This is a genomic window from Opitutus sp. ER46 (assembly GCF_003054705.1).
Classification (GTDB): domain Bacteria; phylum Verrucomicrobiota; class Verrucomicrobiia; order Opitutales; family Opitutaceae; genus ER46.
The window spans coordinates 516727-574120 of sequence record NZ_QAYX01000023.1 but is presented as its reverse complement, the minus strand read 5'-3'; the positions used below and the strand labels follow the sequence as shown (position 1 = coordinate 574120).

At 66.3% G+C, this 57394-nt stretch carries 51 protein-coding genes, 1 tRNA gene and 1 pseudogene (2 of these 53 running past the window's edge); 31 read left to right on the top strand and 22 right to left on the bottom strand.

Annotated elements, in window-relative coordinates:
- From DB354_RS15225 to radC, 11 genes are all read left to right on the top strand, one after another.
- A protein-coding gene (locus tag DB354_RS15225) for a hypothetical protein (protein ID WP_107836484.1) crosses the window boundary here: on the top strand, positions 1–197 show its end. 1042 nt of this gene lie to the left of the window's left edge; 197 of the gene's 1239 nt are visible here — the last part of the coding sequence; the start codon falls outside the window, past its left edge; it ends in the stop codon at positions 195–197.
- Positions 194–2065, top strand: a complete 1872-nt coding sequence (locus tag DB354_RS15220; protein WP_107836483.1) for a cbb3-type cytochrome c oxidase subunit II — start codon at positions 194–196, stop codon at positions 2063–2065. The genes DB354_RS15225 and DB354_RS15220 overlap by 4 nt, the downstream gene beginning before the upstream one ends.
- A 19-nt stretch (positions 2066–2084) precedes the next feature.
- Complete coding sequence (locus DB354_RS15215; RefSeq protein ID WP_107836482.1) at positions 2085–2753, top strand: response regulator transcription factor; 669 nt, start codon at positions 2085–2087, stop codon at positions 2751–2753.
- On the top strand, positions 2750–4108 hold the full coding sequence (locus tag DB354_RS15210; protein ID WP_107836481.1) for an ATP-binding protein: 1359 nt from the start codon (positions 2750–2752) through the stop codon (positions 4106–4108). Before DB354_RS15215 ends, DB354_RS15210 begins: the two co-directional genes overlap by 4 nt.
- 110 nt (positions 4109–4218) lie before the next feature.
- On the top strand, positions 4219–5004 hold the full coding sequence (locus tag DB354_RS15205) for a ParA family protein (RefSeq protein WP_107836480.1): 786 nt from the start codon (positions 4219–4221) through the stop codon (positions 5002–5004).
- A 253-nt stretch (positions 5005–5257) separates the two neighbouring features.
- Positions 5258–6073, top strand: coding sequence for an ABC-2 family transporter protein (locus tag DB354_RS15200; protein ID WP_107836479.1), 816 nt, complete (start codon positions 5258–5260; stop codon positions 6071–6073).
- A gap of 12 nt (positions 6074–6085) precedes the next feature.
- On the top strand, positions 6086–6874 hold the full coding sequence (locus tag DB354_RS15195; protein ID WP_107836478.1) for an ABC-2 family transporter protein: 789 nt from the start codon (positions 6086–6088) through the stop codon (positions 6872–6874).
- Positions 6875–6962: 88 nt separating this feature from the next.
- On the top strand, positions 6963–7712 hold the full coding sequence (gene rnc, locus DB354_RS15190; protein ID WP_107836477.1) for a ribonuclease III: 750 nt from the start codon (positions 6963–6965) through the stop codon (positions 7710–7712).
- 102 nt (positions 7713–7814) lie between these two features.
- On the top strand, positions 7815–11264 hold the full coding sequence (gene mfd / locus DB354_RS15185) for a transcription-repair coupling factor (RefSeq protein ID WP_107836476.1): 3450 nt from the start codon (positions 7815–7817) through the stop codon (positions 11262–11264).
- The gene (locus DB354_RS15180) at positions 11261–12298 is read left to right on the top strand and encodes a peptidylprolyl isomerase (RefSeq protein ID WP_233256654.1); all 1038 of its coding nucleotides are present in this window, start codon (positions 11261–11263) and stop codon (positions 12296–12298) included. Before mfd ends, DB354_RS15180 begins: the two co-directional genes overlap by 4 nt.
- Positions 12299–12413: 115 nt before the next feature.
- Positions 12414–13142 (top strand): DNA repair protein RadC, encoded by a 729-nt coding sequence (gene radC / locus DB354_RS15175; RefSeq protein ID WP_233256653.1) that lies wholly within the window; start codon positions 12414–12416, stop codon positions 13140–13142.
- Positions 13143–13341: 199 nt separating this feature from the next.
- Here radC and DB354_RS15170 read toward each other — a convergent pair.
- Both DB354_RS15170 and DB354_RS15165 read right to left on the bottom strand, forming a co-directional pair.
- Positions 13342–13428: transfer RNA gene (locus tag DB354_RS15170), tRNA-Tyr, on the bottom strand.
- A gap of 207 nt (positions 13429–13635) precedes the next feature.
- Entirely contained in the window at positions 13636–14334 is a 699-nt protein-coding gene (locus DB354_RS15165; protein WP_158277553.1) for an acyl-ACP thioesterase domain-containing protein, read from the bottom strand.
- 251 nt (positions 14335–14585) lie between these two features.
- Between DB354_RS15165 and yicI the strand changes: the two genes are divergently transcribed.
- Both yicI and DB354_RS15155 read left to right on the top strand, forming a co-directional pair.
- Positions 14586–16919, top strand: a complete 2334-nt coding sequence (gene yicI, locus DB354_RS15160) for an alpha-xylosidase (protein ID WP_107836474.1) — start codon at positions 14586–14588, stop codon at positions 16917–16919.
- Positions 16920–17260: 341 nt separating this feature from the next.
- Positions 17261–18709, top strand: a complete 1449-nt coding sequence (locus tag DB354_RS15155) for a phospholipase D-like domain-containing protein (RefSeq protein ID WP_107836473.1) — start codon at positions 17261–17263, stop codon at positions 18707–18709.
- A 104-nt stretch (positions 18710–18813) separates the two neighbouring features.
- Here the strand turns inward: DB354_RS15155 and tpiA are convergent, their stop codons facing one another.
- From tpiA to gap, 3 genes are all read right to left on the bottom strand, one after another.
- Positions 18814–19584, bottom strand: coding sequence for a triose-phosphate isomerase (gene tpiA, locus DB354_RS15150; RefSeq protein WP_107836472.1), 771 nt, complete (start codon positions 19582–19584; stop codon positions 18814–18816).
- A 117-nt stretch (positions 19585–19701) separates the two neighbouring features.
- Complete coding sequence (locus DB354_RS15145; RefSeq protein ID WP_107836471.1) at positions 19702–20982, bottom strand: phosphoglycerate kinase; 1281 nt, start codon at positions 20980–20982, stop codon at positions 19702–19704.
- Between the two features lie 108 nt (positions 20983–21090).
- Positions 21091–22137, bottom strand: coding sequence for a type I glyceraldehyde-3-phosphate dehydrogenase (gene gap, locus DB354_RS15140; RefSeq protein ID WP_107836470.1), 1047 nt, complete (start codon positions 22135–22137; stop codon positions 21091–21093).
- A 290-nt stretch (positions 22138–22427) separates the two neighbouring features.
- Here gap and DB354_RS15135 point away from each other — a divergent pair, with 290 nt between their 5' ends.
- The 3 genes from DB354_RS15135 (at position 22428) to DB354_RS15125 (ending at position 27602) form a co-directional block, all read left to right on the top strand.
- Complete coding sequence (locus tag DB354_RS15135) at positions 22428–23771, top strand: rhamnogalacturonan acetylesterase (RefSeq protein ID WP_158277552.1); 1344 nt, start codon at positions 22428–22430, stop codon at positions 23769–23771.
- 140 nt (positions 23772–23911) lie between these two features.
- Positions 23912–26578 carry a glycoside hydrolase family 43 protein gene (locus DB354_RS15130; RefSeq protein WP_107836468.1) on the top strand — a complete coding sequence of 889 codons (2667 nt, stop codon included), beginning with the start codon at positions 23912–23914 and terminating at the stop codon, positions 26576–26578.
- A 130-nt stretch (positions 26579–26708) separates the two neighbouring features.
- Positions 26709–27602 carry a hypothetical protein gene (locus DB354_RS15125; RefSeq protein WP_107836467.1) on the top strand — a complete coding sequence of 298 codons (894 nt, stop codon included), beginning with the start codon at positions 26709–26711 and terminating at the stop codon, positions 27600–27602.
- 62 nt (positions 27603–27664) lie between these two features.
- Here the strand turns inward: DB354_RS15125 and dgt are convergent, their stop codons facing one another.
- A complete protein-coding gene (dgt, locus tag DB354_RS15120) occupies positions 27665–28933 on the bottom strand; it encodes a dGTP triphosphohydrolase (RefSeq protein WP_107836466.1) in 1269 nt (422 codons plus the stop codon).
- A 147-nt stretch (positions 28934–29080) separates the two neighbouring features.
- Between dgt and DB354_RS15115 the strand changes: the two genes are divergently transcribed.
- The 4 genes from DB354_RS15115 (at position 29081) to DB354_RS15100 (ending at position 32472) form a co-directional block, all read left to right on the top strand.
- Positions 29081–29566, top strand: a complete 486-nt coding sequence (locus tag DB354_RS15115) for a methylated-DNA--[protein]-cysteine S-methyltransferase (RefSeq protein WP_107836465.1) — start codon at positions 29081–29083, stop codon at positions 29564–29566.
- Positions 29567–29761: 195 nt separating this feature from the next.
- Complete coding sequence (gene tdh / locus DB354_RS15110) at positions 29762–30787, top strand: L-threonine 3-dehydrogenase (RefSeq protein WP_233256652.1); 1026 nt, start codon at positions 29762–29764, stop codon at positions 30785–30787.
- Between the two features lies 1 nt (position 30788).
- Positions 30789–32012, top strand: a complete 1224-nt coding sequence (locus tag DB354_RS15105) for a glycine C-acetyltransferase (protein ID WP_107836463.1) — start codon at positions 30789–30791, stop codon at positions 32010–32012.
- 46 nt (positions 32013–32058) lie between these two features.
- Complete coding sequence (locus DB354_RS15100; protein ID WP_107836462.1) at positions 32059–32472, top strand: cytidine deaminase; 414 nt, start codon at positions 32059–32061, stop codon at positions 32470–32472.
- A 276-nt stretch (positions 32473–32748) separates the two neighbouring features.
- Here the strand turns inward: DB354_RS15100 and DB354_RS15095 are convergent, their stop codons facing one another.
- From DB354_RS15095 to DB354_RS15080, 4 genes and pseudogenes are all read right to left on the bottom strand, one after another.
- The gene (locus DB354_RS15095; RefSeq protein WP_107836461.1) at positions 32749–33567 is read right to left on the bottom strand and encodes an alpha/beta hydrolase; all 819 of its coding nucleotides are present in this window, start codon (positions 33565–33567) and stop codon (positions 32749–32751) included.
- Positions 33568–33583: 16 nt separating this feature from the next.
- The gene (locus DB354_RS15090; protein WP_107836460.1) at positions 33584–33970 is read right to left on the bottom strand and encodes an ACT domain-containing protein; all 387 of its coding nucleotides are present in this window, start codon (positions 33968–33970) and stop codon (positions 33584–33586) included.
- Entirely contained in the window at positions 33967–35280 is a 1314-nt protein-coding gene (gene hisS / locus DB354_RS15085; protein WP_107836459.1) for a histidine--tRNA ligase, read from the bottom strand. Before hisS ends, DB354_RS15090 begins: the two co-directional genes overlap by 4 nt.
- A 106-nt stretch (positions 35281–35386) precedes the next feature.
- A pseudogene (locus tag DB354_RS15080) lies at positions 35387–35773 on the bottom strand (HU family DNA-binding protein); the annotation flags it as partial.
- 101 nt (positions 35774–35874) lie between these two features.
- Here DB354_RS15080 and ubiE point away from each other — a divergent pair.
- Positions 35875–36576, top strand: coding sequence for a bifunctional demethylmenaquinone methyltransferase/2-methoxy-6-polyprenyl-1,4-benzoquinol methylase UbiE (gene ubiE, locus DB354_RS15075; RefSeq protein ID WP_107836457.1), 702 nt, complete (start codon positions 35875–35877; stop codon positions 36574–36576).
- Positions 36577–36600: 24 nt separating this feature from the next.
- Here the strand turns inward: ubiE and DB354_RS15070 are convergent, their stop codons facing one another.
- Positions 36601–36912: an iron-sulfur cluster assembly accessory protein gene (locus DB354_RS15070; protein WP_107836456.1), complete on the bottom strand. Its 312-nt coding sequence runs from the start codon at positions 36910–36912 to the stop codon at positions 36601–36603.
- Positions 36913–37025: 113 nt separating this feature from the next.
- Here DB354_RS15070 and DB354_RS15065 point away from each other — a divergent pair, with 113 nt between their 5' ends.
- Entirely contained in the window at positions 37026–37997 is a 972-nt protein-coding gene (locus tag DB354_RS15065; RefSeq protein WP_107836455.1) for a serine/threonine-protein kinase, read from the top strand.
- A gap of 27 nt (positions 37998–38024) precedes the next feature.
- Positions 38025–39557 carry an RNA polymerase factor sigma-54 gene (gene rpoN / locus DB354_RS15060; RefSeq protein WP_107836454.1) on the top strand — a complete coding sequence of 511 codons (1533 nt, stop codon included), beginning with the start codon at positions 38025–38027 and terminating at the stop codon, positions 39555–39557.
- 19 nt (positions 39558–39576) lie between these two features.
- Here the strand turns inward: rpoN and tsaD are convergent, their stop codons facing one another.
- Together tsaD and DB354_RS15050 are read right to left on the bottom strand one after the other, a co-directional pair.
- The gene (gene tsaD, locus DB354_RS15055) at positions 39577–40614 is read right to left on the bottom strand and encodes a tRNA (adenosine(37)-N6)-threonylcarbamoyltransferase complex transferase subunit TsaD (RefSeq protein WP_107836453.1); all 1038 of its coding nucleotides are present in this window, start codon (positions 40612–40614) and stop codon (positions 39577–39579) included.
- On the bottom strand, positions 40611–41909 hold the full coding sequence (locus DB354_RS15050; RefSeq protein ID WP_107836452.1) for a S41 family peptidase: 1299 nt from the start codon (positions 41907–41909) through the stop codon (positions 40611–40613). Before DB354_RS15050 ends, tsaD begins: the two co-directional genes overlap by 4 nt.
- A gap of 91 nt (positions 41910–42000) precedes the next feature.
- Here DB354_RS15050 and DB354_RS15045 point away from each other — a divergent pair, with 91 nt between their 5' ends.
- Both DB354_RS15045 and rpmB read left to right on the top strand, forming a co-directional pair.
- Positions 42001–42996 (top strand): SAM-dependent methyltransferase, encoded by a 996-nt coding sequence (locus DB354_RS15045; protein WP_107836451.1) that lies wholly within the window; start codon positions 42001–42003, stop codon positions 42994–42996.
- Between the two features lie 106 nt (positions 42997–43102).
- Positions 43103–43333, top strand: a complete 231-nt coding sequence (rpmB, locus tag DB354_RS15040) for a 50S ribosomal protein L28 (RefSeq protein ID WP_107836450.1) — start codon at positions 43103–43105, stop codon at positions 43331–43333.
- Between the two features lie 285 nt (positions 43334–43618).
- On the opposite strand, the gene fabF is transcribed toward rpmB, so the two are convergent.
- The 4 genes from fabF to DB354_RS15020 form a co-directional block, all read right to left on the bottom strand.
- The gene (fabF, locus tag DB354_RS15035) at positions 43619–44869 is read right to left on the bottom strand and encodes a beta-ketoacyl-ACP synthase II (protein WP_107836449.1); all 1251 of its coding nucleotides are present in this window, start codon (positions 44867–44869) and stop codon (positions 43619–43621) included.
- Between the two features lie 100 nt (positions 44870–44969).
- Positions 44970–45233, bottom strand: a complete 264-nt coding sequence (gene acpP / locus DB354_RS15030; RefSeq protein ID WP_107836448.1) for an acyl carrier protein — start codon at positions 45231–45233, stop codon at positions 44970–44972.
- A 38-nt stretch (positions 45234–45271) separates the two neighbouring features.
- Positions 45272–46021: a 3-oxoacyl-[acyl-carrier-protein] reductase gene (gene fabG / locus DB354_RS15025; RefSeq protein WP_107836447.1), complete on the bottom strand. Its 750-nt coding sequence runs from the start codon at positions 46019–46021 to the stop codon at positions 45272–45274.
- Between the two features lie 97 nt (positions 46022–46118).
- The gene (locus tag DB354_RS15020) at positions 46119–47288 is read right to left on the bottom strand and encodes a sulfite reductase subunit alpha (protein ID WP_107836446.1); all 1170 of its coding nucleotides are present in this window, start codon (positions 47286–47288) and stop codon (positions 46119–46121) included.
- Positions 47289–47444: 156 nt separating this feature from the next.
- Here DB354_RS15020 and DB354_RS15015 point away from each other — a divergent pair, with 156 nt between their 5' ends.
- From DB354_RS15015 to rfaD, 6 genes are all read left to right on the top strand, one after another.
- Entirely contained in the window at positions 47445–48254 is an 810-nt protein-coding gene (locus DB354_RS15015) for a pseudouridine synthase (RefSeq protein WP_107836445.1), read from the top strand.
- On the top strand, positions 48244–49074 hold the full coding sequence (locus tag DB354_RS15010) for a hypothetical protein (RefSeq protein WP_107836444.1): 831 nt from the start codon (positions 48244–48246) through the stop codon (positions 49072–49074). The genes DB354_RS15015 and DB354_RS15010 overlap by 11 nt, the downstream gene beginning before the upstream one ends.
- Before the next feature lie 21 nt (positions 49075–49095).
- On the top strand, positions 49096–49971 hold the full coding sequence (folD, locus tag DB354_RS15005; RefSeq protein WP_107836443.1) for a bifunctional methylenetetrahydrofolate dehydrogenase/methenyltetrahydrofolate cyclohydrolase FolD: 876 nt from the start codon (positions 49096–49098) through the stop codon (positions 49969–49971).
- Positions 49972–50130: 159 nt separating this feature from the next.
- Positions 50131–51261, top strand: a complete 1131-nt coding sequence (locus DB354_RS15000; RefSeq protein ID WP_107836442.1) for a response regulator — start codon at positions 50131–50133, stop codon at positions 51259–51261.
- A gap of 17 nt (positions 51262–51278) precedes the next feature.
- A complete protein-coding gene (gene proC / locus DB354_RS14995; RefSeq protein ID WP_107836441.1) occupies positions 51279–52082 on the top strand; it encodes a pyrroline-5-carboxylate reductase in 804 nt (267 codons plus the stop codon).
- Between the two features lie 142 nt (positions 52083–52224).
- On the top strand, positions 52225–53229 hold the full coding sequence (gene rfaD, locus DB354_RS14990) for an ADP-glyceromanno-heptose 6-epimerase (protein WP_107836575.1): 1005 nt from the start codon (positions 52225–52227) through the stop codon (positions 53227–53229).
- Between the two features lie 93 nt (positions 53230–53322).
- On the opposite strand, the gene DB354_RS14985 is transcribed toward rfaD, so the two are convergent.
- The 5 genes in view from DB354_RS14985 to DB354_RS14965 are tightly spaced (at most 37 nt apart) and all read right to left on the bottom strand, a layout consistent with a single transcriptional unit that may run on beyond the window.
- Positions 53323–53991: a cytochrome c gene (locus tag DB354_RS14985; RefSeq protein ID WP_107836440.1), complete on the bottom strand. Its 669-nt coding sequence runs from the start codon at positions 53989–53991 to the stop codon at positions 53323–53325.
- Complete coding sequence (locus tag DB354_RS14980; RefSeq protein WP_107836439.1) at positions 53988–54800, bottom strand: cbb3-type cytochrome c oxidase subunit II; 813 nt, start codon at positions 54798–54800, stop codon at positions 53988–53990. Before DB354_RS14980 ends, DB354_RS14985 begins: the two co-directional genes overlap by 4 nt.
- Positions 54797–56242, bottom strand: coding sequence for a cbb3-type cytochrome c oxidase subunit I (locus tag DB354_RS14975; protein WP_107836438.1), 1446 nt, complete (start codon positions 56240–56242; stop codon positions 54797–54799). The genes DB354_RS14980 and DB354_RS14975 overlap by 4 nt, the downstream gene beginning before the upstream one ends.
- Positions 56243–56279: 37 nt before the next feature.
- The gene (locus DB354_RS14970; protein ID WP_107836437.1) at positions 56280–56636 is read right to left on the bottom strand and encodes a hypothetical protein; all 357 of its coding nucleotides are present in this window, start codon (positions 56634–56636) and stop codon (positions 56280–56282) included.
- Positions 56629–57394, bottom strand: partial view of a hypothetical protein gene (locus tag DB354_RS14965; protein ID WP_107836436.1) — the 3' portion only. The gene runs 515 nt beyond the window's last position; only the last 766 of its 1281 coding nucleotides appear in the window; its start codon lies off the right edge, out of view; its stop codon occupies positions 56629–56631. The genes DB354_RS14970 and DB354_RS14965 overlap by 8 nt, the downstream gene beginning before the upstream one ends.

The window sequence follows — 57394 nt, the reverse complement described above, 5'->3', positions numbered from 1 at the left end:
TCTTCCTCGCCTGGCAGGCGGGCTGCGCCGTCTATGTTGGCTCAATGGTGGTGCTCGGCGTGCAGGAAGTCCCGCACATGGCCGAACTCTTTCGCAGTGAGCCCTGGACGCAGGCGTTGTTCGCGACCCGACTCGTCGCCGGGGCCAGCATGACGGCGGCCGCGATTCGCTGGTGGGTGGACGCCCTGGCACGATGACGCCGACGGCTCCAACTCCCCAGCACCCGGTTCGTTCCTGGTTTGCGGCGCTCGGGGCGATCACGGCGACGTACGTGTACTTCCTCATTTTCGCGGAGTTCGCGTTCCTGGAACTCGCGCGGGCGAGCGTCCCCGCGGCCGACCAGCTTCGTCTCATCCTCGCGGCTCTCTGCCTTGGCGGCATCTCCGGGGCGGTGCTGGCTGCCAGCCGCCGGTGGGCGGCCGCACGTGGCAACAGCAGCCTCGCCTGGGGCCTCCGCGCGGGCGCGGCCAGCGCGCTCCTGGCACTCGCGGTCTCCTCCTGGGCTGGACTGATCATCGCCGCCGCGGCGGTGGGGCTGTCGCTCGGGTTCGTGACCGTCGCGCTCGCCTCGGCCCTCCGCGCCGCCGCAGGTGAGCGGCGACTTGGGTTGTGCATCGGCGCCGGCACGGGGCTGGCCTACGCCACCTGCAACCTGCCGATCCTGTTTCAAGCCTCACCCACCACGCAGAGTCTCGTCGCCGCCTTGGTCGCGTTGCTCGCGTCCGCACTGCCGCGCTGGATGCAGGCGCCGGAGCCGCCTTCGCTCCCGGCCGAACGGAGCCGGAGCGGCGGAGTAATCCGCTGGATCGTCGTCCTGCTCGCGCTCGTGTGGATGGACTCGGCGGCGTTCTATGTCATCCAGCACACGCCCGCCCTGCGCGCGGCAACCTGGGGCACGTCCAACCTCCTGTGGGCGAATGCCGGGGTTCATTTCGCGGCGGCGGTGGTCGGGGGGATCCTGCTTGATCGTGGCGTTCGAATCGGCGTCGCCGCATCCGCCATGGCCCTCCTGGGTGTGGCGTGCCTGATCCTCGACGGCGTTTTGCCCGGGGCGAGTTTCGCCGGCTGGTGGTACACGGGGGGCGTCTCGCTCTACTCGACGCTGCTCGTCGACTTTCCCGCCCGCACGGGGCGGCGCGGCGTTGCGGCCGCGGTCTTTGCGGTTGCCGGATGGACCGGCTCCGCGCTCGGCGTCGGCATGGCGCAGGATCTGGATCGGGTGCCGACCGCCTTCGTCGTGGTCGCCGCAGCCGCGGTGGCGGCGGCATTGTGGCGGGCGAGGCAGGTTCGTTTCGGAGCATCCCTCGCCGCGATGGCGGTCGTTGTCCTGCTGTCGGCCGGCTGCGCCCGCGAATCGGCCTCGGCTGATCCCGTGGTGCGGGGCCGCGAAGTCTATATTTCCGAAGGCTGCATCCACTGCCACTCGCAGTACATCCGCCCCCGCGTGCGCACCGAGGTCGGCAATTGGGGGCCCGGCGTGCCTTTCCCGGAGTCGCTGGAGGCGGCGCCGCCCCTGTTCGGCACCCGCCGCCAGGGGCCAGATCTCTCGCAGGTAGGCAACCGTCGCTCGCCCGAATGGAACCGGCTGCACCTGATCTCGCCCGGCAGCGTGTCGGCCGGATCGCGGATGCCGTCCTATGCGGGGCTGTTCGCGGACGGCGATTCCCGCGGGGCCGACCTGATTGCGTACCTGGCGTCGCTCGGACGTGACACCGGTGAGGCTCGGGCCGCGCAGATCGCCGCGTGGGCCCCGGCCACCGCCGACGCACTGGCGCCGGCGGAGGCCCGCCGGCTTTTCCTGCGCCTGTGCACGGCCTGCCATGGCCCCGAAGGGCATGGCGACGGGCCGTTGGCGGGCCGCCTCAGTCTGCGTCCGCCCGACTGGCCCGCCGCGCCCTGGCGGCATGTCGTCGCTGGAGCCGACCCGGAACTGCAGGTGGCGCGGATCATCAAGTTCGGTCTGCCCGGTCTCCCGATGGCCGGACACGAATACCTCTCGGACCGGGAAGTGCTCGGTCTGGCACGTTACGTCCAAACGTTGCACCCGCCGCCCGCGCGCCGCTAGTTTCCGCCGCGCTGCAGCGATGAAGATTCTGATTATCGAGGACAACGACAAGGTGGGCCGCTTTGTGGAGCGCGCGCTCGTGGAGCAGGCGTATACCGTGCGCCTGGTCGGCACGGCGGCGGCGGCGCGCGACGCGCTGGCCGATTCGCCGTACGACGCCCTGATCCTCGACCTCAGTCTGCCGGACGGTGACGGCCTGGTGCTGCTGCGGGAGTGGCGCGCGAGCGGCTTTGACGAACCCGTGCTCATTCTCAGCGCGCGGGATGCGGTCGAAGACCGTATCCAGGGGCTCAACCTCGGCGCCGACGACTATCTGCCCAAGCCCTTCAGCGTCGACGAACTGATCGCGCGGGTTCGCTCGCTGCTCCGCCGCCAGGGCACGGCGCCGCGCGCCGTGATCCTGGAGCACCGCGGGGTGACGCTCGATCTTCTGGCGCGGACGGCGCAGCTGGACGGCCAGCCGATCGAGTTGACCAACCGGGAGTTCGCCCTCCTCGAGCTCTTCCTGCAAAACCCGCGGCGCGTGCTCACGCGCACGATGATCGCCGAGAAGATCTGGGACGCCTCCTACGATCTCGGGACGAACCTGATCGACGTGTACGTGCGCCGCCTCCGCCAGAAGTTCGATCGCCCCGGCGTGGAGCCGCTGATCCGGACGATCCGTGGCACCGGATACCAGCTCTCGTGAAATCCTTCACCCTCCGTCTCACCGTCCGCTTCGCCGTGCTGGTCACCCTCACGACCGCAGCCGTGCTGGCGGTCGGCGGGATGCTGCTCAATCACCAGGTCGTGCGCGGTCTGGAACTGCTCCATGAGGTCGAGGCGCAGGAACTCCGCGATCTGATCGGCGGAGATCCGGACATCGCGCCGGCCGCGCTCGCGGAACGCATCAAACGCGACTCCGACAACGACGCCGCGCTGTTCGTGATCCAGGTGCTCAACGGCGGCGGCAAGGTGGTGTTCCGTTCGGACAACCTGCGGGACACGGTGCTGCCCGTCGGCCACGCGCCGGAGCACCGGACGATTGCCCTCCCGGCGTTGGGCCGGGTGCATCTCTCTTCGTTCCCGTTCGGCACGTACCAGATCCAGATTGGGAGCCCGCTCGAGCCATCGGAGAGGTTGTTGCGGGACTACGTCCGCATCTCGGTCATGCTGGTGATCGCCGTGGGGCTCGCGAGCGTCGGCCTGGGCTACAACTTCAGCCGGGCCACGCTGCGGCCGATTCGCGCCATCGAAGAGACGGCGCGCCGGATTCGCGGTGACCGCCTGACCGAGCGCATTCCGGAACCGCCGGGCCACGACGAACTCGCGGCGCTGACCCGGTTGCTGAACCAGATGTTCGACCGCCTGCAGGAGTCCTTTGAACAGGTCCGGCAGTTCACGGCCGACGCCTCGCACGAGCTCAAGACGCCACTGGCGCTCATCCGCCTGAACGTCGAGAAGCTGCGGGGCGGGCGCACCACCGAGACCGAAAACGAAGCGGCGCTGGCCGACATCCTCGAGGAGATCGCCCGGTTGAACCAGGTCATCGAGAGCCTGCTGTTCCTGGCAAAATCGGAAAGCGGCGCGCTCAATCTTCCCCTGGTGCCGGTGGTGGTGCCGAAGCTGATGGCGGCATTTGCCGAAGATGCCGACGTGCTGGCCGAGGACCGCGGGGTGCGTTTCCACCTGGCGCGAAACGAGGAGGGCGAGATTCGCGGCGACGCCGACCTGCTGCGGCAAATGCTGCTCAACCTCGTGATCAATGCGATGTCGGTCTCGCCCCCGAACGGCGTGGTCACCCTCGAGTCCTTTGCCCTCGCAAACGGATGGTGCTTCGTGGTCGTGGACGAAGGCCCCGGGCTGCCGGAGGCGCAACTCGCGCGGGTCTTCCAGCGTTTCGTACGCTTTGACCATGGCGCCGCGGCGCCGAGGCCCCGCCCCGGCCATGGTCTGGGCCTGGCGATCTGCAAGGGGATCGTCGACCTGCACCGGGGCACGCTGCGGGCCGAAAACCGCACCGACCGGTCAGGCCTGCGGGTGATCGTGGAGCTGCCCCGGTAACCGGCTCGCTCACGCGGGAACGACGCCCCCGTGCGCCAGGATCCAGGGCGGGGCGCGCCCAGACCGCGCTTGCGGCAGGCACGGGCATTCGTCATAGCCTGCGCACGCTCATGCCCACCACCGTTTTCACCATTGCCAACCAAAAGGGCGGCGTCGGAAAGACCACCACTGCGGTGAATCTCGCCGCTGCCTTGGCGGAGAAGAAGATTCACACCTTGCTGGTGGATCTGGACCCGCAGGCCAATGCGACCAGCGCGGTGGGCGTCGAGAAGCAGGCCGGGAAGAGCCTCTATGGTCCGATGCACGGCGAGGGCTCGGCCGTGGAAATGATCGTCCCGACCGCCTACGAGCACCTGGCTCTGCTGCCCAGCGAGGAGGACCTGGCCGCAGCCGAGATCGAGCTGGCGCAGATGGAGAACTACCTCGGCAAGCTGCGCGCCGTGCTCGAACCCATCCGCTCCTCCGGCGGCTATCGGGCCATCATCATCGATTGTCCCCCCGCGCTCGGGATGCTCTCGATGAACAGCCTCGCGGCGGCGGACTACCTGCTCATCGCGCTACAGTGTGAATACCTCGCGCTGGAGGGCCTCGGCCAGATCCTGCGCAACGTCGAGCGGCTCAAGACGGCGCACATCAACGACGCGCTCGAAGTGGGCGGCATCGTGATGACCATGTTTGACCTGCGCACGAACCTCTCCCGCCAGGTGGTCGACGAGGTGAAGCAGCACCTGCCCGACAAGATTTTCAACAGCGTGATCCCGCGCACGGTGCGCCTGAGCGAGGCGCCCAGTTTCGGCAAACCGATCTTCGCCTACGACCCGCTCAACCCCGGCGCGACCGCGTACCGGAACCTGGCCAAGGAGATCATCGAGCGCTTCGGCCTCGCGGCGAAGTAGCCCCACCCGATCGGCGGACGGCCGCGCCGTCCCTTCGGCCTCGCTGCCCCAAAATCGAGATAACACGCCAAATCTGGCGTGTTACGGGCGATAACACGCCAGATTTGGCGTGTTATCTCGGACCGGTCTCGACCCGATCTCGCGGCCTACGCCCGCTCGCCGGACCCCGGCGCCGGCCCCGGCGCGACATGCGGGGGTCCGAACCGGCGTTTGACTCGCGGCGCCGCATCCGTGTGTTGGCGGGCTGCTTCCGATGTACGCGACCTTCGAAAAATACCGGCATGCCTTCTTGGTGGGGCTCCAGAGCAATCTGGTGTACCGGTGGAATTTCGCGGTCCGCGGCTTCTTCTCCCTCTTTCACCTCGCGGCGGTGTTCATCCTGTGGGGCGCGGCGTACGCCGGTGCGCCCGCAACGATCGGCGGGTTCAACCTCAACCAGACGCTGACGTACTTCGTGACTCTGCTGGTGCTGCAGTTCCTGATCAGCGCGTTCAACGAGGACTACCAGATCAGCGAGGAAATCCGGAACGGGCTGATCAACCAGTTCCTGCTCAAGCCGATCAACTACTTCGGTTACCGCCTCAGCATCTTCGCCGCGGCGCGGCTGGTGTCGGGCGCCCTGATCCTGATCCCGCTCGTCCTCGCGTTGCCCGTGCTGCACGAGAGCCTCACCTACCCGCTCGACTGGTGGCGTTTCGGCCTTGGCGTGCCGGCCATGTTCCTGTCGGCGCTGATCCAGTTCTCCATCGCGTACTGCTTCGGGATGCTGAGCTTCTGGTTTCTCGAGATCCAGGGCTTCGTGATCCTCTCCTACGCCATCGAATCGGTCCTGGGCGGCCAGATGTTCCCGCTCGATCTCCTCCCCGCCTGGGCCTACGGCATCGCGCGGTATCTGCCGTTCTACTACCAGATGTATTTTCCCGGCGCGATCTTGTCGGGCCGGATCAATGAGCCCGTGCTGATCCTGCAGGGCCTGGCCATCCAACTCGTTTGGGTCGCGGTACTCCTCGGCCTGGCCAACCTGCTTTGGACCCGCGGGCTGCGCCGCCACACCGCGGTGGGCGGCTAAAGGAATCCCGTGATGCGTTACCTCCAAATCTGGTGGGCGAGCGCCCGGTACTCGATGGTGCGGACGATGATGTTCCGCGGCGACTTCATCATCTGGTCGCTGGTCGAGCTGTTCTGGATGAGCGTCAACCTGCTCACGATCTCCGTCATCTACGAACACACCGCGTCGATCGCCGGCTGGACCAAGTACGAGATGATCCTCCTGCTCGGCACCTCGATGCTGGTGCAACGCATCCTGATGGGATTCTTCTGGAGCAGCATCTTCGAGATGGGCCGGAACGTGCGCACCGGGAACTTCGACTTCTTCCTGGCCCAGCCGGGCAACGTGATGTTCATGGCAACGACGCGGAAGCTGGACCCGGACGGCCTGGTGAACGCCGTGATTGCCGGCGGCATCGTGGTGTACGCGGCGCAGAAGCTGAATCTCTCGCCCCAGGCGGCGGACGTGGTGCTGTACACGCTGATGATTCTCGCGGGCGTGGTGATCCACTACAGCATCCTGGTGATGTCGGTCTCCTCGGTGTTCTGGCTCACGAGCGCCCAAGGGGTGGAAGGCATCTATTTCGTCGCCACGGAATTCTCCCGTCTCCCGCAGCGCGCGTTCAAAGGGCTGGTTTCGCGCGTGCTCTTTGTCTGGCTCATCCCGGCGGTGGTCGTGAGCAACGCACCCGCGAGCACCGTGCTGCACGGGTTCCGGTGGAGCTGGGTTGGCTGGTTGTTCGGGCTCGCCGCGGTCTGGTTTGCGCTCGCGGTCGTGATGTTCAACCGCGGGCTGCGCCGCTACACGAGCGCCTCCTCCTGAACGCCCCCGGGGAGCGTGCCGGCCGCGGCCTGGGCGCGCGCCCGGCGTCTTGATCCCTGCGGCGGCCTCCCCGATACTGCCCGCTCACATGCGCCTTTGGCCCTTCAGTTCTCCGACCGGTTCGTCCGCTTCCGGCACTCCGCTGGAGGCGCTGCAGGAACGCATCGGGTACCGGTTTCGCAACCCCGCGCTGCTGGGTACCGCGTTGACGCACTCCTCGCTGCTGCAGGACCAGCCGGAAATCGGAGAGAGCAACCAGCGGTTGGAGTTCTTGGGCGACGCCGTGCTGCAGTTGATCCTCACGGAAGCGTTATACGGCCTGTTTCCGGCCGAGCGCGAAGGCCCCTTGAGCCGCCGGCGCGCGGCGCTGGCGAACGGCGCATTTCTCACCCAGCTCGCCCGGGAGATCGGGCTCGACGCCTGCCTGCGGCTCGCGGCGAGCGAGGAATCGACCGGCGGACGCACCCGGGCGTCCTCGCTGGAGGATGCCTTCGAGGCGCTGGTCGGCGCGATCTTCCTGGACGCGGACCTGACGGCGGCGCGGCGGGTCGTGCTCGCGTTGTACGGGGATCTCGGCGCCCGGCTGGCCGTGGTCGAACAGGTGGAGAATCCCAAAGGCCGGCTGCAGGAGATGATGCAGCCCCGCTACGGCAACAACGCCGTGCGATACCAGGTGGTGCGGGTGGTCGGAGAGGACCATGCCCGCGAGTATGAGATCGCCGTTTTCGTGCAGAACCAGCAGGTCGGCTCCGGCCGGGGCACCTCGAAGAAGCTCGCGGAAGAGGCGGCCGCACGGGCGGCGCTCGAGCAGTTCAAGGAGACCGGCGATCGGCAGTAACACGCTAGCCCCTAGCAGCTTCGGCCGGCGACGCACGCGCGCCGCGTCCGGGGCGATGCTTGCCAGCGCGGCGTTCCTGAGTTCCTGCTTCCCCCTTCCAACATGCCTGTTCTGACCGCCCAGCGTCACAAGCTGACCGGCGTCTGCCCGCCCGCCCGGGGCGCGGTGGTGGACGAGCTTTGTCGCGCAGACCCGGCGCCCGTGTGGCTGGTGGTGGCGGCGGACCTGCGGACGGCGGAGCACATTGCGGACGACGTGCTGTTCTTTCATCGCAACGCGGGCGGTGAGCGGGCGCTGGAGGCGTTGGTCTTTCCCGAGTCGATGCCGGAGACCCGCGACATGCGGGAGGCGTTCGCGGCCTCGAGCGACCGGCTGACGGTGCTTTCGCGACTGCGCTCGGTGCGCGGGCAGACCAGCACGCCGGACACGCTGGTCGTGGTGACGACGCCGGGCGCGCTGGGCCAGCCGGTGCCCTCGCTGGAGGAATTCGCGACGCGCGAACTGACGCTGACGCGCGGGCAGACGCAGCCCTTTGCCGGACTGCTCGAGCAGTTGCAGCGGCTCGACTACGACTCCGAGGCCGTGTGCGAGGCGCCGGGGCATTACGCGGTCCGCGGCGGCATCATCGACGTCTATCCGATCACGGCGAACACGCCGTACCGGCTCGATTTCTTCGGCGACGAGATCGAGACGATCCGCGAGTTCGATCCCGTGACCCAGCGTTCGGGGACGACGGTGGAGACGATCTCCATCGCCGCGTCGCCGCGGGTGAAGCTGGATCCCTCGAAGACCGGGTTGGCGGACTACTTCAATGCGGCGCTGCGGCTCGTGCTGGTGGAGCCGACCGGGCTCGACGAGGCCTTCAGCACGATCGCGCGCGAGCAAGGCGACGCGCTCACGCCGTTGCTCAACAAATGCGCGGCGCTCTACGGCGTGAGCGACCTGGACGAGGCGAGTGCGCTGTTTGAGGACGTGGGTGACGAAACGACGTGGGACAGCGAGAGCCTGATGCACCACCGCTCGTATCCCGACGACGCGCTGGTTGCACAGGAACGCCTGCACGTGGAAGAGGAGGCGCGACATACGTTTCTGCAGCAGGTGGCAAAGTGGAACCGCGAAGGGTACGACGTGGTGTTCGTGACCTCGAAGGAGGGCGAGGAGCAGCGCTCGCAGGAGATTCTCGGGGCGGATGCGGCGCTGAAAGGAATCAACGCGCGCTGGTTGCGCGGCGGGTTGAACGAGGGCTTTCGGATCACGTATCGCGCGGGCGCGGCGTTGACGTGGGCGCGACCGGCGCCGGGCAAGCCCCGCAGGGGCCAGGCCGCAAAGAACGAGGCCGTCTTGGCCGGCAGCGCCGGGCTGGTGGTAGTGAGCGAGACGGAGATTTTCGGGCGGAAACGGCAGCGGCGACCGGCGCTGAATGAGCGCGCCATGGCGCAGCGGGCGCAAATCGACCAGTTGCTTGATTTTTCCGAACTGGTCGAAGGCGACTTCGTTGTGCACCTGCAGCACGGCATCGCGTTGTACCGCGGGCTGACGAAACTCGACACCGCCGAGGGCATCCGCGAGGTGATCTCACTCGAGTTCGATGATCACGTGACGCTGCACGTGCCGTTGCAGGAGTCGCACCTGATCAGCCGCTACGTCGGCCTGAGCAAGGCCAAGCCTCAGCTCGGCCGGATCGGGTCGGGCCGGTGGGAAAAGGCCCGGCAGGCGGCGGAGCGCGCCACGATCGACCTCGCGGCGGAGCTCTTGCGCATCCACGCCGCGCGGGAAGCCGAGCCGGGGTTCGCGTTTGCGGAGGACAACACCTGGCAGAAGGAGTTCGAGGCCTCATTCCCGTTCACCGAAACGCCGGACCAACTGCGGGCGATCCAGGAAACGAAGGCCGACATGGAGCGCACGCGGCCGATGGACCGGCTGATCTGCGGCGACGTCGGCTTTGGCAAGACCGAGGTAGCGATCCGGGCCGCCTTCAAGGCGGTACAGGGCGGGAAGCAGGTGGCCGTGCTGGTGCCGACGACGGTCCTGGCGCAGCAGCACCTGAACACGTTTCGCGAACGGATGGCCGGCTACCCGATCGCCGTCGAGATGGTGAGTCGCTTCCGCACGAAATCCGAACAGAGCAAGGTCATCGCGGCGTTGGGCGCGGGCCAGGTCGACATCCTCGTGGGCACGCATCGGCTGCTGCAGCGGGACGTGGTGTTCAAGGAGCTGGGGCTGGTGATCATCGACGAGGAGCAGCGTTTCGGCGTGAAGCACAAGGAGGTGTTCAAGCGGCTCCGGTCCACCGTCGACGTGCTCTCGATGAGCGCGACGCCGATTCCGCGCACCCTCTACATGGCGCTGACCGGCGCGCGGGATCTGAGCGTGATCGAGACGGCGCCGCGAAACCGGCATCCGATCCAGACCATCGTGAAGACCTACGACGAGAAGCTCGTCGTGGAGGCGGTGCGGCACGAGATCCGACGCGGGGGCCAGGTTTTCTACCTGCACAATCGCATCGACACCATCGACCTGGTCGCGGCCCGGCTGCGCGAGCTCCTGCCGGACCTCACGATCGGTGTCGGACACGGGCAGATGGAGTCGCACGAGTTGGAGGAGGTCATGACCGAGTTCGTCGCCGGCCGGTACCACTTGCTGGTCTGCACGACGATCATCGAGAGCGGCCTCGATATTCCAAACTGCAACACGATCATCATCGAAGGCGCGGACCGGTTTGGGCTGTCGCAGTTGTACCAGCTTCGCGGCCGGGTCGGACGCTTCAAGCACCAGGCCTATGCCTATCTCCTGCTCCACCGGCACACGCGGCTGCTCGACGTGGCCCGCCAGCGCCTGACCGCGATGCGGCAGCACAACCAGCTCGGCGCGGGCTTCCGGATCGCGATGCGCGACCTGGAATTGCGCGGCGCCGGCAACCTGCTCGGCGCCGAACAGAGCGGGCACATTGTCGGCGTCGGCTTTGAACTCTACTGCCAGCTGCTCCGGCAATCGGTGGCGCGGTTGAAGGGCGAGAAAACCGCGTCGCACGTCCGCGCCAGCGTGAAGCTGGATTTCGTGTTCGTCGGGGAAGGGCCGGCCGCGGATGCGGGCGCCAGCGGCACGAGCGAGCGGGGCCGCCACATGGACGGCTACACGGCCATCAAGGCCGCCGAGGACGAAGCCGTGGTCGAGGTCCCCCGGATCCAGGCGCGCATCCCGTCGACTTACCTCGGCGAGACCCGGCTGCGCATCGATTTTTACCGCAAGTTGGCCCTGGCCGAGTCGTTGCCGGCGCTCAAGCAACTCGAAGACGATTTGCGCGACCGGTTCGGCAAGTTCGGCGACGAGGTCCGGGCGCTGTTGCTAATCACTGAGATCAGGATCCGGGCGGAACAAAAGGGCATCGTTTCCGTCGAAACCGACTCCAACCGCCTCAAGTGTTTGCGCAATTCCGGCCGACGGGACGACTGGGTGCAAGTTGGAACCCGGTTTCCAAGGTTGACCGCCCCCAAGCCCCTCCTACGGTTGCGCGAAATCATCGCCTTTCTGATCAATCTGCCGAGTCCATGACCCTTCGTCGCCTTGCCTCGTTTGTCTTTGCCGCCGCAACGAGCGCGGCCGTTTACGCGCAAACGCCCCACTCCACCCCGGCAGCCGGCGCTGAAGGGCAGATCACTGCGCCCAACACGATGGAGAGTCTGAACCTGCGGTTCGCCAACGGCATTGTGGCAGTCGCCGAGGAGAAGATCATCACCGTGGCGGACGTGATGCGGGAGATCATTCCCCTGCAGCAGCAGATCCGAAACGAGGCCCGCTCCCAGAAGGAATACGACGAGAAGATGGAGCAGCTCGAGGACAGCGTCATTCAGGAGCTGATCGACCGCGTGCTGATCATCAAGGAGTTCCACAAGGACGAGAAGCGTCAGATCCCGGTCAGCTACGTCGACAACGCCATTTCCGACCGCATCGCCGAGCAGTTCGACAATGATCGCGCCAAGTTCCTCGCCTACCTGAGGGCCCAAGGAAAGACGGTCCGCGAATACCGCCGCGACGTCGAAGAGGAGATCATCTACGGCTACATGCGCGGTCAGCAGCGCAAGTCCGAGACGATCATCAGCCCGGTGCGCATCGAGACCTACTACAACGAGAACAAGGACAAGTTTTACCAGGAGGATCAGGTTCACCTGCGGCTGATCCAGCTCACGCGGAACGAAGGTGAAACCGACGAGAAGCTGCGGCAGCAGGCCAACCTCGTGCTCGCCCGCTTCAACGGCGGCGAGAAATTCGAGGATCTCGCCAAGGAATACAGCCGTGATGCCCGCCGCTCCAAGGGCGGTGACTGGGGCTGGCTGAAGCGCTCCGATTTCCGGCAGGAATTCAGTGAGCGGGCCTTCAATCTCAAGAAGGGCGAGGCCTCCGAGCCGGTCCTCCTCCCGGAAGGCTGCTTCATCCTCTTCGCGGAGGACCGGAAGTTCGCCGGCATCCAGCCGATCGACGATGTGCGCGACCAGATCGAGCGCATTCTGGTCACGCAGCTCTCGCACACCAGCCAGGAGCGGTGGCTCGAGCGCCTCCGTCGCAACGGCTACGTGAAGCACTACTGAGCGCCCCGCGCCCCCCTTTTTGAGCCGGTCTTCGGACCGGCTTTTTTTGCGGACGGTGACGGCGCCGGCGCAGGCACAGTTTGACATCACGATTGGCCGTCGCCAATCCACTTTTGTGACTACCCCCGACGCTGAATACCCTGCCAGCAACCGGCTCCGCGACACCGCGCTCGGCGAGCGCCCCCAGGAACGTCTCGAGCGCTTCGGCGCCGCGGCCCTGAGTGACACCGAATTGCTGGCCATGCTGCTTCGCAGCGGCACGCGCGGCCTGGACGTCCTCACCCTCGCCTCGCGCCTCATCGCCAGCGCGGGTTCGCTCGGCGGCCTGATTGGCTGGGGCCCGGCCGAGTTTCGTCAGCAAAAGGGGATCGGCCGCGTCAAGGCCCTGCAACTCGTCACCGTGATGGAAATCGCGCGTCGGGTGCTAGGTCAGCAACGAGGTGAGGCGCCGCTGCTCAATCGCGCGGACCTTGTGGCCAGCCACCTCGGGCCCCAGGCGTGCGGGCTCCAGGTGGAGAAATTTTGGGTCCTGTGCCTCAATCGAAAGAACCGGCTCCTCAAGCAGGTCGAAATCACCTCCGGCACCGCCACGGCCGCACTCGCCCATCCGCGGGAGGTATTTCGCGCGGCAATCCGCGAGGCCGCCTCAGCCGTCATCTGCGCTCATAACCACCCGTCCGGCGACCCGGCGCCAAGCGCACCCGACGTCCAGGTCACCCGCCAGCTCCGCGAGGCCGCGAAGGCGGTGGATATCGAACTACTCGACCACGTGATCGTCGGTCGGGCGCCGGCCGATCCCCAAGGCCGCGGCTACTTCAGCTTTCGCGAAGCCGGGATGCTTTAGCCCGCCCCGCAAGGTACCAGTCGAAGCGCTTAAGTCGCGAGGACGTCTGCCTACCGTCCACTCAGTCCGCTCGGGGCGTTGGATAGCCGGCCAAGCGTCGTAACGCGGTCGGCCACTCGGGGAGTCGGGTCGTGAGACCACCCGCACTCGGGATGGCCCGCCATCCGTAGCCTCAACCGCTTGCCGGTTGAGCGAAGGATGGTGGTGGGTATTGGACTCGAACCAATGTAGACCGTTAGGTCAGCGGATTTACAGTCCGCCGCAATTGCCGCTATGCGAACCCACCAAAGGGAAGGGGTCAAAAAGGCGACTTTCCGGACCAGTCTCAAGTGCAAAATCCGCGAAAGCCGCATCCGCAAAAGTCGCCTCGCAGATGCCATGGAGGGGCAAGACCGGCCGTGCGCCCCAAGTCAGGCGGTCGCGCCGGAAATCGCGGGGTTGGCCACTGGCCGATCTCCCTGAACTTGGCGCGGAAACAGATCGTCGCCCCGCCTCAGCCCAGCGCCCGCCCGACGGCAAACACCACGCCATCGCGCTCGACGCTGAACACCGCATCCGCCCCCGCCTGCTCGACGCGCACGTCCACCCGGTCGGCATCGAGCGGGATCTCCTTCGCGTATTTCAGCCGCACTTGGCGGGGACGCTTCGGCGCGCCGACCCGCGCCAGCGCGGTCTGCACGAAATCCAGGTAAGCCGCATTGTTGACGTGGTTGTTCACGTCGAAATCCGAGTACCGGAGCGTGACCGGCACCGCCGTCGCGGCACTGCCGGGCACATCGAATGGCAGTTGCTCCAGTTCGGGACAACAGGCCACCCCCTCGCCGATCGGGAAGATGTCCGCGACTTCGCGCGGCACGCGCACGATCGATTTCGAGGCGAGCCGGATGTACAGCCACAGCGAACTCGCCGTCATCACCTGCCGCCCGCCGCTGTCGCACACGCGGAAATCGCGGTAGCCCTTGAAGCCCTTGATGCCGGTGGACCAGGTCTCAACCTTCAGCGCTTCGCCGGGCCGCGGGTACCGCGCGATCTCCACCACGATCCGGTTCAGCACCCAGCTTTCCGCGCGCGTGGCCACCGCATTCGTGCCGGTGCCGAAGAGGTTCGCATGCTCGATCGCCGCGTCCTGCAGCATCTTGAACACGCGCGGCAGAAGCTGCCGCTCGTCCCGGTCGATATCCCCGTAGGTCACGTGGGACGTTAAGGTCAGACTCCGGTTCATTGCCTCGACTAAAGCGGTGCGGAGTGGGCGGGGCCAGCATTCCCCATGCGTCGGCTTCGCTGCGCGACCGGAGCAGAGACGCGGACACTTCGGGTGAGACCGGGCGCCCGCAGGACCCCCCGCCCCTGCGCGTCGCACCTAAAAATGTGATTGCAACCTCTGATTTAGCGATAAAGTAGGCAGTAAATCGCCCTTTTCGGGCTTCGCGCGCCCCCGCTGACATGAAATTCACCGACGGCAACTGGCTGCTCCAACCCGGGCTGCAGGCCCACCATCCCGCGGAGGCCTATGAGGTCTCCCAGGTGGCGGACGCCCTGGTCGTGGTGGCGCCGACGCGACGCATCCGTCACCGCGGCGATACGCTGCAGGGGCCGCTCCTCACGATCCGGCTCGACTCACCGCTCGCCGACGTGGTCCGGGTGCGCATCGAGCACCTTCGCGGTCGCCCTGACCAGGGCCCTTCGATCCCGTTGCAGGAGTGTCCCTCGCCCGCGGTGGTCATCGATACGACCGCGGCCGACCAGGCGGTCCTTCGCACGGGCGCCTTGAGTGCGCAGATCGCGCGCGGCGAGAACTGGGAGCTGGCTTTCAAGGCGGACGGCCACGTCCTCACGCGCAGCGCCGCGCGCGGGATCGGCTTTGTCGAGGGCCGCGACCGGACGACGTTCGTGCATGAGCGTCTCGCCCTTGGCGTCGGCGAATGTGTCTACGGTTTTGGCGAACGATTCACGGCCTTCGTGAAGAACGGCCAGGTGGTCGACAATTGGAACAAGGACGGCGGCACCTGCAGCGAACAGGCCTACAAGAGTGTCCCGTTCTACCTCACGAATCGCGGCTACGGTGTTCTCGTCAGCAACACCGGCCCCGTCTCGTTCGAGGTCGCCTCCGAACGCGTCTCGCAGGTGCAGTTCAGCGTCCCCGGCGAATCGCTCGAGTACTTCCTCATCTACGGTCCGACCCCGAAGGAGATCCTGCAGAAGCTGACCCAGCTCACCGGCCGGCCGGCGCTGCCGCCCGCCTGGTCGTTTGGGCTCTGGCTGACCACGTCCTTCACGACGAGTTACGACGAAGCGACGGTGACGCAGTTCATCGATGGCATGAAGCAGCGCGATCTGCCGCTGCATGTCTTTCACTTCGACTGCTTCTGGATGCGGGAATTCCGGTGGTGCGACTTCGAATGGGATCCCCGCACGTTTGCCGACCCGGCCGGCCTCCTCCGCCGCCTGCACGAACGTGGCCTGAAGGTGAGCGTGTGGATCAATCCCTACATCGCCCAGCTCTCGCCCCTCTTCGAAGAGGGCCGCCGCCAGGGTTACCTCCTGCGCAAAGCGAATGGCGAGGTCTGGCAGAGCGACCTCTGGCAACCGGGCATGGCCATCGTCGACTTCACCAACCCCGGCGCGCGCGACTGGTACACGGCACATCTCCGGCGCCTGCTCGAGATGGGCGTCGACTGCTTCAAGACGGACTTCGGCGAGCGCATCCCGACCGACGTCGTTTACCACGACGGCTCCGACCCGGTGCGGATGCACAATCACTACAGCGTCATCTACAACGAGGCGGTCTTCCGGTTGATCGAGGAGGTTCGCGGCGCCGGCAATGCCGTCGTCTTCGCGCGCTCCTCGCATGCTTCCGGCCAGCGTTTCCCGGTGCACTGGGGTGGCGACTGCCATTCCACGTTCGAGTCGATGGCTGAGAGCCTCCGGGGGGGATTGTCGCTTGGGCTGTGCGGCTTTGGTTTCTGGAGCCACGACATTGGCGGCTTCGAAGGTCTGCCAGACCCAGCCGTCTACAAGCGCTGGGTCGCTTTCGGCCTGCTCTCTTCGCACAGCCGGCTCCACGGCAGCTCCTCCTATCGCGTGCCGTGGGTCTACAACGACGAGGCGTGCGACGTCCTCCGCTTCTTCACGAAGCTGAAGTGCCGCCTCATGCCGTATCTCTACGGGGCGGCAGTCACCGCGCACCAGCACGGCGTGCCCGTGATGCGGCCGATGATGCTCGAGTACCCGCACGACCCGGCCTGCGCGAATCTCGAGCGCCAGTACTTCCTCGGCGATTCGATCCTGGTGGCGCCCGTGCTGTCGGAGGATGGGCTCGTCGACTACTACCTGCCGGAAGGCAATTGGACCCATCTCCTCACGGGCGAGGTGGTCGCCGGTGGGCGGTGGTGCCGCACCCAGCACGACTTCCTGAGCCTGCCGGTGTTCGCACGGCCCGGCGCCGTCATTCCGTTCGGCGCGCAGGACAACCGGCCTGACTACCCGCTGACCGAAGGCGTCACCTTCCGGGCGTACCAGATTGCCGATGGCGCCGTTGCGGAGTGCGAGGTGCCGACGCTCGCTGGCCTGCCTGGCATCCACCTCAAGCTCGAGCGCCACGGCGCGGTGCTCAACGCGACGCTCAGTGGCAGCCCCGCGGGAGCGTGGCGCCTGCAGCTGCCCGGCGTCGCGGCGCTGAAGTCCGTCGCCGGAGGCAAACCGTTCGCCGATCCCGCCGGCGTTGTCGTCGTGCCCGATCCTCAAACCCGTCAGGTGAGCATCACGCTCGGCGCCTGAATGTCCGCCCCGCAACGCCACCGCTGATCCAAGTCGATACCGTCCCTTTCCGGGCGCAGTTCCGCTGCCCCGGCCCACACCCCGCCATTCTCCGCCCCATCCCGACCGACCCCGGGAGAAGGCGGCGCCAAGCTGATGAAAGCTCGGCGGCGAACGGCGGCAGATAGAGATAAGCAAACCGCAAACACCCCCAGCCTCGGGCAGCGCTCGCGACGTTTGGAACGCGCGCGCTGCCCGATGTGCGGGAGTGGCGCCTCTCGCGTCGGCACGTCGGCCCCAAGCCGGCCGCATGGAGGTGGCTGGCGTTCCGGCGCAGGAGGGATTTGTTCGCGTAAGCGTCCATGCTCGAAGCTTTGCGCCACTTCGCCCACGAGATCCTGCCCAGCGGCCTGCTGGCAGAACTGCTGACCATTGGCGGATTCATCCTGGCCGTGTTCCTCGTCGCGCGGCTGATGAGCGAGAAGCGTGCTCCGGCCAACACCTTTGCGTGGTTGCTCATCATTGTCCTGGTCCCCTGGGTGGGAGTCCCGCTGTACCTGCTGATTGGCGGGCGAAAGCTCCGGCGCCTGGCCGAGCGGAAATCCCAACTTCGTCCCACCCTGCCCGGAGGCACCCCGCACCCGCTGCCGTTTGCCGCGTCGCCCATCGTGCACACCACGGTGTCGGCCGGCGCGACTCCGCCCGTTGGTGGCAACTCGATCCGCTTTCTTACCAACGGCGAGGAGGCGTACGCCGCGCTCGAGCACCACATCCGCACGGCCCGCCACACCATCCACATCACCGCGTTCATTCTCGGCCGCGACGACACGGGGCGCCGGCTGGTGTCACTGCTGGCCGCGCGGGCCGCCGAGGGGGTGCGCGTGCGGCTGCTGCTCGATTCCGTGGGCTCGATGTTCTCGCGCCGCGGCTTTGTGAACCCGCTGCGGCGCGCCGGCGGGCGGGTCGGCAGCTTCATGCCGGTGCTGCCCTTCACCTCGCGTGGGTCGGCGAACCTTCGCAATCATCGGAAAATCGCGGTGTTCGACCACTGCACCGCCATCACTGGCGGGCACAATCTCGCCCGCGAGTACATGGGGCCCGACCCGTACACGAAACGCTGGCAAGATTTCGGCGCCGTCATCGAGGGTCCCGCGGCTGCTTTGATCAACGAGGTCTTCATCGCCGACTGGTCCTTCGCCACCCGCGAATCGGCCGCGGCGCTCCACGCGGAGATCCCACCGGAATGCGCGGTGACGGAGCACGGTGCGACGCAGCTGCAGGTCGTGGCCAGCGGTCCCGACGTGCCGGGAGATCCGCTATACGAAGGTCTCATCGCGATGATCCAGGAGGCGAACCACAGCATCTGGATCGTCACGCCCTATTTCATTCCCGACGACGTGCTCCTGCGCTCGCTCATCGTAAAGGCGCGCTCGGGCAAGCAGGTGACCCTCGTCACACCGCGCCGCTCCAACCACCCGATCGCCGATTTTGCCCGCCGCCACTACATTCGCGAACTCCAGCGGGCCGGCGGCCGCGTGCTGCTCTTCTCCCCTGGCATGCTGCACAGCAAGGCGATGATCGTGGACGACACGGTTGCGATGTTCGGTTCGCCGAATTTCGACCTACGCAGCCTCTTTGTGAATTTCGAGATCGGCATCCTCGTGCACTCGCGCGCCGACGTGCAGGCGATGAAGGGCTGGGCGATGACGCTCGCGGCCACCTGCCAGCCGCCCCCCTCCGAGCGCCGCCGCCTGCGGATTGTCAGCAACGTGGTCGAAGACCTCAGCCGCCTGCTCGCCCCGCTCCTGTAGCCGCCGGGCCACGCACCGAGACTCCGGTCGCGGCCAATAAAAAACGCGCGACCCCAAAGGATCGCGCGTCGGCAAAAACGAAAACTCGGTGGAAGCAGGGCCGCTTACTTGGCCGCGGTGGCCGCGTTGACGAGGTCAACGAAGCTGCGGGCCTCGAGCGCGGCGCCACCGATGAGCCCGCCGTCGATGTCCTGCTGCGCGAGCAGCTCGGGCGCATTGGCCGGCTTCATCGAACCACCGTAGAGGATGCGGACCTTCTGGGCCACGGCGTCACCGAAGAGCTTCACCAGCAGGCCGCGGATAAACGCGTGCACCTCCTGGGCCTGCTCGGTCGTGGCGACCTTGCCGGTGCCGATCGCCCAGACGGGCTCGTACGCGACGACGACCGTGGGCGCCTGCTCCTTGCTTACGCCCTCGAGGCCGCCCTCGACCTGGCGCTGCACGACCTTGAGGGTCGAGCCGGACTCACGCTCGGCGAGGGTCTCGCCCACGCAGAGAATCGGCTTCAGCTGGTTCTTCAGGGAGGTGATGACCTTCTTGTTGATGAACTCGTCGTTCTCGCCGAAGTAGCTGCGGCGCTCGCTGTGGCCGAGGATCACGTGCGTGGCGAACAGGGCCCGCAGCATCGCCGCGGAGATCTCGCCCGTGTAGGCGCCGCTCGCCTCGTGGTGCATGTTCTGCGCCCCGAGCTTCACGTTGGAGCCTTCGAGGGCCTTGCCCACGCTTTCGAGCGCGGTGAACGGCGGGCAGACCACGACTTCGACGTCGGACTGCTTGCCGATGGCGGCGACGATGTCGCGAACCAGGGCGACGCCGTCGGCGGGCGTCTTGTTCATCTTCCAGTTGCCGGCGATGAGTTTTTTGCGGGAGGACATGATGCGAAACTTGGTTGGGAGCTGAGTTGGAGAAAAGGAGGCCGTCGCAGACGCGAGGAGCCCCGAGCAGGATCCAACGGCAGGCGCCGGATCCCCAGCTCGAGGCTCCGCGAGTCGTCAGGACTCGAGGAAAACGACGCCCGGCAGAGCCTTGCCTTCGAGGAACTCGAGGCTGGCGCCGCCGCCCGTCGAACAGTGCGTCACCTTGTTGGCGACCTTGAACTTCTTGGCCGCGGTTGCGGTGTCACCACCGCCGACGACCGTCGTGGCGCCCGAGGCGGTCGCCTGGGCGATCGCGTCGGCCTGCGCCTTGGTGCCGGCCGCCCACTTGTCGTATTCGAAGACGCCCGCAGGGCCGTTCCAGACGATGGTCTTGGCCTTGGCGATCGACTCCGTGAAGAGCGCGATCGACTTGGGACCGACATCGAGGCCCATCCAGCCGGCGGGGATGCCGGAGGCATCGTCGGCGGCCTTGGTGGCCGTGACTTCGGCGGTGGCGGCGTCCTTGGGGAAACGATCCGCGACCACATAGTCGACGGGGAGCACGAGCTTCACGCCCTTGGCCTTCGCCTTGGCGGCGAGTTCGCCGACGATCTTCGCGCCCTCGGCGTCGAAGAGGCTCGAGCCGATCTCCATGTTCTGGAGGACCTTCTTGAAGGTGAAGGCCATGCCGCCGCCGATGATGATCTCGTCGGCCTTGTCGATGAGGTTGTTGATCAGCGGAATCTTGTCCGCGATCTTGGCGCCACCGAGGATGGCGAGCAGCGGGCGCTTCGGGTTGTCGAGCACCGCGGCGAACGCCTTCAGCTCGGCCTCCATCAGGAAGCCCGCCGCCTTGTCCTTCAGCGCGACGCCGACCATGGACGAATGCGCGCGGTGGGCCGTGCCAAACGCGTCGTTGACGTACACGTCGCCGAGCTTGGACAGCGAGGCGCGGAACGCGGCCTCCTTGGCGGGATCGGCCTTGAGCTTGGTCTCGGTGCCGTCGGCATTCTTGATCTTAACCTTGCCCTCTTCCTCGATGTGGAAGCGGAGGTTCTCGAGGAGGACCACGTCGCCGGCCTTGAGCTTGCCCGGCGCGCAGGCGGCCTCCACGGCCGGCCCGACGCAGTCGTCGAGGAAGGTGACGGGCTTGCCCAGCAGCTTGCCGAGTTCGTCGGCCACGGGCTTGAGCGAGAACTTGGCGATTTTCTTGCCGTCCGGTCGGCCGAGATGGGACATCAGCACGACCGAGGCGCCCTGCTCGAGGGCGTACTTGATCGTCGGCAGCGCCGCGACAATGCGCTGGTTGTTGGTGATCGCACCGGTCGCCTTGTCCTGCGGGACATTGAAGTCGACGCGCATGAGGACGCGCTTCCCGGCGAGAGTCAGGTCACGAATGGTTTTGAACTTGGCCATGGCTAAAAAAGCTGAACCACAGAGACACAGAGTTCACAGAGCAGCCTGCCTGCCTCCGTGCTCTCCGTGCCTCTGTGGTTCAATAGAGGTTCGGATGACTGTTACGAGTTACAGCTTCGCGGCGATCTTCTTGGTGAGATCGACCACGCGGTTCGAATAGCCCCACTCGTTGTCGTACCACGACACGAGCTTGAAGAACTTGCTGTTGAGCTCGATGCCCGCGCCCGCGTCGAAGATCGACGAGTGCTTGTCGTGAATGAAGTCGCTCGAGACGACCTCGTCGGTCGTGTAGGCGAGCACACCCTTGAGGTAGGTCTCGCTGGCCTTCTTCATCGCCGCGCAGATCTCCTTGTAGGAGGTCTCCTTGACGGTGCGGACGGTGAGATCGACGACCGACACGGTCGGGGTCGGAACGCGGAGGGACATGCCGGTGAGCTTGCCCTTCACTTCCGGCAGCACGAGGGCGGTGGCCTTCGCGGCGCCCGTCGAGGACGGGATGATGTTCTGGGCGGCGGTACGGCCACCCTTCCAGTCCTTCTTCGAGGGACCGTCGACCGTCTTCTGGGTCGCGGTGTAGGAGTGGACCGTCGTCATGAGGCCTTCCTCGACGCCGAAGCCTTCCTGGAGCAGCACCTTCACGACCGGCGCGAGGCAGTTCGTGGTGCAGGAGGCGTTCGAGATGATCGTGTGCTTGGCGAGGTCGAGCTTGTCGTCGTTCACGCCCATGACGACCGTGATGTCCTCACCCTTGGCCGGAGCCGAGATGATGACCTTCTTGGCGCCCGCGGCGATGTGGCCCTTGGCCTTCTCCGCGTCGGTGAACAGGCCCGTCGACTCGATGACGAGCTGGACGCCGAGCTTGGCCCACGGCAGTTCGGCCGGGGTCTTGGCGCTGACGACAAGGATCTCCTTGCCGTTCACGATGAGGACGTCGTCCTCGGCTTTGTCGGCGGCGGACTTCTTCGAACCAACCGTGCCATTGAAGCGGCCCTGGGTGGAGTCGTACTTCAGGAGGTACGCGAGATTGTCTGCCGGCACGATATCGCCGACGGCGACAACGTCGAGCGTGGTGCCGAGAAGGCCCTGCTCAACGAGGGCGCGGAAAACGAGGCGACCGATGCGGCCGAAACCATTGATTGCGACTTTGACTGCCATAATAGGACTCTCCGGGAGGTTCAGTATTGGTTAGTCTGTTTGCGATGTGCCCGCACGAACGCGCGGACTGTCGAATGAACTTGGGCCACCCGTTGGATGCAAGGGTTTTGGCGTCGCAATGCTTGGCATAAGCGCCGCGTTTGTTGCGGGCACTGTGCTCGTGCCACAACCTCCGTGAGTGCCAGCAACCTGCAGCGCAACGGCATGGCCGAAAAGCCGCCGATTCGTCGGACCGTCCGCCATCGCCGCGCCGTGCCTCATCCCGGAATCGCCGCTTGCCTCTTTGCACCGTGGTACGTCTGCCCCCTGTCGGCCTCCTTCCTCTCCTCGCCAGCCTCGCGCTCTCCGCGTCCGCGGCCGCCACCACCGAGCGGCAGGTCTGCCAACGCTTCGATTTCGGCACCGGCCGAGTCGCGAGCGACTGGGTGGCGGTCCGGGTCGACACCACCTACACCACGGACCGCGGCTTTGGGCTGGAGCCGGGCGCGACCGTGGTCGGAATTGACCGGGCCACCGGGCACCCGGAACGCAGCGACTTCCTGACCAGCGACCGGCCTTTCCATTTCACCGCCCGGGTGGCGGGGGATGGCAACTACCGGGTCAGCGTTACGCTGGGCGATGCGGAAGCCGCCACGCACGCGACCATCAAGGCCGAGCTGCGCCGCCTGGTCATCGAGGCGGTCCACACCAATCCCGGCGAACTCAAAACGGTATCGTTCATCGTCAATGTTCGCACGCCGCAGATCGCCGCCGGCCCCGGCGTCCCCGCGGGCGCGGTCAAACTCAAAGCCCCACGGGAGACCGTGCAGGAGGCGTGGGCGTGGGACGACGCCATCACCCTCGAGTTCAGCAACCGCCGCCCCGCGGTGTGCGCGGTGGTCATCGAACCCGTGAACGTCCCCACGGTGTTCCTCCTGGGTGACTCAACCGTGTGCGATCAGTCCAAGGAGCCGTACGCCAGTTGGGGCCAGATGCTGCCCGCGTTCTTCAAATCGACCGTCGCGATCGCCAACCACGGCGAGTCGGGCGAAACGTATCGCGACTCCCTGCGCCGGCGTCGGCTGGACAAGGTGGTGAGTTCGCTCCGTCCCGGGGACTGGGTGCTCCTGCAGTTCGGCCACAACGACCAGAAGCAGATCGCCGCGGGCACGGGCGGCCCGGCCACGACGTACAAGGCCGAGATCCGGCAGCATGTGGAGGCGATCCGCGCCCACGGCGGCACCCCGGTGCTGCTCTCCCCCATGGAGCGCCGGGGCTTCGAGGCCGACGGCCGCGTGATGCCTTCGCTGATCGCGTACGCCGACGCGGCACGCGAGGCCGCCCGCGAACTTGGCGTCGCGTTCATCGATCTCAATGCCGCCAGCCGCAGGTTCTACGAGGCGCTGGGCCCCGAGCGCTCCGCCGCCGCCTTCGCCGCGCCGAACGGCGTGATCGATAACACGCATCACAACAACTACGGCGCCTACGAACTCGCCAAGTGCATCGTGCAGGCCATCCGCGACCAACACCTGCCGCTTGCCGCCCACCTCAACGAAGGCTGGACGCCCTTCGACCCCGCCCATCCCGACGATCCGACCACGTTTGCCGTTCCCGCCAGCGGCGCCTTCACGAACGAACGTCCCCTGGGCGACTGAACCCGCCCAAGCTCGACGGTCCAGCCAACGGGGGTTTGACCGGCCCCGCCTCGGTGCTCAGCTCAACCGAGCTCGCCGCGGCCGCCAAGGTTCGCGGCAACGCCCCGCCCTTTCATCCGTCTGTCCCGTTGCCACCCGCCATGACACCCCCTCGCCTGCTGGTCCTCATCCTCGCCCTCCTCGCCGCGTCCGTCGCCCGCGCCGATTACCTGTTCACCTATTTTATCCAGAACGGAGCCGACGGTCTGCACCTCGCCACGAGCAAGGACGGCTATACCTGGGAGAAGCTCAACCGCGGCCGCAGCTACCTCACCCCGACCGTCGGCATCTCCAAGCTCATGCGCGACCCGTCCGTCGCGCGCGGCCCGGACGGAACGTATCACATGGTGTGGACCGCGGGCTGGACCGAGAACGACATCGGCTACGCCTCCACCCGCGACTTCATCACGTGGACCGAGCAGAAATCCATCGCGGTGATGGCCCATGAGCCCACGGTGCGAAACACCTGGGCGCCGGAGATCGTCTGGGACGACCAGCGCCAGCACTTCCTGATCTTCTGGGCGTCCACCATCCCCGGCAAATTCTCCGAGACCGCCAACACCTCGGAGTCCGGCTACAACCATCGCCTCTACTGCACGACGACGAAGGATTTTCAGACCTTCACGCCGACCCGCCTCTTCTACGACCCCGGCTTCAGCGTCATCGACGCGACGTTCCTGCGCACCCGCGCCGGCCTGCAGTTGATCGTGAAGGACGAAACCGTGAACCCGCCGCGCAAGCACCTGCAACTCGCGGCGGCGCCTTCCTTCGAGGGCCCCTTTGGCCAGCTGTCCGCCCCCTTCACTCCTCCCGGGGTGTGGGTCGAGGGCCCCACCGCCGTGCAGGTCGGCGAGGACTACGTCGTGTACTATGATGCGTACAAGGACCGCCACTACGGCGCGCTGCGCTCGCGCGACCTGCGCACCTGGGAGGACGTGACGGCCCGGATGCACTTCCCCGATGAGGGCACGCCGCAGCGCATGCGGCACGGGACCGTGATCGAAGTCCCCGCGGAACTCGTGGCCCGGCTCAAGGCCGCCGGTGAAATCGCCTCCGCCGCGTCCGTCCAGATCGCCCCGTACGCCAAGATCGACCTCACCCGCACCGATGGCGGTCTCCTTCCCGCCCGCGGCGCCGAGAACATCGCCGTGTTCCGCGCCTCCCGCGCCCGCACCGACCTGGCCGAGGGCAAGGGCTACACCTACAACCACCACCCTGATCTCGCGGTCTGGCAGGGCCGCTACTACCTGGCGTGGGACTCCGGCGCGAAGGACGAGGACACCTGGCCCGCCCGCGAACTCTACAGCACGTCGCCCGATGGCCGCACCTGGAGCGATCCGCAGGAGCTCTTCCCCGAGGGCGTGACGACGCCGATGCGGCTCTACTTCTTCCTTGCGCCCGGTGGACGCATGCTCGCCTTCGCGGGGCTGCGGCTGAACCACGAAGAAACCGAGGAGGCCGCCAAGGGCCCGCTGGTCGTCCGAGAGATCCGCGCGGATCACACGCTGGGCCAGGTCTACACCTTGCGCCCGCCCGCGCCGGGACGGCGCCCGCAGGATCCACCCGCGTACACCGAGGCCACCGACGCCGGCTTTGTCGCCGCCTGCCGCGAACTGCTCGCCGCCCGCGTCACGCTCGAGACCCAGGATTACGGCGTGCTCCTCGACCCCGAGCAGCGCAGTCGGTGGCACACCGCGTCAGCCTGGCCGGACGGCAAACTTGGCAACGGTTTCTGGAAGGCGACCACGTTCTACCACCGCGCCGACGGCGCCATCGTCGGTATCGGCAAGGCGGGCTGGACATCGGTCTCCACTGATGAGGGGGCCACGTGGTCGCGCCCGGTGATTCCGCCGACGCTCCACACCAACAACGCCAAGGTGTGGGGGCAGCGGACCGGCGACGGACGCTACGCCCTGGTGTACAACCCCACCGCGCGTCCCCGCTACCCACTCGCGATCGTCACCGGCGACGACGGCATCGCTTTCGGCGACATGCGGACTGTGCAGGCACGGTTCGCAAACCAACGCTATCCCGGCATCAACAAGAACACCGGGCTGCAGTACATGCGCGGCATCGCCGAGTGGGCGACCGACGGATCGATTCCCGACGCCAAGAACGCGTTCTGGCTCAGCTACAGCGCGAACAAGGAGGACATCTGGATCACGCGCCTGCCCCTGCCGATCGGGGGCGCCACCGCCCGGCCGATCTGGAACACCTACCAGCCGAAATGGGCGACGGTGCGCGCGATCGACGCCACGCAGGTCGCCATCGAGTCACGCGAACCCGACGATTGCGCCGAGGCCGTGCAGTTGTTCGCACCGACGCCGCGCGTAAGCGTCAGCATGACCATCACCACGCCGCCGGCGGGCATCGGCGCGGTTGACGTCGAACTCATGACCGGAGCCGGCGGCGGCCGCCCGGTCCGGCTGCGCCTGGTGGGTGACGGCTTTCTCCGCGCCGGCGATCGCGACAAGATGGTCGAGCTCGGCCAGTTCGCTCCCGGCACCACGCTCAAGCTGCGGCTCGAGGCCCACTGCGCACCACGCGCCGTGTTCTCCGTTTACGTGAACGACAAGCTGGCCGACGAGGCGCAGTTCGCGGAGCCCGCGGCCGCACTCGAGCGGCTGGCCATCCGGGTATGGGCGCGCGCGGATGCCGACCGCCCGACGGCTTTTCTGCCGGCCACCGCAACCGTCGGTCCCGAATTCGATCAACCCGCCGCCGCGGTCTCGTGCCGCATGACCGACCTCAAGATCGAGGCGCGCTGAGCCCTTCCTCCGCCTGACCGCAAGACCGGTGTACGGTTTTGCGTTCCGCGGCGACCTAGGGGTGATGTCACTCAGCCACTTTGACACCGCCCCGCGGATGAAATACTCCGTCGCCTCAACTCCTCCGCCTATGCGCTCCCCGATTTTCTGGCGGAATCTCCTCCTCGCCACCGCGGTGCTCGCCGCGATGGTTCCGCTCCCGGCCCTGACGGCAGCCGACGACACCATTACTCCCATCGCGAGGCCCAAACGCGGCGATTTCGTGTTCCAGCTCCTGCCGAAGGCGTTTCAGCGCACGCCCGACCTCGACATGACCATCTTCACCGAGGTGACGAGCTACGGCCGGCTGATGCGCACTCCGAATCCCGCGGAACCGATGTACTACGTCGCCCACTCCATGGGGTATAAGCCGCGTGGAGACACGGTCGCCGGCGACCATCCGCCCTCCCCGGAGCAGGTGTCACGTGCTCTCGCCAAGGCACTCACGACGAATGGCTATCGCAACGTGGAAGGCTCCGGCCAGCGTCCCACCCTCGCGATCATCTACTTCTGGGGCTCCCACTATCGGCTCGATCCCGAGATGGAGGCCATGTTTCCGGAGCAAGCGAGGATCTTCCGGATGGAACGCGCGAAGCTCGTCGGCGGCCGGGCCCAACTGGAAAAGATGACCCGGGCACTCGCCTGGGGCGAAAGCCTCACCGACCGCACGGCCGACTACGAATTCCTGCGCGACCAGGCGCTCGACGACCTGTATTACGTGGTTGCGTCGGCCTACGACTACGCCGCCCTGGCCCACAACGAACGCCGGCTCGTGTGGCGCACCACCATGACCGTGAGCTCACGCGGGGTCGCGATGCAGGAATCGATCGGGCCGCTCGTGAGCGCGGCCGCGCCCTACTTCGGACGTGACATGCAGGATCCCCAGATTGCCACCCATCGCATCAAGCGCTGGGAGGTGCGGTTGGGCGACAGCAAGGTGATCGAGTCCGACGTGCCCACGCCCGCCAAACCAAAGACAAAGTAGCAGGCGAGCGGTCGCGGCACTCTCCCTCGCCGCGTGGTGCCGTGATCGCACCCAAGGCAGACTCAACTGAGGTCGCGAATGCTGCCGAACTCCGGATCAAACAGCCGGCGATACGTCCGCACGATCATGCCGTCAGTCAGGCCCGCCAGCCAGTCGCAGATCTGCCGGGCCTTCTCCGCGGGTGTCTGCGCCGCCTGCACCAGCCGGCCGACCCGGGGCGGCAGGATATTGATCACGCGCGGGCCCTTATCGACGTAGTTGCGCCAGCAGGACTGCCATAAGTCGAACATCACGCGCCGGGCCTTGTGCTCCATCTGCTGGAGCTGCGGGCTCTCGAAGATGATGTCGTTGGCCATCTTCTTGAAAAAGAGCGCGGTCCGCTCCGCACCGGGCGCGATCACGAGTTCGTAGCGGTAGCGGTTCGTCACGCCCGCCATGAAATTGTCCCGCTCGCGCAGGCGACACGCCTTGATGAACCCGCCGATCTTCTGGGAGAACACGTTCTCGAGCCGGTCCCGGCGGATCGCATCGATCACCTCGTCGAGCAACAGCTGCCGCGGCGCATCGATCGCCTCGCCCGCCGCCCAGGTCTCGATCCGCTCGATCGTGAGATAGCCGGCCTTCACGCCATCAACAATGTCGTTGACCGAGTAGGCGGCGTCGTCCGCCCAGTCCATGACCTGGCATTCGATGCTCTTGAACTGGTTCAACCGCTCGCCCTCGTGCAACTCGCGGGGGATGGTCGCACCGCCAAATACAAACCCACGCACACTCTCCTGAGGATCGTAGAGGAAGTGGTTTGTCGGGTGGTTCGGAAATTCGCGATACAGCTTCTTGTACTTGAGCACGCCATCGAGCAGCGCCCGCGTTGGCAGCATGCCGCGCACCCCCGACTCGTTCTGGTACATCGTCTCGGTGAGCAGATGCAGCGTCTGCGCATTCCCCTCGAAGCCGCCCCATGGGAGCATCAGCTCCTGCAGCGTGCGCTCGCCGGAATGGCCAAAGGGCGGATGCCCCAGATCGTGGGCGAGGCACGACGCCTCCACCAGGTCGCTGTCGATGAAGAAGTCGTCGCGCATCGGCCCGCCGAGCGTCCGCAGGTAGTGGCAGATCGAGCGGCCAATCTGCGCCACCTCCATCGAATGCGTCAGCCGCGTCCGATAGAAATCGTACTCCCCCGACAGGAACACCTGCGTCTTCGCCTGCAGCTTCCGAAACGCGTGCGCGTGGATGATCCGATCCCGGTCGATCTGGAACGCATTCCGGTAGTCGGTCTTTCGGCTGCCGCCATACGTTTCACTGTCAAACGGTTGGTAGAATCGGTTCGTCACGCGCGGGAGTGAATGGGATGCGCGCGCGAAAGTGAAAGGCAAAGTGCACGGCGCCCCAGCGGCGCCGCGGGGAGCCGGGGCCGGATTTTCCGCTTTCCTCCGGCGCGCGGAGTGACATTCACTTCGGCCGTTCTCCGCCCCCTTCGGATGCCCCACGCCACTTTCAGCACCCCCCTTGGCACCTGTGCGATCGCCTGGAGCGACGCGGGCCTCACCCGCTTTCTCCTTCCCGACCCCGATCGCGGGCGCAGCGACACCGAGGCCACGCCCCCGGCCTGGGTGGCGACGATCATCGAGCGCGTGCGAAACCATCTGGCCGGTGATATGCAGGACTTCTGCGATGTGCCCTTCGATTTCGGGCGCATGCCCGCGTTCAACCGTTCGGTCCTCGAAGCGACCCTGCGGGTGAAACCCGGCCACACGGCATCCTACGGCGAGATCGCCGCGGCAATTGGCGAAGCTCCCGCCGCGAGCCGGGCGGTCGGGGGCGCCTTGGGCAGCAATCCATGCCCCCTCTTGATTCCCTGCCACCGCATCGTCGCCGCCTCCGGCAACATGACCGGTTTCTCCGGCCCCGGCGGTGTCGCGACCAAGGCTCGCCTCCTAGCCCTCGAGGGCGCCCAACTGCTTTAGCGCCCACGCCTCCGCGTCTCCTGGCCTCAGGTCTCCGGCTTCTGACCTCTGACGTCTGACCTCCGGCTTCCGGTTTCTGGCTTCCGGCCTCCGACACCGGCTTCTGGCCTCTGGTCTCTGGCTTCTGACATCCGCGTGACACGCGGGCCCCTCGACAGGCGCGAGGCCTTCATTACGCTGCGCCCCATGACCAAAATGCGCGCTATCGCTAAGGTGCGTCCGGGGCCTGGCCTCGAGCTTGTCGAGGTCCCCGTGCCGCAGCCAGGCATCAACGACGTACTGATCAAGATCAAGCAGACGTCCATCTGTGGCACCGACGTCCACATCTACAACTGGGACGCGTGGGCCGAGAAAACCATCAAGCCGCCCATGGTCATCGGCCACGAATTTGTCGGTGTCATCGCCGAGGTCGGCTCCAACGTCCAGGGCTTCAAGCCCGGCGACCTCGTCGATGGCGAGGGTCACATCGTCTGCGGCCGTTGCCGCAACTGCCTCGCGGGCCGCCGTCACCTCTGCAAGAACACCCAGGGCGTGGGCGTGAATCGCGACGGCGCCTTTGCCGAGTACCTCTGCATTCCCGCCACCAACGCCGTCCACGTCGACCCTGCCATCCCGCTCGATGTGCTCTCGTGCTTCGACCCCCTCGGCAATGCCGTGCACACCGCGCTGCAGTTCGACCTCGTCGGCGAGGACGTGCTGATCACCGGCGCCGGCCCGATCGGCTGCATGGCCGTCGCCATCGCCCGCAAGGCCGGAGCGCGCAATGTCGTCATCACCGACGTGAACCCCGACCGCCTCGCGCTGGCCCGGAAGATGGGCGCCACGCGCGCCGTCGATGTCTCCAAGGAAAAGCTGGAGGACGTGCAGCGTGAACTGGGCATGAAGGAAGGCTTCGACGTCGGCCTGGAGATGTCCGGCAATCCGCGCGCGCTGAGCGAGATGATCGACAACATGTACCACGGCGGCCGGATCGCGCTGCTCGGCATCATCCCGGAGAAGGCGGCGATCGACTGGAACAAGGTCGTCTTCAACATGCTCACGATCCGCGGTATCTACGGCCGCGAGATGTACGAGACCTGGTACAAGATGACCGCGCTGATCCAGAGCGGCCTCGATATCTCCCCCGTCATCACCCACCGAATGTCGTTCACCGACTTCCAGCGCGGGTTTGAACTCATGCGCTCGGGCAAGAGCGGCAAGATCGTCCTTCGCTGGGAATGACATGAACGCCTCCTATCGCTCCCATCTGGAGCAGACCCTCGCCGAGATCGAAGCCGCCGGGTTGTACAAGCGCGAGCGCGTGATCGCGACGCCGCAGCGGAGTCACGTCGCCCTTGCCGGCAACGGCGCCGCGCCCACCGCCGCCCCCGCGCCCGGCCGCGAGGTCCTGAACTTCTGCGCCAATAATTACCTCGGGCTCGCCGACCACCCCGAGATCATCCGCGCCGCGCACGCCGCACTCGACCGCTGGGGCTATGGCCTCTCGTCGGTGCGCTTCATCTGCGGCACGCAGGAGATCCACAAGGAACTCGAGGCCCGCCTCACCGCGTTTCTCGGCACCGAGGACACCATCCTCTACTCGTCCTGCTTCGATGCGAACGGCGGCGTGTTCGAGACGCTGCTCTCGGCGGAGGACGCCGTCATCAGCGACGAACTGAACCACGCCTCGATCATCGACGGCATCCGCCTCTGCAAGGCGCAGCGTTTCCGCTACCGGAACCGCGACCTCGCCGACCTCGAGGCCAAGTTGCGCGAAGCCGACGCCGCGAAAGCGCGTTTCAAGCTCATCGTAACCGATGGCGTGTTCTCGATGGACGGCTACATCGCGCCGCTGCGCGAGATCTGCGACCTCGCCGACCGCCATGGCGCGCTCGTGATGGTCGACGACAGCCATGCCGTCGGCTTCATGGGCAAGCACGGCCGCGGCACGCCCGAGCACTGCGGCGTCATGGGCCGCATCGACATCATCACCGGCACGCTTGGCAAGGCGCTGGGTGGCGCGAGCGGCGGCTACGTCAGCGCGCGCAAGCCGATGATCGAGCTCCTGCGGCAGCGTTCGCGCCCGTACCTGTTCTCCAACACGCTCGCGCCCGTGATCGCCGCGGCCTCGATCGCCGCGCTGGACCTGCTTTCGCGTTCGACGGAGTTGCGCGACAAACTGGAGGCGAGCACGAAGTTCTTCCGCGCGGGGCTCGAAAAGGCGGGACTTACGCTGCGACCGGGCACGCACCCGATCGTGCCCGTGATGCTCGGCGACGCAGCGCTCTCCCAGCAGTTCGCGGCCCGGATGCTCGACAAGGGCATCTACGTCACCGGCTTTTTCTACCCGGTGGTGCCGCAGGGCGCCGCGCGCATCCGCACGCAGGTCAGCGCGGCCCACAGCCAGGCCGATCTCGAGTTCGCCATCCGCGCCTTTGGCGAAGTGAAGGCGGAACTCGGCCTGTAAGATTCGAGTTCAGTCGCGGTTCGATTCCGCCCTAGGCTGCCGGATCATGAAGCCCCTCTCCGCCGTCGTGATCCGGCGCCTCGAAACCGCAGCCCGCAAGGCCGCCAAAGCGTCCTACTCGCCCTACTCCCGCTTCCCCGTGGGCGCGGCGATTCTCACGGACTCCGGGAAGGTGTTCACCGGCTGCAACGTCGAGAACGCCTCGTACGGCCTCTGCAACTGCGCCGAGCGCACCGCCATCTTCACGGCCGCCGCCGCGGGGGAGCGCGGGCTCCGCGCCGTCGTCGTGTACACGCCCACGAAGACCACGACCGCCCCGTGTGGCGCGTGCCGGCAGGTGATCAATGAGTTCGGCCCCGACGCCATCGTCATCAGCATCTGCGACGGCAAGGAGCGCACCGAGCAATCGCTTTCCGCACTGCTGCCCGACGCCTTCGGCCCGAAGAACCTCGGGCGCTGATCGCCGGAGACTCGGCGTCGTTCCTCGCGTCGCCCGAGTTGCGCCCCCATCCGTTGGTGGTCGCGGCCTGCCGGCGTGCGAGCCGACGCTGAGAGCGCGAGCGGGGCTGGGCTGAGGCGCAGAGTATCCGGACATTATTCCGAGTATCTGGACATTATCCCGCTATATCCCGGTAACCAACTAGTTATAATTGCAGGCCTCGTCGCCACGTCCTCCTGCGGTTGTCCCCATGTGTCCGTCCGCGCGAACGACGCCGCGTTGCGCTGGGGCCAAACGTCACCGTGGACGCCCGTCAGTCGCTCCAGCCTGGGTTGCGGCGCAAAGCTCGCTGAAGTCGCGCAGCGCGGTCCAGTAACGCGCACCCGCCACCGCCACGAGGTCGTTGTGCTGGGCGCCGGAGATCCAGAGCGCCCGCTTGGGCTCGTGCGCCGCAGCGAAGAGCGCCTGGCCGTGGTGGAACGGGATCACCTCGTCGCGATCGCCATGCATGATGAGCACGGGCGCGCGGAGTCTGGGGAGCTTGCGGACATTCACGTACGGATCGAACGGCAGCAACGGCACGCGCGTGACCACGCGAAAGGCGCTGGTGAACGCGCTTTGGAGCACAAGCCCGGCGATCGGCTCCTCGATCGCCATCTGCGTCGCCGGACCGCCCCCGAGTGAGCGCCCCAGCAGGATCGTCTTTTCCGCCGGCACGCCGAGCTGTTCGCGCAGGTAACGGCGCGCCCGCCGGGCCGCTTCGTAGACCGCACGCTCCGAGGGCCGCCCCGTGCTGTGGCCGTAGCCCGGATAATCGAAGGCAAACACCGCGAAGCCCTCCGCCTGCAGGGCCCGCAGGAACGGCTCCACGTCACCGAGATCCTCGGCGTTGCCATGGAAATACCACACGGTGAAACGCGCGGTCGGGTTCGGCAGATGCAGCACGGAAACGACCGTGCCGTCATCACCGGCGACGCTTTGCGCGCCCGCCGGCAAACGTCGCGAGCCGTATTCCGGGAAATACATCATTTTCTCGGCCCGGGCCGCGCCGGTGCAGACAATGAGCAGAAGCCCAAGGCGTAGCGCCAACCACCAGCCGTGCGCGCCCGGGGACATCGGAGTCGCGTGCCGATCAACCCAGCCGCGTGTGGCCGGCGGCGATCAGCACCTTGGCGGCGTCTTCAAACACGTCCTTTTTCACGAGGAAATAGTCGGTGTCGTACGTCGCGATCGACAGCAGGCTGATGCCCGAACGCGCGAGCGGTGTGGCCAGCGACGCCAGCACGCCAGTCGCGGTGAAGGGGAACGGACCCACGAGCTTCAGCACCCGCCAGTCGCGCTCGGCGCGCACCTCGGCGGGCACGCGCTCGGCCGGGCAGATGATGGCCAGCTCGTCATCGGTGAAGGTGATGTTGACGAAAGGTCCAGCCGCCCAGGCCGGGACCGCCGCGTCCGGGCTCAGGCGGCAGACCGCGTACTGTCCGGGAAGCACCCGGAAGCGCTGACCTCCTGTTTTCATGATGCCGTGAAGAAATCCCTGACGGTGGCCGTGACCTGGTCGCGAGGCACCTCGGTCTCGGTGCGGGTTGTGAGGTCGCGGATCTTGACGACACCCTTGGCGAGTTCGTCGCCGCCGTAAATGAGGGCAAGTTTCGCTCCCGACTCGGCCGCGGCCTTGAACTGTTTGCCGAAGGCGATGGCTTTCATCGGGTACTCAACCTGATAGCCGGCGGCACGCAGCGCGTTGATGTCGGCGAACGCCGCCAGCCGCTCCGGCTCGCCGCCAACGACGCAATACACATCGGGCGCCTGCACGAGCGTGGGCATGAGCCCCCGTTCCTCGAGCAGCAGAGAGAAGGTCATGTCGCCGATGGCGAAACCGACCGCCGGCAGCGCCGGACCACCCAGCTTTTGCACCAAGTCATCGTAGCGACCGCCGCCGGCGAGCGCGCGCAGTTCGCCCTTCCGGTCGAATGCCTCGAAGACGAATCCGGTGTAGTACGCGAGGCCGCGCACCACGCCCAGGTCGACCTCGATGAATTTCGAAAGACCCATCGCATCGAGCGCCGTCAGCAGCTTGCGCCAGTCGGCGAGCCGCTGCGTCAGCTTTTCGCCACCAATGGTCGACAGCGTAGTTTCGAGCACGGCGAGCGACTTGATCTGCAGGAACTCCAGGACCTTCGTCTTCAGGGCGGGATCGAGCGGACCAAACTTTTCCGTATACCCCTGGAAGGCATCGTCTCCGTACTTTTCATACCGATCGATCGCGCCGAGCAGGCCGCGGATCCGGGGCTCATCCACGCCGAGCGCCTCGAGATAGTAGAACCAGAGGTTGCGGTCGCTCAGACGCACGTAGAAATCCGCCTCGCCGAGTCCGAAGGAGCGCAGGCACTGCACCAGCAAAGCGATCAACTCGACCTCGGCCTCGGGACCAGGCTCGCCAAAGATATCGGCGTTGAACTGGAAAAAGCACCGGCCCCGTCCCTTCTGCATGCGCTCGTACCGATAGAATTCAGCGATGCTGAACCACTTGATCGGGCGCTTGAGCGCGTTCGCCTTGGCCCCGACCAACCGGCAAACCGTTGGCGTCATCTCCGGACGTAAAGCGACCTCGCGCCCACCCTTGTCGGTGAAGCTGAAAAGCTGGGCCTCGATCTCCTCGCCCGACTTCGCCTTGTACAGGTCGAGCGGCTCAAGGACCGGCGCGTCGTACTCCGCGAAGCCGAACGTCTTGGCCGTCTGGCGCCAGAGCCGGAAGATGTGATTCCGACGGGCCAGATCCTCGGGATAGAATTCGCGGAAGCCGGGCAGGGTCTGAAACGTAGCCATGAGAGGCAAAACGCTGCGGCGCGGCCTCCCGCAGCGCGATGAAAAAAAAGGCGCGCCTGCAGCCGTTGTGACGGCAGTCGGCGCGCGTTCAGACGATGCCGCGATCTCAGACGGTCGTGCCGGGCGTCTCGTCCTCGCCCTCCACGTCGGCTTCGGAATCGGACTCGGTCTGCAGTTTGGTCAGGTCCAGCTTCTTGAGCTGCTGCTTGAGGATCTTGCCAGACTTGAACTTAACCACGGCCCGCTGCGGGATGACCACCTCCGCCTCCGGCTTGTTCGGATTGCGGCCGATGCGCTGTTTGCGGACCTGAACCTCGAGCACGCCGAAATTGCGGAGCTCGACATTCCGACCGTTCGCAAGCGCCTTTTGGATAATGTCCAACGTCTGTTGCACCGTATCCACGATCTGCTTCTGCGGGAAGCCCGACTTCCGATAGATCTCCAAGACGATCTCACGCTTTGTTAGGTTCGACATGGGGGTTCCTTGTTGATGACGTTTTTCTGAAGCAGCTAAAGTATTTGCGGACTTCGAATTGCGTCAACCCCTTAAGACCGATTTGCATCCGGCTCCCACTCGCACGAGAACCTCCGCCCATGCCAGATCCCGTTGCCGTCAACTCCATGTTTGGGCGCATTGCGCAGCGCTACGACGTCGCCAACCGGCTGCTCAGCGGAGGGATCGATATCTGGTGGCGCCGCCGGCTCGTCGCGGCCGTGCGTCGGACACATCCGGGTGACGTGTTGGACCTTGCGACAGGGAGTGGCGACGTGGCATTCGCCCTCAGCCGGGGATTGGGCAATTCCACTCGTATTCTGGGCATGGATTTCTGCCAGCCGATGCTCGATCAGGCCGAGATCAAGAAGGTCGCGGCCGGCCCGGAGCGTTACGCGAACGTGACATTCCGTCCGGGCGACGGGCTCGCCCTACCGCTGCCCGACGCGTGCACCGACGCGGTGACGATCGCGTTCGGACTGCGCAACTTGGCGGACCGCAACAAGGGCCTCCACGAAATGCGCCGCGTGCTGCGTCCCGGCGGTCATCTTTTCGTGCTCGAATTTTCTCAGCCGTACCCCTGGTTCCGGCCGTTTTATGCGTTCTACCTGCGCCGGATCCTGCCGACGATCGCGGGGATCGTCACCGGTGATCGGGCCGCGTATGTCTACCTCAACGACACGATCACGCAGTTTCCCGACCGCCCCGCCTTGGCCGCGGAGATCACGGCCGCCGGGTTCCCCACGGTGACCGCCCGCGCAATGACCTTCGGCATTGTCGCGCTGCACATCGCGCGCCGCTGACGCAAATCGACATCAACGCCGGGGTCAGTTGAACGACTTGCCGCAGCCGCAGGTGCTCTGGGCGCGCGGATTCCGCACCTCGAACCCCTTGCCGTGCAGGCCATCGTCGAAGTCGATGGTCGCGCCGTCGAGCCGTTCCAAGCTGGCGCCATCAACCACAATGAGCACGCCCTCGCTCTCAAATTCGGCATCGCCGGGTTTCGCGTCATCAAACGTCATGCCGTACTGAAAACCGGAGCAGCCCCCGTTCTCCACCAGCACGCGCAGGCGTTTGCCGCCCTGCCCCGCCTGCATGGCACGGACCTGCTGCGCCGCTCTGGAGGTGAGGTTGATCATGCGCGGCGGACCGTAGGTCGGAGACCTGTTCTGTCAAACGCACAGCAGATTTCACGCCGGTCACGATTTGTGCTCTTGCCTGTTCCTGCTCGCGGACGTTTCCTAGGTCCCCGGTGGCGTCGATCAAACACATCTTCAGCGAGCTACACTACGAGATGACGCGCAAGGTGGCCGAGGGCGGCATGGGCGTCGTCTACGAGGCACAGCAGCTTGGAGCTGGAAATTTCCGCAAGGTCGTAGCGGTCAAATTGATACGGGAAGAGTATTCGGCGGTGGAGGAGTTTCAGAAGAATTTTATCGGCGAGGCTCGGCTGGTCGCCGACCTGATCCACACCAACATCGTTCAGACCTACCATCTGGGGCAGGTCGGCGGACAATATTTCATGGTCATGGAATTTGTGCGGGGCGTGAACCTCGAGCAGTTCCTTGACCGGCATCGCCACCTCGATCGCCCCATCCCGATCGACCTGGCGGCCTTCATCGTCTCCCGGGTCGCCCGCGGCCTCACCTACGCCCACACCAAGTGCGACCGCGACGGGCGCCACCTCAACATCGTGCATCGCGACATCGGGCCGAAGAACATCATGATCGCCTATGAGGGCGACGTGAAGCTGACCGACTTCGGCATCGCGAAGGCCCTCGACCTCATGTACAACGAGGAGGGCAAGGTGATCGCGGGCAAGGACGAGTACCTCTCCCCCGAACAGGCCAGCTACGCCGTCACTGACTCCCGCGCCGACCTGTTCGGCCTCGGCATCGTGCTCACCGAGTTGCTGCTGGGCCGGAACATCTTCCGGTCTGCCGACCGCGTGCAGTCGCGGCGCAACATCCTGATGATGCCGATCCCCCGGTTCGCGTCGCTCCGCCCCGAGATCGACGCCCGGCTCGAGGCCATCATCCAGCGCGCGCTGCAGCGCGACCGCGACAAGCGCTACCAGACCGCCTTCGAACTCCTCACCGACCTCGAACTCTACCTCTACAGCGACCGCTACGGCCCCACCAACGAGAAGCTCGGCGTCTATCTCAAGGATCTCTACGGGGTACGCGACCCCGTGGTGCCTTCGCCATCGCGGGCCCTCGCCTAGGATGAAACGCGGAACACAGTCATCACGATGAGCGGGCCCGGATTCAGCCACGAACTTCGCCAGCGCCAGACGCAGTCCCTGGTACTCGCCCCCCAGCTGCGGCAATCGCTCAAGATTCTGCAGGTGGCGGCGCTCGACCTGCGTTCGGTCATCCAGGAGGAGCTCCAGAGCAATCCAACCCTCGAGGAGCTGCCCATGGAGGGAGTGAGCCTCGACAAGCAGACCGACGACCACCAGGACGCCGAGGGCGAGAGCCCCGCCGAGTCCCACGACAGCGGGGCCGACCTGAGCGCCGCGCCAACCTCGGACCACGAGAGCGATCACGACGGCAAGCGCGACGAACTCGATTTTTCGAAGGACAAGGAGTTCGAGATCCTCGGCAAACTCGACGAGGACTGGCGCGACCACATGGCCAACGTCGGGGGCGCCCAGCCGTACACCGCCGAGGATGCGGAACGCCGCCAGCACTTCTTCGACTCCCTCGTCAGCGAAACCTCCCTGCAGGAGCACCTGATGCAGCAGGCCCAGACGGCCGACATGTCAGCCCCCGCCCTGCAGGCCATGCATCACCTCGTCGGCTCGCTCGATGACCGCGGGTTTCTCACACAGACGCCCTCCGACGTCGCCCTCCAGTCCGGGCTGCCGCTCGAAGCCGTGCAGGAGGCGCTGAAGATCCTCAAGACCTTTGACCCGGCCGGCATCGGCGCGAAAGACCTTCCCGACTGCCTGCTCGCGCAGCTGGTCGCGAACGGCCGCGGCACGTCGCTGGCGGCGCGGATGATCCGTGATCATTTCGACCTTCTCACCCGGCGCCGCATTCCCGAGCTGGCGCGCAAGCTCAGCGCGGACGCCGACGAGGTGCAGTCCGCCATCGAGGAGATCGGGAAGCTCGACCCCGCGCCGGGGCGCCGGTTTGCCGAGGATTCCAACCGCGTCGTCGTGCCGGACGTCACCGTCGAAAAGGACGGCGACGAATGGAAGATCTCGCTGAACAGCGACTACATCCCGCGGCTCCGGATTTCGGGCACGTACCGGGAGATGATCGCCAAGGGCACGCTGACGAAACAGGAACGCGATTACCTCCGCGAGCGGATGCGCTCGGGCAAGTTCCTCATCGACTCCATCGAGCAGCGGCAGCGCACCATCGAGCGGATCACCCGCGAGATCGTGAACGCGCAGCATGATTTTTTCGAAAACGGCGTCGCCCACCTGAAGCCGCTCACGATGACGCAGATCGCGGATGTCGTCGGCGTGCATGAGACCACGGTGAGCCGCGCGATCGCCAACAAGTACGTCCGCACCCCGCACGGCGTCTTTGATTTCAAATACTTCTTCACGCCAGGCTACCAGGCACAGAGTGGCGCCGCCGTCTCCAACACGAGCGTGAAGGAGATGATCAACGACCTGATCTCGCTCGAGGACAAATCCGCCCCGCTCAGCGACCAGGAACTTGTCGCCAAGCTCCAGGACAAGGGCATCACCATCGCCCGCCGCACCGTCGCGAAATATCGCGAGGAGCTGGGCATCCTGCCCAGCAACCTGCGCCGCGACTACAAGTAGCGGTCGCGACAGGACCGCATCACGCGAGCGGCGCGCTCGGCTCCACGCGCAGCCCCATCCCGGCGTCGCGCTCCACGCCTGTCGTGTCGGCCCACGCCGCGAACGCGATCATCCCGGCATTGTCGCCCGTGTGCTTGGGTTGCGCAGCGGCAAAGCGCACGCGCGCGCGCTGCGCCTCGCGCTCGAGCGCCGCCCGCAGGGTGCGGTTGTTGGCCACGCCGCCGGAGAGTCCCAGGCTGCGGAAACGGCCTTCACCCTGCCGCAGCGCCGCGTGCACCTTGCGCACCAGCGCATCGACCACCGCCTGCTGGTAGCTCGCGCACAGGTCGGATATTCGCGCCTGCACCTCCTCGGCCGGCATCTTCTCGATGCGATAGCGCAGGCTCGTCTTCAGCCCGGAGAAACTAAAATCGAGTTCGTCGCGCCGGCCGATGCCCCGCGGAAAGTCGAAGGCGTCCGGCTTGCCCGTCGCCGCCAGCCGCTCGACCCGCGGCCCCCCAGGATACCCGAGCCCCAGCAGCTTCGCGCCTTTGTCGAGCGCCTCTCCCGCGGCATCATCCCGCGTCGAGGAAAGCACGGTGATGCGCCGGTCCTCGGCCAGCGTGAAGAGGAGCGTATTGCCGCCCGACACAATGAGCCCGAGGTGCGGCAGCCACTGCCCCAGCTCCGTCGCAAACGTCGCCGGCGTCGCCGCGTGCAGCGCGATAAAGGGCGACCACGCGTGGCCGCGCAGGTGGTTGACTCCGACCACGGGCACCCGCAGCGCCAGCCCGAGGGCCTTCGCCGCCGCAGTGCCGATGGCCAGGCAGGCCGCCAGCCCCGGGCCGTGGGTGACCGCGATCTGCCGCACGCCATCGAGCCCGCACTCCGCCTTCACGCGCTCCAGCAGCGGCGCAAAGGTCCGCAGGTGCTCGCGCGTGGCCAGGTCCGGCACGACGCCGCCATGCTTCTCGTGCAGCGCGATCTGGCTGTGGACCCACTCGCCCGCCAACCCGCGCGCCGGGTCGAACAACGCGAGCGCGCTTTCATCACAGGAACTCTCGAGGGCCAGGATCATGGTAAGCGTCGGGCGGCAAGGGTCCGAGCCGGCCGCGCCTCGAGGAGCCGGTGCGCCTTCAGCACCGCCAGCGCCGTGTCGAGTTGCCGGTCGGCAATCGGCTCGAAGCCAAACCGCGCCTTGAATTCCTGTGGATCGGTGATGTCCGGGCGCGAGCGCTGGCGCGCGAGTTTGTTGTCCTCCTCCGGCGTCATGACGACCTCCACGTGCGGGGCGATCCCGCGCTCGTGAATACTGACCCCGGCGGGGGTGAAGTAGCGGCCTGTCGTGAGCCGCAGGCCTTCCCCGTTCTCGAGTTTGAAGATCGACTGCACCGAGCCTTTGCCGAAAGAGCGCTCGCCGATGACGACGGCGCGCCCGGTGTCCTTCAGCGCGCCCGTCACGACCTCGGCCGCGCTGGCACTGCCCGCGTTGATGAGCACGACCACCGGCACGTCGACGGGGTCTCCGTCCAGTTCGGCCCGATACTCCTCATGGTCGCTCCGCTTGCGGCCCTTGGTGGAGACGATGAGCTCGCCCCGCTTGAAGAACGGCTCCGCCACTTCCACCGCCGCATCGAGCAACCCTCCCGGATTATTTCGCAAGTCGAGGATGAGGCTGGTCGCGCCCTCCCGCAGCAGCCGGTCGAGCGCCTGGTCGAACTGCTCGGCCGTGTGCTCCGAAAATTCGGTGAGCTGGATGTAGCCTACGCCGTCGCCGATGATCTTCACGTCACGCACGCTCTCGATGCGAATGACCTCCCGCACCAGCGTGTAGCTCAGCGTCTCGCGCGTGCCCGGCCGAAACAGCCCCACCGTTACCCGGGTCTTTGGCTGCCCGCGCAACCGGCTGACCACGCTGTCCATCGAGGCATTCGTCTCCACCGACTTGCCGTCGATGGTGACGATTTCATCCCCGCGCTGGATGCCGGCGCGCTCACCGGGCGTGCCCGCCAGGGGCGCGATGACCACGACGCGATTCTGCCGGGTTTCCACCTGCAGCCCGACGCCGCCAAACTCGCCCGTGAGATCCTCCTCGAACTCGAGATTGTCCTTCTCCTCGAGAAACTCGGAGTGCGGATCGAGCGACTCAACGAGGCCGTGAATCGCGTTGCGCGCCAGCGAGTCGTACGCCACGGCCTTCTCGTCCACATAGTTCTCCTGCACCAGCCGCATTACCTCCCGCACGTAGGTGCTCGACCGCGACAAGTCGCGCGACGGAAACAGGCCCCACGCCGTCGCCAGCCGCAGCCCCGCCAACGCGAGAGCCACGCCAAGCAGCATGCCGGCGCCAAGCACGAGAATCCGTTTGAACATCCGGCCCACTGTGGGCATCCGGTTCGCTTTGTAAATCGGTTCGTCGCCACGGCTCCGCGCCCACGCCGGCGTCCCGCTCCACTCACCGTTCATGCCTCCGAGTTCCGATGCCTTCCTGGCCGCGTTTGCCGAACGCGCCGACGCCAACCTCGCGATGCGGTTCGATGCGTTTGTGGACCTCGCCCTCTACCACCCCAAGCTCGGCTACTACGCCCAGTCGCGGCCCCGCGTGGGCTACGGGCCGGGGACTGATTTCTTCACCGCCAGCACCAGCGGCCCCGTGTTTGGCGAACTCGTCACCGCCGCCGTGGTACAACTGCTGGGGAGTCTCGACGTCGCTGAACACGCCTTCGTCGAGATTGGAGCCGAGACGCCCGGCGGCGTTCTTACCGACGTGGCGCACCCGTTCCGCGCGGTGCGCACCATTCCTCTCGGCGGCACGCTCGAGATCTCCGGCCCGTGCGTTGTGTTTTCCAACGAGCTGTTCGATGCGCAACCCTTCCGGCGTTTTCGTTTCCGCGAGGGCCAGTGGCACGAACTGGGAGTCGGTCTGCACGCGGGGGGCCTGCAGGAAATCGATCTCGGCCCGGCCGATCCCGACGCCTGCGGCACGCCGCTGCTGACCGCGTTGGTGAACGGCTACACGATCGACGCACCCGTGGCGGCGGCGCAGCTGGCCGGCATTATCGCGCGGCAGCCTTGGACCGGCCTCTTTGTCGCGTTCGACTACGGCAAGAGCTGGCGGGAGCTGACGGAGGCGACGCCTGCAGGTACCGCCCGGGCGTACGTCCGCCACACGCAAAGCAACGACCTCCTCGCCCAACCCGGCCAGCAGGACCTCACCTGTCATGTCTGCTGGGATTGGCTCAGCAGTACTTTGGAACACAACGGCTTCAGCAAGCCGCAGCTCGAGTCCCAAGAGGCGTTCTTCATCCGCCACGCCGAGAAGTACCTGGCGGCGGCGATCGCCGCCGATGCCGCCCATTTTACCCGCCGGAAGCAGTCCCTGCTTCAGCTCTTGCACGGGACCCACCTCGGGCAGAAGTTCCAGGTCCTCCATGCCCTGCGTTCTGCACGCGGCGCCTGAGTCTTGAGCGCCTGTCGCGTAGCCCGCAACGCGTGCGGCAACTTTCCCCTTGCTTCACCTTTCGCCCACCCTTTACTGACGACCCTTTAACTAACTCGAACGTACCATGGCCAGAATTTGTGCAGTCACCGGTCGCCGTCCCGTCAAGGGCTCGATCATCAATCGCAAGGGTCAGTCGAAGAAGAGCGGCGGCATCGGCACGCACGTGACGAGCATCACGAAGCGGAAGTTCCGGCCGAATCTTCAGAAGATCCGCGTGAAGACCGCAAATGGCGGTACCAAGCGCGTTTGGGTGTCGGTCAAGGCCATCAAGGCCGGGCTCGTCGAGAAGGCCTGATCGGTCCACCTCTTCGGACTAAACTTTCGCCCGCGGTCACTCCGGCCGCGGGCTTTTTTGCGCCCTTCCGGCGCGGTATCGCATCAACGGCGGCTAAGGCACACCCCGGACGCACCCATCACGCCAGGAGCGCCGGGGCGGCGGCTAAACCGCGCAAGCAAGCGTCGCTGCCCCATCCTTGGGCGCCAATCAGACCGTCGCCGGTCCCGCCACCGGCGTACGCAGTTCTTGGACACGGGGGCCCATCGCGCCGAGCGGGCGTGAGGCGCCGGCCGGCGCTGCCCACTAGAGCGCCTTGAAGACGGACGCGGCGTTCTGGCCGCCAAACCCGAGATTGTTGCAGAGGACCGCACGTACGCGTGCGGGCCGAGCCGCGTTGGCCACGTAGTCCAAATCACACTCGGGATCCTGATCGTGCAGATTGATCGTCGGCGCGAGCATCTGCGTCTCGATCGTCTTCGCGCAAATGACCGACTCGATGCCGCCGGCCGCGCCGAGCAGGTGCCCCGTCATCGACTTGGTGGAACTGACCGCGAGCTTCCGCGCATGCTCGCCGAACACCCGCTTGATCGCGAGCGTCTCGAACTTGTCGTTGTACGGCGTGGAGGTGCCGTGCGCGTTGATGTAATCGATATCCGCGGGTGTGACGCCGGCGCTCGCCAGCGCTCGGGTCATGGCCAGGGAAAGTCCTTTGCCGTCGGGGTCGGGCTGCGTGATGTGAAACGCGTCACATGTGGCCGCATACCCGGCCAGTTCGCAGTAGATGCGCGCACCGCGGGCCTGCGCGTGCTCGAGTGACTCGAGAATCAGGACGCCGGCGCCCTCGCCCATCACGAAGCCGTCGCGGCCCTTGTCGAACGGGCGGCACGCTGTGGCGGGGTCGTCGTTGCGCGTGCTCATCGCCTTCATCGAGCAGAAACTCGCATAGGCAAACGGCGTGATCGTCGCTTCGCTGCCACCGGCAATCATCACGTCAGCGTCGCCGCGGCGGATCGCGTGGGCGGCTTCGCCGATCGCGTGCGTCCCAGTGGCACAGGCGGACACCATGCCAAAGTTTGGACCGCGCGCACCGTACTCGATCGCCACGAGGCCCGAGCACATGTTGCCGATCAGCGCCGGGATCGTGAACGGCGACACCTTGCGGGGGCCGCGGTCCCAAAGGGTCCGCAACTGCGTCTCGTACGTGTGCATCCCACCGATGCCGGAGCCGATGATCACGCCGACGCGGTCACCGTCCTCTTTCGCCATCTCGAGGGCGGAGTCGTGCACCGCCTGCTTGGCCGCGACGAAACCGAAATGCGTGTAGCGGTCGTTCCGCCGCACCTCCTTCGGATCCATGTGCTGGGCGGCGTCCCAGTCCCGGACCTCCGCGCCCACTTGCGTGGCAAAGTCGGTCGGATCGAAGGCCGTCACCCGGCCGACGCCACCGCGGCCGGCGAGCAGGCTCGCCCAGAACGAGTTCACGTCGTGCCCGATGGCGGTGATCGCCCCGAGGCCAGTGACAACCACCCGGCGGGAATTCGAACGATTTTCCATAGCGAGAAGAGCCGCGGATTTGAGAAAACAAAAAGGCGTTCTGCCAGCCATTTCCGTGCGGAAAAGCGGCAGAACGCCGAAAGGTAAATCAGGCCTGGGATTAGGACTGGCCGGCCTTCGACTTAATGTAGTCGATCACCTGGCCAACCGTCTGGAGCTTCTCGGCATCGGACTCAGGGATCTCACCCTTGATCTCGTCCTTGAACTCTTCCTCGAAGGCCATGATCAGCTCGACGGTGTCGAGTGAATCGGCGCCGAGATCATCCAGAAATGACGCCTGCGGCGTGATCTGCTCCTCGTTCACGTTGAGCTGATTCACGATGATCTCTTTGACGCGTTGTTCGATGGTTTTTTGGTCAGCCATTGGCAGAAATGTGACGGGGAAAAATCTTTACGGACACTTCACATCGCCATGCCGCCGTCAACGGTAAAAACTTGTCCCGTTATGTAACTCGCTTCCTCTGAACAGAGGTACGCAGTCATCGACGCAATTTCGGACACTTCGCCGAAGCGTTTGAGCGGCACGGTCTCCAGAATCTTGGCGGAGATCTCAGGGTTGTTCACGAACTCGGTCGTCATGTCCGTTTTGATGAACCCGGGTGCCACCACGTTGACGGTGATGTTGCGGCTGGCGAACTCGCGGGCGAGCGCCTTGCTGAGGCCGATCACCCCCGCCTTCGCCGCGGAGTAGTTCGCCTGGCCAGCGTTGCCCATGATGCCGCTGACCGAGGCCATGTTGACAATGCGCCCCCACCGCGCGCGCGTCATCGGGCGTGCCAGGTGCTTCGTCCAGTAGAAGCAGCTCGAAAGATTGGTGGAGATCACGTCGTTCCAGTCCGCATCGCTCATGCGGAACAGCAGACCGTCCCGCGTGATGCCAGCGTTGTTCACCAGGATGTCGATCACCGGGAACTCCTTCAGGAGTTCCGCGCACGCCTTCTCGACCGCCGCGCCATCGGCCACGTCCACCGCCATCGCCTTGGCCTTGCCGCCGGCCGCATTGATCGCCGCCGCCGTCGCACCGCAGGAGTCCGCCGACTTCGAGACGCAGATAACCGTCACACCCTGACGGGCGAGCGTCTCAGCGATAGCCTTGCCAATACCCCGGCCGGCGCCGGTCACGAGGGCAGTGCGATTCTTGAAGGTGAGCATAGTGGAGGGATTAGGGGGTCAGGGAGTGAGGCAAGGCGCAGCTCAGGGCAAGGCTAAGCTCCACCCCTGGCGCCGCGCCTCAGGGGGCGTCGGACGCCTAGTACACGTCGCGCTGGTAGCGCTTATCCTTCTTCATCTGGCGGACGTACTCCGTCGCCTCCTCCACAGTCCTGCCGCCCTGCTCCGCCACGATGTCGTGCAACGTGGTGTCGACATCGCGCGCCATGCGCTTGGCGTCACCGCAAACGTACACACAGGCCCCGGCGTCGATCCAGCGCCACAACTCGGCCGCCTGCGCGCGCATCCGATCCTGCACATACACCTTCACCGGCTGGTCCCGCGAAAAGGCCGTGTCAAAACGTGTCAATTGCCCGCGCGCCTGAAACTCCGCCCATTCTTCCTCGTACAGGAAATCGGTGGCGCGTTTCTGGTCGCCAAAGAACAGCCAGTTGCGCCCGGTGGCCCCCAACGCGGCGCGGTCCTGCAGGAAGGCCCGAAACGGCGCGATGCCCGTGCCCGGTCCAATCATGATGCAGTCGCGCGTCGGGTCCTCCGGCGGACCGAAGTGTGAGTGCGAAACAAATACAGGCACCACCGGCGCTCCCACCGGCACCCGCTCGGCAAGGAACGTCGAACACACCCCCACCCGCTCGCGGTGGTTCGACTCGTACCGCACCACCGCGATGGTCAGGTGGATTTCCGTCGGGTGTACGCGCGGCGATGACGCGATCGAGTAGAGCCGCGGCATCAGCCGCCGGAGGTGGTCGACGAACTCCTGCGGGGCGAGGCGCGCACTTGGAAACTCCGCCAGGAGGTCCACAAACTCACGCTGCTCCAGATACCCTGCCAGCAGGTCCTTCGCCTCGGGCGCCAGCATTCCCTCCAGTTTGGCCTTCTCCACCGGCTCGGTGGCCCGCGCCGCCAGCACCTCCACGATCTTGCGCGTGGGTTTCGCCAGCGCCAACCGGCCCTCCAGCGCCTCCCGCAGCGGCATCGGAGCGGCGAGCTTCAGCGCCGCCGGCGAGACCGGCTCGCCCCCCGTCGCACCCAGCAACCGCAGTATCTCGGCGACTTCCTGCGGGCGATTGCGGGGAAAGACGCCCAGCGAATCGCCCGTGTTGTAGTGCAACCCACTGCCACTTAGATCGATCACGAAGTGACGCGTCTCCTTTGCCGATCCCGGCCGGCTCAGCAGGCGATTCTCGGTCACCCGGGCGGGAAACGGGAAATCTTTCGTGTAGGGCTCCGCCGCATTGGATCCGGTCATGATTCTTGGCACGCGCAACAAGTGCGGCTTCCGGAGTGTCGCAAGCCGCGTTTCCCTATTATGCCGCGACTGCACCAGCCCACTCGACGTTCTCCGCTTCCGCGTTGAATTCAGCCTTTCAGTTCCCCCCTCTTTCCCCCTTTACTCTCTTCACGAATGGCCACCGCTGAACCGATCCGCCTGCAAAAATACCTCGCTGACGCGGGCATCTGTTCCCGTCGCTCGGCCGAGGCCCTGATTGCGCAAGGCGAGGTCTGGGTCAATGGCGAGGCCGCCACCCTGGGGCAGAAGATCACCCCAGGCATCGACAAGGTCACCGTTTCCGGCAAACCGGTCCGCAGCGCCGCTCAGCCCAAGATCACCGTCGCCGTGCACAAACCGCGCGGCCTCGTCTGCTCCAACGACGACCCCCACCACGCCGCCACCGTTTTCGAACTCCTCCCCCGTGAGTTCGCCCGCTACCGCTTCTTCTGCGCCGGCCGACTCGACCTCGACAGCGAGGGGCTCGTCATCCTCACCACCGACGGTGACCTCGCCCACCGCCTGATGCACCCGTCCAACACCGTGGTGAAGCGCTATCAGGTCACCTTGGTGAAGCCGTTCCCCGCCAGTCGCCTGCTGCAACTCGTCCGCGGCCTCGTCATCGAAGGGGAACGACTCCAGGTCGAACGCGCTGCCCTCATCAACGCCGGGGTTAGCGAAGCCGCCGCCGACCTCGATGTGCACATGCACCACGGAAAGAAGCGCGAGATCCGCCAGCTGTTCCTCGCGATGGGTTACGAGGTCAAACGCCTCCGCCGCTATCAGATCGGCGCCCTCCAGCTGAAGGGAATCCCGTTGCGCGCCGGCAAGGTCCTTTCTACCAAGGAAATCGATTCTCTCTTCCGTAATCCTTCGACGCCCCGGGCACCTTTTGAAGCCCGCGCGCGCTCGATCCCGACCGCTCCCGTTAACGATGAAGACTAACCTCCTCGCCTCCCTGGCCTTCGGCACGATCCTCGCGACCGCGATCTCGGCCGCCCCGCTCAACCAGACCACGGCGGTGCACACGAAGCCGGATACCTCCTCCCCGGCCATCTCCTATCTCAAGGCCGGCACCGAGCCGACGGCCGCCAAGGACGAACTATCCACGCCCGCCGGCTGGATGGCCGTCGAACTTCCCGGCCCCTTCGAGGTGTACGTGGAAAACCGCCAGCTGACCAAGAGCCTCAACGTCAAGGACGGCACCCCGCTGCGCCTCTCCCCCAAGGCCGATGGCACGGTCCTCGCCGTCGCCGAGCGCGGTGACAAGACCACGATCACCGGCCTGCGCGGCCGCTGGACCCAGCTGAACCTCCAGAAGTCCATCATCGGGTACATTCAGGTCGCGCCCGCGACCGCTCCCGTCGCGACTTCGATCGCCGCCATGCCCGTCCCCGCCAGCGACCCCGGCGCGCTCCCTGCCCCGGCGCCGGCTGCCGCTGCGGCTCCGTCCGTCGGCGCCCCCGTCGGCCAGCCCGCTCCCGTTGCCGAGAGTGCCGACGCGGCCAGCCTCATCCCGCGCCAGTTTGCCGGCAAATTCGTTTCCACCCGCAGCGTGCTGCGTCCGCGTCGCCCGTACGACTGGGCGCTCGACGACAATGACGGCCGCCGTTTCGCGTACCTCGACGTTTCAAAGCTCCTGCAGACCGAGCAGATCGACAAATACGCCGACCACTTCGTCGTCGTCTTCGGCGGCGCCAAGCCCACCGCCGACGGCAAGTCGATCGTCATCCTCGTCGAGTCTCTCCAGCTCCTCCAACGCTGAGCCCTCCGACCTTCTCCAGACATGACGCTGATCGACGGCAACCAAATCGCCACCACCATCATTGCCGAGTTGAAGGCGGAAGCCACCGCCATCACCGGCCGCAAGCCGTGCATCGCGCTGGTGCGCGTGGGCGAGGATCCCGCCTCGGTCTCGTATGTGAAGAAGAAGGAGAAGACGGCCGAGGAGATCGGCATCACCAGCCGCGTCATCCTCCCGCCCGTCACGATCACGCAGGCCGACCTCGGCCAGCTCATCGATCAGCTCAACGCCGACGCCACCGTCGACGGCATTCTCGTCCAGTCCCCCATGCCCCGCCAGATCGACGAGCTCGCGATCTTCCGGCGGATCGATCCGGGCAAGGACGTCGACGGTCTGGGGACCATGAACCTCGGCAAGGTCGCGCAGGACGATGACACCGGCTTCGTCTCCTGCACTCCCGCCGGCATCATGGAACTGCTCGCCCGCAGTCGCGTGGACCTCAAGGGCAAGCACGTCGTGGTGGTCGGCCGCAGCCTGCTCGTCGGCAAACCCGTCGCCCTGCTCGCGCTTCAGAAACGCGCCGGCGCCAATGGCACCGTCACCGTGTGCCACTCCGCGACCGCCAACCTGCCCGAGATCACCCGCCAGGCCGACGTGCTCATCGCCGCCATCGGTCGCCCCGAGTTCGTCAAGGCCGACATGGTCAAGTCCGGTGCGGTCGTCATCGACGTCGGCATCAACCGCGTCGCCGACGCGTCCAAGAAATCCGGTTACCGCCTGGTCGGTGACGTGGACTTCGCCGGCGTCTCCCCGCGTTGCGCCCAGATCACGCCCGTCCCCGGCGGCGTCGGCCCCATGACCGTGGCCATGCTCATGCGCAACACGGTCAAGGCCTACCGGCAGCGCGCCGGCGCCTGAGGCGGCATCGCCCGGGCCGGGACGCGTCGCGATCCCGCACCGCCGCGAGGCCCCCGCCTGCCTGTCGATTGGGTCCCAAGGGCCAAATTCTCGCGCCGGCCCATTTTCCTCGCCCCCGGGCGCTTGCACCCACCCGGGGAACTGGTTTTTCTCCGCCCCATGCCCGCACCCGCGATCTTGGTCGTTGATGACCAGCCCATCAACGTCCAGCTGCTGAAACGTAAACTCGAACGTGAAGGCATCCGCGTCCTCGCTGCGTACAATGGCAAGGAGGCGCTTGACCTCGTGCAAAGCGAGCGGCCGGACCTGATCCTCCTCGACGTCATGATGCCCGACATGGATGGCATCGAAGTCTGCCAGCGCCTGCAGGCCAAAGAGGCCACCCGCGGCATCCCCGTCATCTTCATCACCGCGCGCACCGGCAAGGAGAGCAAACTCGAGGGCCTCGGGGTCGGCGCCGTGGACTACATCACCAAGCCCATCGACCTCGACGAGACCCTCGCCCGCGTGCAAACGCAGCTGCGTTTCGTCGCCATCAACCGCCAGATGGTCGATCTTCAGCGACGCCTCGAGGAGGCGCGCCGCGCCGCCACGATTGGCGCCGTTACCCAGGGCATCGCACACAATCTCAACAACCTGCTCGGCGTCGTGATCGGTTATCTCGACCTGGTGAAGGCGTACTACGACAAGCCCGACCAGGTGCGAAAGAACGCCCAGCACGTCGAGGACGCCGTCCAGCGAATCGTCGCCATCATCAAGCAGCTCAGCACGCTCGTGGTGCGCTCCCGCCCGCCGCTGACCAAGGCCGGTCTCGAGGGCCTGCTCTCCGGCGGCATCGCCCGGTTCCACGACGACAACAAGTTCGCGGCGCCCGTCACGATCGACAACGCGCTCGGCGATATCGGAGTGGAGACCAACTTCGAGGTGTTCGAACAGGTTCTCGCCAAGGTCCTGATGAACGCCTGGGAGTCCTACCACAACCGGCCCGAGGACCCGCGCCCCATCGCGATCCAGACCCACATCATCGAGAAACCCGAGGAGGGGCGCTTCATCGAGGTACGGGTCATCGACCATGGCCACGGCATCGATCCTGAGATCCGCGACAAGATGTTCGAGCCCTTCGTCAGCTCCAAGAACACCGTCGGCGTCGGGATGGGCCTCACCGTCGCGCGCCACGCGCTGCGCAACCTCGGCGGCGAAGTCACCATGGCCGACACTCCGGGCGGCGGCGCCACCGCCATTCTCGTGCACCCGCTCGACCGCAAGGCGCGCAAGAACATCCAGTCCTGAGCCGGGCGTCCCTTTCCATGCCTAAAATCGCGTTTCTGGGTGCCGGCAACATGGCATCCGCCTTCGTTGACGGCCTCCTGGGCCGGAGAGCCGCCCAAGCGGCCGAGCTGATGTGCTACGGCGGCGCCGACGCCACCGCCGCCACCCTTGCCGGTCGCACCGGCATCGGCCACGCCACTTCCATCGAACAGCTGCTCGAGGGCGCCGACACCGTCGTCGTCGCCTTCAAGCCGCAGCATCTGGCCTCCGCCGATCCGCGCCTCGCCCAGCTCACCGCCGGCAAGCTCGTCATTTCCATTCTCGCCGGCAAGAAGCTCGCCACGCTGGCCCACACCTTCCCCGCCGCCCGCCACCTTGTCCGGGTCATGCCCAACACGCCGGGCCAGATCGGCGCCGGCATGTCCGCCTGGTGCTCGCACCAGCCGCTCCCCGCGAGCGATCGCGCCATGGTCGAAAAGATCCTCGGGGCCCTCGGCAAGTTCGTCGCCGTCGAGGAAACGCAGATGGACGCCATCACCGCCGTCAGCGGCAGCGGCCCCGCCTACGTTTTCGAGTTCGCCGCCGCGCTCCGCGACGCCGCCGTCGCCGCCGGGCTGGCGCCGGACGTCGCCCACACGCTGGCGATCCAGACGGTCCTCGGCTCCGCCCAATTGCTCGCGCAGAAAAGCATCGAGCCGGAGATCCTCCGTAACCAGGTTACCTCGCCCAACGGCACCACCTACGCCGGCCTCCAGCGGATGGCGGCCCGCGACTTCCGCGGCATGATGCGCGAGACCGTCGCTGCCGCCAAGGCCCGCTCCGAGGAGCTCTCTCGCGAGTAGCCTTTCCGCGGCGCGCCGCCGACCTCGCGGTCGGCTTCCGCCATATCTGCACGGTTGTGGGCCCCGTTCTCCCGCCAGCCCTACCTGCTCCCGACATTTCGGGATGGTAGAACCGGCGCGAACCGCTGAAATCGTGGATGCGATGAGTCTCCTCAATGGTCGTATCCTAGTCACCGGCGGCGCCGGCTTCATTGGCAGCGCGCTCGTCTGGGCGCTCAACCAACGCGGGCACTCCGATATCGTCATCACCGATATCCTCGGCTCCGACGAACGCTGGCGAAATCTGGTGCCGCTCCGCTATGCCGACTACCTGGAGGCTGACGCCTTCCGCCGGCGCCTGAGCGAGAAGCCCGCCTCCCTCGGCCGCTTCTCTGCCGTTTTTCACCTCGGCGCGTGCTCGGCAACGACGGAGAAGAACGCGAGCTACCTCGCCGACAACAATTACGCGTTCACCAAGGAACTCGCGCTCTGGTCGCTCGCACAGGATGCCCGCTTGGTCTACGCCTCCTCCGCCGCCACCTATGGCGACGGCGCCCAGGGCATGGACGACCACGACGAGAAGCTCCACCGCCTGCGTCCGCTCAACATGTACGGGTACTCGAAGCACCTCTTCGACCTGACCGCCCAGCGCGAGGGCTGGCTGAAACGGATCGTCGGCGTGAAGTACTTCAACGTTTTCGGCCCCAATGAGGACCACAAGGGCGACATGCGTTCCCTCGTGAACAAGGCCTACCAGCAGATTCAGGCGACCGGCCGCGTGCAGCTCTTCAAGAGCCACAAGCCGGAGTACCGCGACGGCGAGCAGATGCGCGATTTTCTCTACGTGAAGGACGCGATCGAGATGACGCTGCACTTCGCCGAATCGCCGCAGGGCATCGCCGCCCACGGGCTTTTCAACCTCGGCAGCGGGGAGGCCAACACCTGGCTCACACTCACCCGCGCCATATTCTCCGCCCTCGGCCGCGAGCCCCAGATCGACTTCATTGACATGCCCGAGGTCCTGCGCGGCAAGTACCAGTACTACACCCGCGCCGACATCTCCAAGCTGCGCGGCACCGGCTACACGCGGCCGATGACGGCTCTTGCTCCATCCGTTGCCGACTACGTTCAGAACTACCTCGTGCCGGGCAAACGCCTCGGCGACTGACGGCCCGGCATCCCCATCCATCCGCGTCCCCGAACAGCACAAAGGCGCGCCTCGCGGCGCGCCTTTGTCGTTAATGAAAACTGGTCAGCCAGCTCACTGAATCTTCATCAGCTCGTCAGCCGTCCACGCCTTGCGGTCGCCTTCCTTGGTGCGGATCTCGGCGACCTTCGCCGCCGTGACCGGCGCCGCGTTGTCACCCCACTTGTGCCGGATGTACGAGACAACGGCGGCCACCTTCTCGTCCGACCAGTTGTACCCGCTGCCGGCAACCTTGCCGAACGCCGGCATGGCAGAGTTGTAGTTGCCGCCGGCCACGGTGATCGGGCCCTGCAGACCATACAGCACGATGCGGACGGTGCGCTCCTCGGTTCCCTTCACCCACTCCGAGCCGACGAGCGGCGGAATCGCGCCCGGCACGCCGGTACCGGTGGCCTGATGGCAGGTGTTGCAGGCGGCGTTGTTGAAGAGCTTCTCGCCAAGGACGACGGGGTCGACCGGCCCGGTCGCCTTCTTCACGGCGCCGAACTCCTTCACGTTCTCGTCGTAGATGCGGGCATCGAACTTGCCGGAATAGCGGCCAAGATACGTCGCCCCGAAGAAGATGAACCCGGCAAAGAGGAAGAGCATGCCGAGCGGCATCAGCCGGTACTGCCCCTTCTCATCGGGCTGCTTGCCGACCAGCTTTTGATGCTGGGCCAGCACGTTTTCGTCCGTGACGGCGGCGTCGTCGAGACGGGGGTCCTGGTTCGAAGGCGTGCTCATTTCTGCGGAGACTTCGATTTTTCGTCGGGCGCAGCGGCAGGCACGGCCTGCTCGGGACGCTTCCCCGGCGGATTGGCTTTCTCGGGATCGGGCGGCGGCTGCGTGCTGGCTCCAGCGACCGGAGCGGCAGTCGGCGCGTGTGCGGCGGCCGGCTGGGCCGGGGCCGCGGTGGGCGCGGCGGCATTCGGCGATTCCGGTGCCGCGGGCGCCGCCTCCGGATAAACGTAGGTCTGTTTCAGTTCCGAGAGATAGGCGACCAGTGCCTCGGCGCGCCGCGTGGGCACAACCTGATATCCCGGACGCGGCGCCGCGCGACCCGCAAGGTCGAGGGCGCGGACGGAGCGCTGCCCCACAATGCGCTGCTGGTCGAAGAGGAAGCCGTACGCCGGATGCGTTGCCGAACCCGTATAGAGCAGTTTCATCAGGTCCGCCGCGACCGGCGCGCCGTTCGGCTGACCCGCGAGGTTCGCCAGGTCCGGGCCATAGCGCAGCGAGCCCAGTTGCGGGCGCGCCTGAAAGATGTAGTCGCGGGCGACGCTCTGCCGCTCACCCCAACCACGCGCCTGGTCGGAGCCGAAGGTCGGACGCCGCACCTGCTGCGTATGGCACGAGGCGCAGCCGAGATCGGTGTAAACCAACTCGCCTTGGGCGGCCAAACCGGACGGTGCGACGGGGAAGGCGCTCTCCTCCGTCTGGTCGTAGTAAGGCGTCTGTGAGCCCAGCTGGGCATGCGCACCGAGCACCAGGCCGATCCAGGAAACCGTGACGGCGGCAAAGACGCCGATGAAGAAGAGTGGTCCGTTTTTCATGTCGCAGACGCCTCCGAGGAACGCGGGATCGGGTTCAAGGCCGTGACGTCGGCCACCACGCTGGCGCTGATGGTCTGGAGGAAGTTGACGAGCAGGAGTACGTTCGCGCAGAGGAGCACGAAGTTCGCTCCCGTCACCATCAGCAGCGAAAGCCGCGAGCGCGCCAGGATGTCGGCGAATGTCATTTTGGCATCGAGCAGATCAACGCCCTGGCTCCAGCCCGCCGCCCCGAGCGTGAGGATGAGGACGATCAGGCCGACGCTCACCAGCACGCGATGCCCCACCGTCAGCCCGCTTGAGGCCCAGGCGTGGCCCGTCAGCCGGGGCACCATGAAGTAGATGGCGCCGAAGAATAGCATCGAGACCGCACCGTACTGCGCGAGCTGGTCGAGCGCGACCGACGCGAACGTGAACTGCGTTTCGAGCGCGACGCTGCGGAAGGCCGTAAGCGCGTCGAATGCGCCGGCGAGCAGGTACGCCATGAGACCAAAGCGAACAAAGCCGGCGACCGTCCCCTTCGTGCCCCAGATGCCGCGGAGGTTCAGTCCGACAATGAGGTAATGCACGAGGAGGACCACGGCGGCCACGATTGACGTCGTGACGATCCAAGCCGGCACCGGTCCGCCGATCAGCTTCCGGCCGCCCGTCCAGGCACCGATCACGATCAGCGTCCAGAAGCCGAGCCGAGCCGCATCGTACTGCGGCAGCACGCGCCCGCTGACCTTGGCCACCACGTAGTAAGCGCCCGCCAGCGCCAGCGGGGTCAGCCACAGCGTCCAGACGCCCTGCGCGTACCAGCCGGCGCCGACCGCCTGGGCGACCCCGCGCAGCGGCGACCAGAGGAGCACGAGTTGCGCGACCGACGAAAGCCACGGAAACAGAAAGAGCGCGGTGATCGCATACCATTGCGCGGCGAAAGTGGCGTTCTGCTTCCGCCCCATCCAGGCGACGACACCCGAGAGGGCGATTGCGCCATAGGCCACGACCATGAACGGCTGCACGTACCGCGGCAGTTGGAAGAGCGAGAACGAGGTGAGATCGCCCACCGCAATGCCCAGCAGGCCCGCCGAAAGGCCGAGATTCCAGGCGACCCCGCCGAAGAACACCCAGTTCAGCGCGCGCATCGGATTGCCGCCCAAGCGGGACAGCACCCAGATCGCGATGGCGAGGCCCGCGTTGGCGGCCCAGCCGTAGATGAAGGCGCTCTCGCGCAAGGCCTCCACCCGTCCGTGCGTCAGGAAGGCGTAGTCGGCCAGGAAGCGGGGCGAATGCAGCTGGATCGAGGCGATCAGCGCCAGCACCCCGCTGAGCACCAGCCAGAGGATGCCGGAGCCAAGCAGCAGCAGCAGCGGCGTGCGGGCCGCCTGGTCCAGCGGAGTCACATCGCCCGCCGCCACCGGGGCCGGAGCCTCGGTTGCGGTCGTGGTCGGGGCGTAGGTCATGGGCAAATACGTTGAGGATTCGACAGGGTCGCGGGGCTTATTTCCGAGGGCCGTACTTCTCGACCGTCAGTTCCATCGCGCGCTGGATGGGGAGCTGCACCACCTTCGCCTGCTGGTCGATCCAGGCATAGGTGTTCTCCTTGCGCGCGTGGGCCGCCCGCAGGGCGAGCATCTCGTCGCGACGCGACTGGGCGGTGGCGCGCCAGGCCAGCTCTGGCGGCAGATTCTCGGCCGACGCGTTCTGCGGCGCCAGCGTGGTCGGCGCGTAATAGTACCGCGCGACCAGGAACGCCGCCGCGAAGAGCACGCCGACGAAAACGATCACGAGCAGCGAGACCGGACGGGCCGCAGGCTTGGGCGCCGCGGAGGGGCTGGAAACGGAGGTGTCACTCATGATGCGTGAGGCTTTCGTTGATCCGCGGGTCGCGGATCGGAATCAGTTTCGCCGTCGGGAAGCTGCGCAGGTAGGCCCAGAAGCAGATGCCACCGACCCCGATCGCGGAGGTGACCGCCCACAGGAGCGGCGCGGAGAAGAACGGCACCGGATCTCCGTGCGCGTCGCGCATGGCCGGGAGCACGTTGTAGCAAAGGTCGATGAAGATCACTCCGAGAATCCAGAGGGCGATCGCGCGGATGATCGGCTGCGTGACCTTGAAGCGGTACGACAGCAGGGCGAGGAACGGCAGCAGGAAGTGGCCGAACACCAGCACCAGACCGACATACCACCACTGGTTGGTCGTCCCGTCCTGGTTCAGCTCGCGCACGTTGTACCAAAAGGTTTCCTCGGGCACGTTGGCGTTCCAGATCAGGAAGTACTGCGAGAAGGTTACGTACGCCCAGAACACGGTGAACGCCAGCATCAGCTGGCCGATGCTGTGGAGGTGATTGGTGTTGAGGATCCCCCTGTAATCGCCGCGCCGATACAGCCAGACCATCATGATCACGCCGAAGCAGAGCGCGCCCCGCGCGCAGTTCGCGAAGAACCACACGCCGTACATCGTGGAGAACCAGTGATACTCGAGGCTCTTGACCCAGAAAATCGCCGCCAGGGTCAGCGTCACCGCCCCGATCGGAATGCCAAACGCCGCCGTCACGCGGTTCTGGCGGGTCCACCCGGCCGAGCCGTCGGCGTCCTGGGTAAAGGACGCCTTC

Excerpts from the sequence above, each read along its gene's own strand:
- DB354_RS14985 (WP_107836440.1), bottom strand. The coding sequence starts at position 53,991 with ATGAGCACGCCTTCGAACCAGGACCCCCGTCTCGACGACGCCGCCGTC.
- DB354_RS15020 (WP_107836446.1), bottom strand. The coding sequence starts at position 47,288 with ATGACCGGATCCAATGCGGCGGAGCCCTACACGAAAGATTTCCCGTTT.
- proC (WP_107836441.1), top strand. The coding sequence starts at position 51,279 with ATGCCTAAAATCGCGTTTCTGGGTGCCGGCAACATGGCATCCGCCTTC.
- DB354_RS15195 (WP_107836478.1), top strand. The coding sequence starts at position 6,086 with ATGCGTTACCTCCAAATCTGGTGGGCGAGCGCCCGGTACTCGATGGTG.
- rfaD (WP_107836575.1), top strand. The coding sequence starts at position 52,225 with ATGAGTCTCCTCAATGGTCGTATCCTAGTCACCGGCGGCGCCGGCTTC.
- DB354_RS14975 (WP_107836438.1), bottom strand. The coding sequence starts at position 56,242 with ATGACCTACGCCCCGACCACGACCGCAACCGAGGCTCCGGCCCCGGTG.
- DB354_RS15200 (WP_107836479.1), top strand. The coding sequence starts at position 5,258 with ATGTACGCGACCTTCGAAAAATACCGGCATGCCTTCTTGGTGGGGCTC.
- yicI (WP_107836474.1), top strand. The coding sequence starts at position 14,586 with ATGAAATTCACCGACGGCAACTGGCTGCTCCAACCCGGGCTGCAGGCC.
- folD (WP_107836443.1), top strand. The coding sequence starts at position 49,096 with ATGACGCTGATCGACGGCAACCAAATCGCCACCACCATCATTGCCGAG.
- DB354_RS15095 (WP_107836461.1), bottom strand. The coding sequence starts at position 33,567 with ATGTCCCCGGGCGCGCACGGCTGGTGGTTGGCGCTACGCCTTGGGCTT.
- mfd (WP_107836476.1), top strand. The coding sequence starts at position 7,815 with ATGCCTGTTCTGACCGCCCAGCGTCACAAGCTGACCGGCGTCTGCCCG.
- rpoN (WP_107836454.1), top strand. The coding sequence starts at position 38,025 with ATGAGCGGGCCCGGATTCAGCCACGAACTTCGCCAGCGCCAGACGCAG.
- DB354_RS15000 (WP_107836442.1), top strand. The coding sequence starts at position 50,131 with ATGCCCGCACCCGCGATCTTGGTCGTTGATGACCAGCCCATCAACGTC.
- DB354_RS15015 (WP_107836445.1), top strand. The coding sequence starts at position 47,445 with ATGGCCACCGCTGAACCGATCCGCCTGCAAAAATACCTCGCTGACGCG.
- DB354_RS15090 (WP_107836460.1), bottom strand. The coding sequence starts at position 33,970 with ATGAAAACAGGAGGTCAGCGCTTCCGGGTGCTTCCCGGACAGTACGCG.
- DB354_RS15220 (WP_107836483.1), top strand. The coding sequence starts at position 194 with ATGACGCCGACGGCTCCAACTCCCCAGCACCCGGTTCGTTCCTGGTTT.
- DB354_RS14970 (WP_107836437.1), bottom strand. The coding sequence starts at position 56,636 with ATGAGTGACACCTCCGTTTCCAGCCCCTCCGCGGCGCCCAAGCCTGCG.
- gap (WP_107836470.1), bottom strand. The coding sequence starts at position 22,137 with ATGGCAGTCAAAGTCGCAATCAATGGTTTCGGCCGCATCGGTCGCCTC.
- DB354_RS15125 (WP_107836467.1), top strand. The coding sequence starts at position 26,709 with ATGCGCTCCCCGATTTTCTGGCGGAATCTCCTCCTCGCCACCGCGGTG.
- ubiE (WP_107836457.1), top strand. The coding sequence starts at position 35,875 with ATGCCAGATCCCGTTGCCGTCAACTCCATGTTTGGGCGCATTGCGCAG.
- DB354_RS15045 (WP_107836451.1), top strand. The coding sequence starts at position 42,001 with ATGCCTCCGAGTTCCGATGCCTTCCTGGCCGCGTTTGCCGAACGCGCC.
- rpmB (WP_107836450.1), top strand. The coding sequence starts at position 43,103 with ATGGCCAGAATTTGTGCAGTCACCGGTCGCCGTCCCGTCAAGGGCTCG.
- DB354_RS14980 (WP_107836439.1), bottom strand. The coding sequence starts at position 54,800 with ATGAAAAACGGACCACTCTTCTTCATCGGCGTCTTTGCCGCCGTCACG.
- hisS (WP_107836459.1), bottom strand. The coding sequence starts at position 35,280 with ATGGCTACGTTTCAGACCCTGCCCGGCTTCCGCGAATTCTATCCCGAG.
- acpP (WP_107836448.1), bottom strand. The coding sequence starts at position 45,233 with ATGGCTGACCAAAAAACCATCGAACAACGCGTCAAAGAGATCATCGTG.
- DB354_RS15155 (WP_107836473.1), top strand. The coding sequence starts at position 17,261 with ATGCTCGAAGCTTTGCGCCACTTCGCCCACGAGATCCTGCCCAGCGGC.
- DB354_RS15115 (WP_107836465.1), top strand. The coding sequence starts at position 29,081 with ATGCCCCACGCCACTTTCAGCACCCCCCTTGGCACCTGTGCGATCGCC.
- DB354_RS15205 (WP_107836480.1), top strand. The coding sequence starts at position 4,219 with ATGCCCACCACCGTTTTCACCATTGCCAACCAAAAGGGCGGCGTCGGA.
- DB354_RS15010 (WP_107836444.1), top strand. The coding sequence starts at position 48,244 with ATGAAGACTAACCTCCTCGCCTCCCTGGCCTTCGGCACGATCCTCGCG.
- fabF (WP_107836449.1), bottom strand. The coding sequence starts at position 44,869 with ATGGAAAATCGTTCGAATTCCCGCCGGGTGGTTGTCACTGGCCTCGGG.
- DB354_RS15105 (WP_107836463.1), top strand. The coding sequence starts at position 30,789 with ATGAACGCCTCCTATCGCTCCCATCTGGAGCAGACCCTCGCCGAGATC.
- DB354_RS15100 (WP_107836462.1), top strand. The coding sequence starts at position 32,059 with ATGAAGCCCCTCTCCGCCGTCGTGATCCGGCGCCTCGAAACCGCAGCC.
- fabG (WP_107836447.1), bottom strand. The coding sequence starts at position 46,021 with ATGCTCACCTTCAAGAATCGCACTGCCCTCGTGACCGGCGCCGGCCGG.
- DB354_RS15145 (WP_107836471.1), bottom strand. The coding sequence starts at position 20,982 with ATGGCCAAGTTCAAAACCATTCGTGACCTGACTCTCGCCGGGAAGCGC.
- DB354_RS15130 (WP_107836468.1), top strand. The coding sequence starts at position 23,912 with ATGACACCCCCTCGCCTGCTGGTCCTCATCCTCGCCCTCCTCGCCGCG.
- rnc (WP_107836477.1), top strand. The coding sequence starts at position 6,963 with ATGCGCCTTTGGCCCTTCAGTTCTCCGACCGGTTCGTCCGCTTCCGGC.
- DB354_RS15215 (WP_107836482.1), top strand. The coding sequence starts at position 2,085 with ATGAAGATTCTGATTATCGAGGACAACGACAAGGTGGGCCGCTTTGTG.
- tpiA (WP_107836472.1), bottom strand. The coding sequence starts at position 19,584 with ATGTCCTCCCGCAAAAAACTCATCGCCGGCAACTGGAAGATGAACAAG.
- DB354_RS15070 (WP_107836456.1), bottom strand. The coding sequence starts at position 36,912 with ATGATCAACCTCACCTCCAGAGCGGCGCAGCAGGTCCGTGCCATGCAG.
- DB354_RS15050 (WP_107836452.1), bottom strand. The coding sequence starts at position 41,909 with ATGTTCAAACGGATTCTCGTGCTTGGCGCCGGCATGCTGCTTGGCGTG.
- tdh (WP_233256652.1), top strand. The coding sequence starts at position 29,762 with ATGCGCGCTATCGCTAAGGTGCGTCCGGGGCCTGGCCTCGAGCTTGTC.
- tsaD (WP_107836453.1), bottom strand. The coding sequence starts at position 40,614 with ATGATCCTGGCCCTCGAGAGTTCCTGTGATGAAAGCGCGCTCGCGTTG.
- DB354_RS15180 (WP_233256654.1), top strand. The coding sequence starts at position 11,261 with ATGACCCTTCGTCGCCTTGCCTCGTTTGTCTTTGCCGCCGCAACGAGC.